The 46,099-nt window shown below is 70.1% G+C and carries 46 protein-coding genes (1 of these 46 only partly in view); 24 read left to right on the top strand and 22 right to left on the bottom strand.

Annotated elements, in window-relative coordinates; genetic code table 11:
* Positions 1 to 8 precede the first annotated feature (8 nt).
* The 4 genes from ACTWPV_RS39850 to ACTWPV_RS39835 all read left to right on the top strand — a co-directional run bounded on the left by ACTWPV_RS39850 (position 9) and on the right by ACTWPV_RS39835 (position 3,931).
* Positions 9 to 995: a DUF4244 domain-containing protein gene (locus ACTWPV_RS39850; RefSeq protein ID WP_443155741.1), complete on the top strand. Its 987-nt coding sequence runs from the start codon at positions 9 to 11 to the stop codon at positions 993 to 995.
* A gap of 56 nt (positions 996 to 1,051) precedes the next feature.
* Positions 1,052 to 1,387, top strand: coding sequence for a TadE family type IV pilus minor pilin (locus ACTWPV_RS39845; protein ID WP_443155737.1), 336 nt, complete (start codon positions 1,052 to 1,054; stop codon positions 1,385 to 1,387).
* 10 nt (positions 1,388 to 1,397) lie between these two features.
* Positions 1,398 to 1,799, top strand: coding sequence for an Rv3654c family TadE-like protein (locus ACTWPV_RS39840; RefSeq protein WP_443155736.1), 402 nt, complete (start codon positions 1,398 to 1,400; stop codon positions 1,797 to 1,799).
* A gap of 416 nt (positions 1,800 to 2,215) precedes the next feature.
* A complete protein-coding gene (locus ACTWPV_RS39835) occupies positions 2,216 to 3,931 on the top strand; it encodes a hypothetical protein (RefSeq protein WP_443155735.1) in 1,716 nt (571 codons plus the stop codon).
* 27 nt (positions 3,932 to 3,958) lie between these two features.
* On the opposite strand, the gene ACTWPV_RS39830 is transcribed toward ACTWPV_RS39835, so the two are convergent.
* Entirely contained in the window at positions 3,959 to 6,472 is a 2,514-nt protein-coding gene (locus tag ACTWPV_RS39830; RefSeq protein ID WP_443155734.1) for a DEAD/DEAH box helicase, read from the bottom strand.
* A 349-nt stretch (positions 6,473 to 6,821) separates the two neighbouring features.
* On the opposite strand from ACTWPV_RS39830, the gene ACTWPV_RS39825 reads away from it, so the two are divergent.
* The 4 genes from ACTWPV_RS39825 (at position 6,822) to ACTWPV_RS39810 (ending at position 11,824) form a co-directional block, all read left to right on the top strand.
* The gene (locus ACTWPV_RS39825) at positions 6,822 to 7,172 is read left to right on the top strand and encodes an STAS domain-containing protein (protein WP_043629845.1); all 351 of its coding nucleotides are present in this window, start codon (positions 6,822 to 6,824) and stop codon (positions 7,170 to 7,172) included.
* Position 7,173: 1 nt separating this feature from the next.
* A complete protein-coding gene (locus tag ACTWPV_RS39820; protein WP_138203197.1) occupies positions 7,174 to 7,593 on the top strand; it encodes an ATP-binding protein in 420 nt (139 codons plus the stop codon).
* Positions 7,594 to 8,734: 1,141 nt separating this feature from the next.
* Positions 8,735 to 11,050, top strand: a complete 2,316-nt coding sequence (locus ACTWPV_RS39815; protein WP_443155733.1) for a sodium-translocating pyrophosphatase — start codon at positions 8,735 to 8,737, stop codon at positions 11,048 to 11,050.
* Positions 11,051 to 11,356: 306 nt separating this feature from the next.
* Positions 11,357 to 11,824, top strand: coding sequence for a SixA phosphatase family protein (locus tag ACTWPV_RS39810; protein ID WP_347648300.1), 468 nt, complete (start codon positions 11,357 to 11,359; stop codon positions 11,822 to 11,824).
* 1 nt (position 11,825) lies between these two features.
* Here the strand turns inward: ACTWPV_RS39810 and serB are convergent, their stop codons facing one another.
* The 3 genes from serB to ACTWPV_RS39795 form a co-directional block, all read right to left on the bottom strand.
* Entirely contained in the window at positions 11,826 to 13,046 is a 1,221-nt protein-coding gene (gene serB, locus ACTWPV_RS39805; protein ID WP_443155732.1) for a phosphoserine phosphatase SerB, read from the bottom strand.
* A gap of 173 nt (positions 13,047 to 13,219) precedes the next feature.
* Positions 13,220 to 14,242: an S-adenosylmethionine:tRNA ribosyltransferase-isomerase gene (locus ACTWPV_RS39800; protein ID WP_443155731.1), complete on the bottom strand. Its 1,023-nt coding sequence runs from the start codon at positions 14,240 to 14,242 to the stop codon at positions 13,220 to 13,222.
* Entirely contained in the window at positions 14,239 to 14,895 is a 657-nt protein-coding gene (locus ACTWPV_RS39795; RefSeq protein WP_443155730.1) for an SDR family oxidoreductase, read from the bottom strand. Before ACTWPV_RS39795 ends, ACTWPV_RS39800 begins: the two co-directional genes overlap by 4 nt.
* Positions 14,896 to 14,989: 94 nt before the next feature.
* On the opposite strand from ACTWPV_RS39795, the gene ACTWPV_RS39790 reads away from it, so the two are divergent.
* Both ACTWPV_RS39790 and ACTWPV_RS39785 read left to right on the top strand, forming a co-directional pair.
* Entirely contained in the window at positions 14,990 to 16,105 is a 1,116-nt protein-coding gene (locus ACTWPV_RS39790) for a GAF domain-containing sensor histidine kinase (RefSeq protein WP_443155729.1), read from the top strand.
* Positions 16,102 to 16,713, top strand: a complete 612-nt coding sequence (locus ACTWPV_RS39785; protein ID WP_443155728.1) for a response regulator — start codon at positions 16,102 to 16,104, stop codon at positions 16,711 to 16,713. Before ACTWPV_RS39790 ends, ACTWPV_RS39785 begins: the two co-directional genes overlap by 4 nt.
* A gap of 5 nt (positions 16,714 to 16,718) precedes the next feature.
* Here ACTWPV_RS39785 and ACTWPV_RS39780 read toward each other — a convergent pair whose 3' ends face one another.
* Complete coding sequence (locus tag ACTWPV_RS39780; RefSeq protein WP_347648306.1) at positions 16,719 to 17,438, bottom strand: hypothetical protein; 720 nt, start codon at positions 17,436 to 17,438, stop codon at positions 16,719 to 16,721.
* 70 nt (positions 17,439 to 17,508) lie between these two features.
* On the opposite strand from ACTWPV_RS39780, the gene ACTWPV_RS39775 reads away from it, so the two are divergent.
* From ACTWPV_RS39775 to ACTWPV_RS39760, 4 genes are all read left to right on the top strand, one after another.
* Positions 17,509 to 18,297 (top strand): ABC transporter ATP-binding protein, encoded by a 789-nt coding sequence (locus ACTWPV_RS39775; RefSeq protein ID WP_347648307.1) that lies wholly within the window; start codon positions 17,509 to 17,511, stop codon positions 18,295 to 18,297.
* Between the two features lie 106 nt (positions 18,298 to 18,403).
* Positions 18,404 to 19,327 carry an SPFH domain-containing protein gene (locus ACTWPV_RS39770; protein ID WP_347648308.1) on the top strand — a complete coding sequence of 308 codons (924 nt, stop codon included), beginning with the start codon at positions 18,404 to 18,406 and terminating at the stop codon, positions 19,325 to 19,327.
* Positions 19,328 to 19,413: 86 nt separating this feature from the next.
* Positions 19,414 to 20,169: a sulfite exporter TauE/SafE family protein gene (locus ACTWPV_RS39765; protein WP_443155727.1), complete on the top strand. Its 756-nt coding sequence runs from the start codon at positions 19,414 to 19,416 to the stop codon at positions 20,167 to 20,169.
* Positions 20,170 to 20,214: 45 nt separating this feature from the next.
* Positions 20,215 to 20,421 (top strand): hypothetical protein, encoded by a 207-nt coding sequence (locus ACTWPV_RS39760; protein WP_443155726.1) that lies wholly within the window; start codon positions 20,215 to 20,217, stop codon positions 20,419 to 20,421.
* On the opposite strand, the gene ACTWPV_RS39755 is transcribed toward ACTWPV_RS39760, so the two are convergent.
* The 5 genes from ACTWPV_RS39755 to ACTWPV_RS39735 all read right to left on the bottom strand — a co-directional run bounded on the left by ACTWPV_RS39755 (position 20,414) and on the right by ACTWPV_RS39735 (position 23,853).
* Positions 20,414 to 21,247, bottom strand: a complete 834-nt coding sequence (locus tag ACTWPV_RS39755) for an NAD(P)H-binding protein (RefSeq protein ID WP_443155725.1) — start codon at positions 21,245 to 21,247, stop codon at positions 20,414 to 20,416. The two genes, ACTWPV_RS39760 and ACTWPV_RS39755, sit on opposite strands and share 8 nt — an antisense overlap.
* A gap of 28 nt (positions 21,248 to 21,275) precedes the next feature.
* The gene (locus ACTWPV_RS39750; RefSeq protein WP_347648311.1) at positions 21,276 to 22,097 is read right to left on the bottom strand and encodes a Rieske 2Fe-2S domain-containing protein; all 822 of its coding nucleotides are present in this window, start codon (positions 22,095 to 22,097) and stop codon (positions 21,276 to 21,278) included.
* A gap of 120 nt (positions 22,098 to 22,217) precedes the next feature.
* The gene (locus ACTWPV_RS39745; protein ID WP_443155724.1) at positions 22,218 to 22,829 is read right to left on the bottom strand and encodes an HD domain-containing protein; all 612 of its coding nucleotides are present in this window, start codon (positions 22,827 to 22,829) and stop codon (positions 22,218 to 22,220) included.
* A 156-nt stretch (positions 22,830 to 22,985) separates the two neighbouring features.
* Positions 22,986 to 23,636 (bottom strand): hypothetical protein, encoded by a 651-nt coding sequence (locus ACTWPV_RS39740; RefSeq protein ID WP_443155723.1) that lies wholly within the window; start codon positions 23,634 to 23,636, stop codon positions 22,986 to 22,988.
* Between the two features lies 1 nt (position 23,637).
* Positions 23,638 to 23,853: a hypothetical protein gene (locus ACTWPV_RS39735; protein ID WP_347648314.1), complete on the bottom strand. Its 216-nt coding sequence runs from the start codon at positions 23,851 to 23,853 to the stop codon at positions 23,638 to 23,640.
* A 655-nt stretch (positions 23,854 to 24,508) separates the two neighbouring features.
* Between ACTWPV_RS39735 and ACTWPV_RS39730 the strand changes: the two genes are divergently transcribed.
* The 5 genes from ACTWPV_RS39730 (at position 24,509) to ACTWPV_RS39710 (ending at position 29,858) form a co-directional block, all read left to right on the top strand.
* Entirely contained in the window at positions 24,509 to 25,372 is an 864-nt protein-coding gene (locus ACTWPV_RS39730; protein WP_443155722.1) for a helix-turn-helix domain-containing protein, read from the top strand.
* 56 nt (positions 25,373 to 25,428) lie between these two features.
* Positions 25,429 to 25,653, top strand: coding sequence for a DUF397 domain-containing protein (locus ACTWPV_RS39725; protein WP_132637975.1), 225 nt, complete (start codon positions 25,429 to 25,431; stop codon positions 25,651 to 25,653).
* Between the two features lie 647 nt (positions 25,654 to 26,300).
* Positions 26,301 to 27,395: a CapA family protein gene (locus ACTWPV_RS39720; protein WP_443155721.1), complete on the top strand. Its 1,095-nt coding sequence runs from the start codon at positions 26,301 to 26,303 to the stop codon at positions 27,393 to 27,395.
* 49 nt (positions 27,396 to 27,444) lie between these two features.
* A complete protein-coding gene (locus ACTWPV_RS39715) occupies positions 27,445 to 29,169 on the top strand; it encodes an SDR family oxidoreductase (RefSeq protein ID WP_443155720.1) in 1,725 nt (574 codons plus the stop codon).
* A 29-nt stretch (positions 29,170 to 29,198) separates the two neighbouring features.
* Positions 29,199 to 29,858 (top strand): TetR/AcrR family transcriptional regulator, encoded by a 660-nt coding sequence (locus ACTWPV_RS39710; RefSeq protein ID WP_347648318.1) that lies wholly within the window; start codon positions 29,199 to 29,201, stop codon positions 29,856 to 29,858.
* Between the two features lie 4 nt (positions 29,859 to 29,862).
* On the opposite strand, the gene ACTWPV_RS39705 is transcribed toward ACTWPV_RS39710, so the two are convergent.
* Entirely contained in the window at positions 29,863 to 30,198 is a 336-nt protein-coding gene (locus ACTWPV_RS39705) for a hypothetical protein (protein ID WP_347648319.1), read from the bottom strand.
* A 158-nt stretch (positions 30,199 to 30,356) separates the two neighbouring features.
* On the opposite strand from ACTWPV_RS39705, the gene ACTWPV_RS39700 reads away from it, so the two are divergent.
* On the top strand, positions 30,357 to 30,887 hold the full coding sequence (locus tag ACTWPV_RS39700; RefSeq protein ID WP_347617259.1) for a tetratricopeptide repeat protein: 531 nt from the start codon (positions 30,357 to 30,359) through the stop codon (positions 30,885 to 30,887).
* Positions 30,888 to 31,111: 224 nt separating this feature from the next.
* Here ACTWPV_RS39700 and ACTWPV_RS39695 read toward each other — a convergent pair whose 3' ends face one another.
* From ACTWPV_RS39695 to ACTWPV_RS39665, 7 genes are all read right to left on the bottom strand, one after another.
* Entirely contained in the window at positions 31,112 to 31,774 is a 663-nt protein-coding gene (locus ACTWPV_RS39695) for a hypothetical protein (RefSeq protein WP_443155719.1), read from the bottom strand.
* A 242-nt stretch (positions 31,775 to 32,016) separates the two neighbouring features.
* Positions 32,017 to 34,587: an ATP-dependent chaperone ClpB gene (gene clpB, locus ACTWPV_RS39690; RefSeq protein ID WP_347648321.1), complete on the bottom strand. Its 2,571-nt coding sequence runs from the start codon at positions 34,585 to 34,587 to the stop codon at positions 32,017 to 32,019.
* Between the two features lie 5 nt (positions 34,588 to 34,592).
* The gene (locus tag ACTWPV_RS39685) at positions 34,593 to 34,943 is read right to left on the bottom strand and encodes a heat shock protein transcriptional repressor HspR (RefSeq protein ID WP_443155718.1); all 351 of its coding nucleotides are present in this window, start codon (positions 34,941 to 34,943) and stop codon (positions 34,593 to 34,595) included.
* 3 nt (positions 34,944 to 34,946) lie between these two features.
* Entirely contained in the window at positions 34,947 to 36,125 is a 1,179-nt protein-coding gene (gene dnaJ, locus ACTWPV_RS39680; RefSeq protein ID WP_347648322.1) for a molecular chaperone DnaJ, read from the bottom strand.
* A gap of 21 nt (positions 36,126 to 36,146) precedes the next feature.
* Positions 36,147 to 36,737: a nucleotide exchange factor GrpE gene (grpE, locus tag ACTWPV_RS39675; RefSeq protein WP_443155717.1), complete on the bottom strand. Its 591-nt coding sequence runs from the start codon at positions 36,735 to 36,737 to the stop codon at positions 36,147 to 36,149.
* Positions 36,737 to 38,611 carry a molecular chaperone DnaK gene (gene dnaK / locus ACTWPV_RS39670; RefSeq protein WP_443155716.1) on the bottom strand — a complete coding sequence of 625 codons (1,875 nt, stop codon included), beginning with the start codon at positions 38,609 to 38,611 and terminating at the stop codon, positions 36,737 to 36,739. The genes grpE and dnaK overlap by 1 nt, the downstream gene beginning before the upstream one ends.
* Before the next feature lie 234 nt (positions 38,612 to 38,845).
* The gene (locus tag ACTWPV_RS39665; RefSeq protein ID WP_443155715.1) at positions 38,846 to 39,304 is read right to left on the bottom strand and encodes a hypothetical protein; all 459 of its coding nucleotides are present in this window, start codon (positions 39,302 to 39,304) and stop codon (positions 38,846 to 38,848) included.
* Between the two features lie 58 nt (positions 39,305 to 39,362).
* Here ACTWPV_RS39665 and ACTWPV_RS39660 point away from each other — a divergent pair, with 58 nt between their 5' ends.
* Together ACTWPV_RS39660 and proC are read left to right on the top strand one after the other, a co-directional pair.
* Entirely contained in the window at positions 39,363 to 40,244 is an 882-nt protein-coding gene (locus tag ACTWPV_RS39660; RefSeq protein ID WP_443155714.1) for a proline dehydrogenase family protein, read from the top strand.
* Positions 40,245 to 40,304: 60 nt separating this feature from the next.
* Positions 40,305 to 41,099, top strand: coding sequence for a pyrroline-5-carboxylate reductase (gene proC, locus ACTWPV_RS39655; RefSeq protein WP_347648326.1), 795 nt, complete (start codon positions 40,305 to 40,307; stop codon positions 41,097 to 41,099).
* Between the two features lie 4 nt (positions 41,100 to 41,103).
* Here the strand turns inward: proC and ACTWPV_RS39650 are convergent, their stop codons facing one another.
* The 4 genes from ACTWPV_RS39650 to ACTWPV_RS39635 form a co-directional block, all read right to left on the bottom strand.
* Entirely contained in the window at positions 41,104 to 41,847 is a 744-nt protein-coding gene (locus tag ACTWPV_RS39650; RefSeq protein ID WP_443155713.1) for an ABC transporter permease subunit, read from the bottom strand.
* Positions 41,844 to 42,734 carry an ABC transporter ATP-binding protein gene (locus ACTWPV_RS39645; RefSeq protein WP_443155712.1) on the bottom strand — a complete coding sequence of 297 codons (891 nt, stop codon included), beginning with the start codon at positions 42,732 to 42,734 and terminating at the stop codon, positions 41,844 to 41,846. The genes ACTWPV_RS39650 and ACTWPV_RS39645 overlap by 4 nt, the downstream gene beginning before the upstream one ends.
* Before the next feature lie 80 nt (positions 42,735 to 42,814).
* Entirely contained in the window at positions 42,815 to 43,486 is a 672-nt protein-coding gene (locus tag ACTWPV_RS39640) for a response regulator (protein WP_443155711.1), read from the bottom strand.
* Positions 43,483 to 44,610, bottom strand: coding sequence for a sensor histidine kinase (locus tag ACTWPV_RS39635; RefSeq protein WP_443155710.1), 1,128 nt, complete (start codon positions 44,608 to 44,610; stop codon positions 43,483 to 43,485). The genes ACTWPV_RS39640 and ACTWPV_RS39635 overlap by 4 nt, the downstream gene beginning before the upstream one ends.
* A 124-nt stretch (positions 44,611 to 44,734) precedes the next feature.
* Here ACTWPV_RS39635 and ACTWPV_RS39630 point away from each other — a divergent pair, with 124 nt between their 5' ends.
* Both ACTWPV_RS39630 and ACTWPV_RS39625 read left to right on the top strand, forming a co-directional pair.
* On the top strand, positions 44,735 to 45,898 hold the full coding sequence (locus ACTWPV_RS39630; protein ID WP_443155709.1) for an acetoin utilization protein AcuC: 1,164 nt from the start codon (positions 44,735 to 44,737) through the stop codon (positions 45,896 to 45,898).
* 15 nt (positions 45,899 to 45,913) lie between these two features.
* Positions 45,914 to 46,099: the beginning of a phosphatase gene (locus tag ACTWPV_RS39625; RefSeq protein WP_443155708.1), read on the top strand. 603 nt of this gene lie beyond the right edge of the window; 186 of the gene's 789 nt are visible here — the first part of the coding sequence; the start codon lies at positions 45,914 to 45,916; its stop codon lies off the right edge, out of view.

Genomic DNA, 46,099 nt, shown 5'->3' with positions numbered 1-46,099 from the left:
CCGCCTGGATGCCTGGTGGACCGGCACTCCTATCCGCGGCACCCGCAACTCTCACCTGGAGCGACTCGGAGCCAGCCTTGGCCTGGCGGCATGAACCCAACCCAATCGGCCAACAGAGTCCTTCAGGCGGGGGGAGGAATCGGACCCCTGCGGAGCAGGACAGGGGCACGGGCGTCGTTCTTCAACGCGGTCGGGCACCTCCCACCTACGGGACCCTCGTCAGGACCGGTTATCCACAGGCCCACCTCTATGAAGTGGCCCTTGTCCACAGAACCCCGCTCGGTCCACTGGCCGCAGAGCCCTTCGGCGACTCTTGGACTCCCGCCGGACAAGACCCCGGCTCTGACCCACCTGGAGGCCCGATGCATGGTTCCACCCTCACGCCGGCAGCGACCGCACCACGCCCCCACACCCCGCCGGGAGCCCACTCGGCCCGCAGCACCCCCGCCACCGGCCACACCCCTTCTACCGGCCGCACAGCCGGCACCGCGACGACCGCCCCGCCAATGTCGACCTCCTTCCCACCCGCCAACCCGTCGAGCTCTGCTTCTGCCGTGTCGGGCCGCTCCCACGCCACCCCCGGCGACTCGTCGCCCTCTGCCCGTGCGCTACCGGGGGACCTGCCAGTGTCCGCGTTCTCGGGCACTGCGCGCGGCGACGCACCGGCGCCCGTCAGTCCTGACCCGAGCACCTCGCCGACGCTCGTCCGTGCCCCCTCGGACCCCCAGCCGAGGCCCGCCGACACCGCACCAGGCAACTCGCCGGCTCCCTCCGTCAGGGAAGCCGCCGGAGCGCGCCCGCGGTGGCGATCCAACAGATGGCTTCACCACGCGCTGGCCAACCGCGAACGAGGAATGTCCACGGCCGAATACGCGGTGGGCACCATCGCGGCCTGCGCCTTCGCCGCGCTCCTGTTCAAGGTCGTGAGCAGTTCGGAAGTGCAGGAGATGCTGACCTCCCTCATCGACCGGGCACTCAAGACGACCGGCAAATGATCCGCCGCTCCGGGCGGAGCTCCGTGGGCGGGAGACGGTCGGCATCGCGGGGCTCGGTGACGGCCGAGACCGCCGCGATGCTGCCCGCGCTCATGGTCGTCCTGGCCGCCGCGCTGTGGGCCATCCAAGCCGTCGGCGCCCAGCTCGAATGTGTGGACGCTGCCCGCGCGGCCGCCCGGGCCGCCGCCAGAGGCGAACCACTGAGCCAGGTCCGCGATCGTGCCCGGTCGGCCACCCGTGCCGACGCGCGGATAGCCGTGTCCCGTGACATCGATCTGACCAAGGTGCAGATCACCGTCGAGGTGCGCCCGGCATGGGGCGGGTCGCTGCCCGCCGTCCAGGTGTCCGCCACGGCCACGGCCGACACCGAACCACACCTGTCAGTCCCCTGAGCATGCAGGTATGAGACCGGCGATCGTCCGAGGAGGAAAGATCAAGCGCGACAAGGAACGCGGCTCCGCCACGCTGTGGGGTGTCGCCCTCATGGGTCTCCTGATGGCCGTCGCCACGGCGTTCGCCGCGGTGGGCTCCGTACGCGTGGCCGGCCACCGCGTCAGCAGTGCCGCCGATCTCAGCGCGCTGGCGGCGGCTGAAATGGCGTTGGCCGACCCGGAGGGTGCCTGCCTGCGGGCCGCGACCCTCGCTGCCCGGAACGGCGTCAAACTCGCCCGCTGCGAGATCCGAGACGAGATCGCCGACGTCTGGACCTCGTTGTCGATCTCCCTGCCGATCGCCGGCACCCGCACCGTGACCGGCAGATCCCGTGCGGGCCCGGCGACGGTGACCACGGCCGACGATCACTAGACCGCCGGCGTCGCTGCCAGCCCATCGCACGCCTGTGACCCTCTGATGGATTGCTGCGACCGAGGTGTTCTGACTCGGTGATGCGTCGTGGTTTTTGCTATTTGACACAAGAATGTGTGGACGGCAAATCGTTGCCGCCCCCAATGTGATGGATGGGGCTTGCGGGGCTATGTCGCAATCCAGTTACGACTCCTTAGACGCGGTGTCCAAGAGCTGGGTATTTACCGTAAGGTCCCGCTTACCCTCGGTTCATGCCATATGCGACAGAGAGCCTGTGACCGCTCTGACGAAGTCGCTAGGGTGCGGTCCGGGGGCGGTCGGTGACCGTATCGGCCGGGCGGACTGCACTTCCGGTCGTCGCGCGAACGCTCCGTGGGCGGTCGAGCGACGCGAGGCTCTCGATGGAGGGAAGCGTCGTGACGGTAGTCGGCAAAGTGGTGGCCGCAGGAGCGATCGTGGTGCTGTCCGTCGCGTTGGGCGGGTCCGCGCGGGCCGCCTCCGTGACCGGACGGGCCGACACGTCGAAGCAGGCCGACACGTCCGGGCAGATCACCTTGCCCGCCGACGGTCAGGTGGTCTCGGGCTCGTCCGTCACCGTTTCCGCCCGCACGGGAATGATCCAGCTCAACATGGGCCTGTACGTCGAAGGTCCGGCCACCCCCCGTCAGAAGGTCGCCGGAGGCGGCGCCAACCAGACGCTCTCCGGGACGTTCGACGCCGGGGACGCTCCCAACGGCCCCTTCACCGTGACTCTCAAGGGAGAGCTCACCGGAAGGGAGTACGCCATCAGCACGTTCAAGCTGCGACGGCCGGCCGAGACTCCGGGCAACGTGAACGTGGCGAGGCAGGGCGCCGACAAGGTTCTCGTCACCTGGACCAGGGGCTCCGAGCCTGATCTGCAGTCCTACGAGGTCTCCAACACGCTGACGGGCATCGTCGGGAGGCTGCCCGCCGATGGTGCGTGCGCGGGCACCTCGTGCAGAGCGGCGCTCGCGGTGCCCGCCAAGGCGGAAGGGCAGCGGGTGGGGTTCACCGTCAAGGCCTTCAGGGGCGACGGCGAAGGAGGCTCGATCGGGTCGGACCCGTCGGCCTCCGCTTACCTCGCTTTCTCCGCCAAACCCACAGCTAAGCCGAAAAAGACCCCAAAAAGGACGCCAAAGAGCCGAGACGGCAAGAACGTCGACGCGCTGCCGACCCTTCCCGCCAAGAGGCAGCCACTGCCGGCGGACGAGCCGACGACCCGTAACCCGACGACCTCCAAGCTGCCCGACATTCCCGACACCGACGCTGACGGCAACTTGCCCATCCCGACGGCCGACGACGAGTCGGGCGGGCTTGTCCCGTCCGGCGCCAGGGACGGCACGGACACCGCACCCGTGACGACCGGCGGCGTGAGGGCGCAGTCGAGCGAGTCTCCGCTGGGAAACATCGGACAGTACGGCTTCTACGTGGCGGCCGGCCTCCTGTTGTTGCTGCTCGGCGCGCACGCGGGCGCGTGGGCGCGGCGGCGGGCGCTCGCCGGTGATGGGGCCGGAGCCACGCCCGCGCAGGTGACCGCGGCCACGCGCGCCGGCCCCGCTTTCGCCGGAGGCGGTACGCAGGCCGCGGAGAGCGATGACCGCATCCAGCCTGCCGCGACGCCGCTCCGGCGGCGGCCCACGGTGATCCTGGCCGTGGCGAAGACGCGCATACCCGATCATTCCCGGACCGAGCAGCCCGCAGAGTACCAGCAGCCGGCGAAGCCGGAACGACCTCGGGACACGCCCGGAGAGCGGGCCGCCGCGTTCCCCCGATCCGATCCGGCGCGTAAGGAGATATCCGTCCAGATCGAGGTGGACGACGTTCGGGGAGTTCGCGACGCGGAAGGCAGCCGTCAAGCTCCCATGCGGATCGCCCTGCCCAGTTCGGCCGTGACGGACGTGCCCGAGGGCTCGGCCTCCATCACCCCGCCCGCCGTCCGTATCGAAGAACGCTGGGACGACTACCTTCCGCCGTCGCCCAAGGCCATGGAGGACAGCGGGTTCTGGGAACGCCCGCAGCCGGGATCTGCCGATTTCTGGGCGGCCGACGAAGGCGACGACGAGGATGAGCGCGCTTTCGCTGGTCGCAGGCACAGGGGCGGCGACAGTTGAGGCCACCCGAGCAAGAGCATCGCCGGCTCACGGGTCGGTGTCGCTCTCTTGCTGGGCCAGCAGGATGTCGAGGAGGCGGATCGCGCCTCGTTTGTCCAAGGGTTCGTTGCCGTTTCCGCACTTCGGGGACTGGATGCAGGAAGGGCAGCCACGGTCGCATTCGCATGAGGTGATGGCCTCGCGCGTCGCCGTCAGCCAGTCCGCCGCGCGGGCGTAGCCGCGTTCGGCGAAGCCCGCTCCGCCCTCGTGGCCGTCGTACACGAAAACCGTGAGCAGGCCCGTGTCGGCGTGAAGCTCGGTGGAGACGCCGCCGATGTCCCAGCGGTCGCAGGTGGCGAACAGGGGGAGCAGCCCGATCGAGGCGTGCTCGGCGGCGTGGGCGGCTCCGCCGAGGTCGATGCCGGCCTCGGCGAGCGGGGCCACCGCGGACGCGGGCAGCGTCCACCAGACCGCACGGGTGCGAAGGGTGCGAGGGGGCAGGTCCAAGGGCTCGTCGCCGAGCATCTCGCCCGACTGCAGGCGTCTCTTGAGGTAGGAGACGACCTGCCGGGTCACCTCCACCTCGCCGAAGTGCAGGGTGCCCGGACCTAGGGCATGTGAGCGTTGGGTGCCAAGGATGGAAATGTCAGTGATGTCCCGGGCGAACGTGGTGTAGTCAGGGCTTGCGCTGGAGACCAGGGCGACCCCGGCCTCCAGATCGAGCACCTCCACCAGAAAGGTCTCGCCCTGGTGGAGGTAGACCGCGCCGGTGTGCACCGCGGTGTGGGCGGATGGTTCGTCCACGCTGCCCAGCAGACGGCCGGTCGACGACTCCACGACCTGGATGGGGGCACCTCCGCCGCCACGGATGTCGGCGAGGTCGGTGGCGCGCTCGCGCCTGGTCCAGAACCAACCCGCCGGACGCTTCCGCAGCAGCCCCTGGGCGACCAGGTCGTCCAGGACGGCCGGGGTTGTGTCGCCGAAAACGGGCAAATCGTCCTCGGCCAGCGGGATCTCGGCGGCTGCGGCACAGAGGTGCGGGCCCAGCACGTACGGGTTGTCCGGGTCGAGGACGATCGCTTCCACAGGCCGGCCGAACAGGGCATCAGGGTGGTGCACCAGGTAGGTGTCGAGGGGATCGTCCCGGGCGATCAGGACGGCGAGTGCGTCCCGGCCGTCCCGGCCCGCCCGGCCCGCCTGCTGCCAGAGCGAGGCCCGGGTGCCCGGCCAGCCGGCGATCAGCACGGCGTCGAGACCGGAGACGTCCACGCCGAGTTCGAGGGCGTTCGTGGTGGCCAGGCCCATGATCGTGCCCGCGCGGAGCGCCTTCTCGAGGAGCCTGCGGTCTTCGGCGAGATAGCCGGCCCGGTAGGCGGCGATCCTGTCGGGGAGGCTGGCCCAGTCGGAGGCGTCCGGGATCGACCATCCGAGCGAACCCCCTTCGGGCAGATCCCCCTCATCCGCCCCGCCCTCGTCCACAGGCTCTCCGGGGGTGGTGAGGCTCGCCGCCCGGCTGGGGGCGTGGTGGTCGGGTGGGCCGGGTGCTGGGGTGCGGTGGTCGGGTGCGCTGAGTGGGCCGGGCACTTGGGAGTGGTGGTCGGGTTCGCTGGGTGGGCCGGGCGTCGGGACGTGGTCGGGTTCGCTGGGCGAGCCGGGTGTGGGGCTGTGGTCGGGGTCCTTGGGTTCCCAGGGGGCGGCGTTGTGCTGGTTGGTGGTGGTGGATGAGCCGGTCGCGAGAGAGCCGTGCTCGGTGGGTGCGATGAGCGAGAAGGCGACGTCGGCGAGCTTGGCCCGGGCGGACAGCGCCACCGTTTCCGCGCCGCGGCGCGAGCGGACGAAGGCGAGCGTGCGGATGTCGGCGAGGACGAGGTCCGCCAGCAGGTCGGCCGCCTCCGCCGTGGCCGTGCGTCGTATGGGTGCCCCTCCCTCGCCCCGCAGATCCGTCAGAGGCGGCTCCCACAACGCGATGGTCGTCGACCCCTTCGGCGAGGCGTCAACGGTCACCTCGTGCATCTCAAGCCCTGTCAGTCTCTTCGCGAACGCCCCCGGTTCGCTGGCCGTCGCCGAGGCGAGCAGGAACGTGGGGTCGGAGCCGTACCGTGCGCACACCCGGCGAAGGCGGCGCAGGATCTGGGCGACGTGGGAGCCGAAGACGCCGCGGTAGCCGTGGCATTCGTCCACGACGATCATGCGCAGCCGGCGGAAGAACGACGACCACTGGGCATGGCGGGGCAGGATGCCACGATGCAGCATGTCGGGGTTTGTCAGTACGTAGTTCGCGTGCTGGCGTACCCACTTGCGCTCCTCGAACGGAGTGTCGCCGTCGAACGTGGCGGCCCGCACCTTGGTGATGCGCAGCTCGCGCAGGGTGCGCAGCTGGTCGGCGGCCAGAGCCTTGGTCGGCGTCAGGTACAGGATCGTCCCGCCGTCCAGACACGCCGTGATCGCGGGAGTGAGGTACGCCAGCGACTTCCCGGACGCCGTTCCCGTCGAGATGATCACGTTTCGGCCACGGAATGCCAGGTCGGCGGCCTCGTACTGGTGCGGCCAGAGTCCTGTCACCCCGCGGTTCGCCAAGCGCGTAACAAAGACTTCAGACGTCCATTTGGGCCATCGGGCTTGACCCGCCTGACGTGCTGGAACATGCTCCACATGAGTGACGCGCTCATGACGTGCGGGAACACCAAGCAGGTGGTGGAGGAGTGGACCTGCCTGTTCTGGGGAGGATGCGGTGGAAGTCACTGTTTCCAGTCTTGCATCGGTGGGCAAAGTCGCCGGGAATCGTGATTTCGTATAGACACAAGCCAGGCACGTGGTTGAATGCCGCGCGTCAGGGTCGGACAGTCTGGGGCCACGCTCCAGATTGCCAGGCCCGCAAGACTACTTTCGCAGGCGAGGCGCTGGAGGATCTGTGGATCTGAAGTTGGATCACCGCACCGAAGACCGACTCACCATCGTGGAGGTCGAGGGTGAGATCGATGTCTACACGGCGCCGAGATTGCGTGAGCTCCTCATCGACCTGGTGAACAAGGGCAACTTCCACCTTCTCGTCAACATGGAGAAGGTCGACTTCCTTGACTCCACAGGGCTGGGTGTCCTGGTCGGTGGGCTCAAGCGGGTTCGCGCGCACGACGGCTCGCTCGAGCTGGTCTGCACGCAGGAGCGTATCCTCAAGATCTTCCGGATCACCGGTCTGACCAAGGTCTTCGGGATTTACGCTTCGGTCGACGAGGCCAAGGAAGCTCACGGCAAAGACAAGTAGCATGGCTACCGTCGAGCTGACGTTCAGCGCTCTCCCCGCGCATGTGCGGACCGCACGGCTGGTGGCCACGGCGATCGCCCGCCGCACCGGCGTGGAGGAGTCCCTGCTGGATGAGGTCAGGCTCGCCGTGGGTGAGGCATGCTCCCGGGCGGTCGAGGTGCATCGCGCCCACTGTCCGGGCGAACCCATCCGCATCGAGCTGCGTGACGACTCCGGGCGCTTCGAGGTCACGGTCAGCGATCACGCCCCCAGCGATGAGATCAAGCCGGAACAACCCCTCGACCTGGGCATGCTTTCTGACTCGTTCATGTCGGGCTTCGGCATAGCGGTCATCGAAGGCCTGGCCGACGATGTCGAGGTCTTCCCCGGTCCGAAGGGCACCAACATCCGGATGAGCTGGCCTGCCGCCAACGGCGCGTGATCAGTGCCCCGTGCGGGTGCCTTGCGCAGCCTGGCCGCTGGGCGCCCTTCCGGCGCCCAGCAACAAACCCTCCGTCCTGCATGGAGTCCGTCGACAAACCTTCCGTCCTGCATGGAGTCCAGCGACAAACCCTCCATCCTGTACGGCAGGCCAACGAGACCCACCCGCCGACCATGGCTGAGGGCCTCCAGGGAGACGCTGACTGACCCCGCACGGGGTACGCCGCCGTCACGGCGCACAGTCACCATGGCTTCCGTTCACGCGTGCCCATGTCCACCGGGCCATGGCGCCATCACCGTCTCCCGCACGCCAGGCCACAGCGCCACCGGCGCCACCCATGGTGACCACTTGAGCGGCGGCGCACCAGTCCGCTTCGCGGGCGGAGGGCCGGGGCCGTACACGGACATTTGACTCCGAGGCCGAGCGGCTGCATGACCCTCTTGACACCCTGACCCGGCCCCTGCCCCATCCCGCCGACGCCCGACGCCCGACGCCCGACGCCCGACGCCCGACGCCCGACGCCCGACGCTGTCGGTGACCGCGATGCCGACGGCGATCGGCTTGTGGCCGGCGGTGGCCCTCGGGTGCTGGGTCCAACCCCGGGGAGCGCCCAGCGGGACCTCCACGGGCATCATCTGGCGATGGCCGGCTGGCAGGCTGAGGACGGGAGTGCACTTTCTCGGCAAATCCTGCGTAAAAGCTCTCCGACGGTCGATGGCAGGCGCGATGATCGGGGGCGGCGGCCGCCGGAGTCGCGGGAGCCCCGACGCCGGCGGCGGTTCCGGCGCTTCGCGGGCAACCGTCCACAGCCTGTGGACGAGGTGCCCTCACCCCAGAGATCCCCGGTTTCGGTCGGCACGTATCATGGCCTTGTTATGACCGTAAACCGGAAGAAATTTCGCCTGTCAGGCCCCAAACCGGGTCGCTGGCAGGGATTTACTGGACGCTTGCACAATTAGCGGCCTTCAGAGCCTTCATATCCGTGGAGTGCCTGCGTAGACTCCCGGCACCGGCCAAGGTGATCTGGCGGAACGCGGATTCAACCGGAAGCGGCACCCACAACCCGGATGGTGCCGCAACACCCGCCGAGGAAAAGTGCAGCACCGCCCGGGCAGGACGACCGGTCTTGCCGAGGAGAACGATGAGCAGGCACATGCTGGCACTGGAGCCAGCGTCCAATCTGGCCCTGAGCGGAAACAATCTCACCATCGTGATCGTGGTCGCCGCGGTCGCACTTATCGCGCTAGCCGTCGCCGGCGGCCTGGTACGCGAAGTGCTGTCCGCCGGCCAGGGCACCGAACGCATGCAGAACATCGCGCGCGCCGTGCAAGAAGGCGCCGCGGCCTACCTGACCCGACAGTTCCGCACGCTGGCGATCTTCGTCGTCGTGATTCCCTTCCTGCTGCTCCTCCTCCCCGGAGAGATGGACGTCCGCATCGGGCGATCGATCTTCTTCGTGGTCGGGGCGGTGTTCTCCGCGCTGACCGGGTTCATCGGCATGTGGCTGGCCGTGCGCGGAAACGTGCGCGTCGCCGCCGCGGCCAACGACTCCGGCGAGAAGCGCGCCATGCGCATCGCGTTCCGCACCGGGGGCGTGGCCGGGATGTTCACCGTGGGCCTCGGCCTGCTCGGCGCGGCCGTGGTCGTGGTCATCTACCAGGGCAACGCCCCCGGCGTGCTTGAGGGCTTCGGCTTCGGCGCGGCGCTGCTGGCGATGTTCATGCGAGTCGGCGGCGGCATCTTCACCAAGGCCGCCGACGTCGGCGCCGACCTGGTCGGCAAGGTGGAGCAGGGCATCCCCGAGGACGACCCGCGCAACGCCGCCACCATCGCCGACAACGTGGGCGACAACGTCGGCGACTGCGCCGGCATGGCGGCCGACCTGTTCGAGTCGTACGCCGTCATGCTGGTCGCCAGCCTCATCCTGGGCCGCGTGGCCTTCGGCGAGGAGGGGCTCGTCTTCCCCCTCATCGTCCCGATGATCGGTGTGGTCACCGCGATCATCGGCATCTTCGTCACCGGGATGCGCGACCGCGACCGCAACGGCATGGCGGCCATCAACCGCAGCTTCTTCATCTCGGCCGCCATCTCGGCGGTGCTCGTCACGGCGGCCGCGTTCTGGTACCTGCCCAGCAGCTTCAGCGGCCTGACCGGCGCCGCCGTCGAGTCCACCGCCGACCCGCGGCTCATCGCCATCGGCGCGGTCCTCATCGGTCTGGTGCTGGCGAGCGCCATCCAGCTGCTGACCGGCTACTTCACCGAGACCAACCGGCGTCCCGTGCGCGAGATCGGCGAGAGCTCGGCCACCGGCCCGGCCACCGTCATCCTGGCCGGCATCAGCGTCGGCCTGGAGTCGGCCGTCTACTCCGCCCTGATCATCGGCGGCGCGGTCTACGGCGCGTTCCTGCTCGGCTTCGGCAACGTGACGATCGCGCTGTTCGCGGTGGCCCTGGCGGGCACCGGCCTGCTGACCACGGTCGGCGTCATCGTGTCGATGGACACCTTCGGCCCGGTCTCCGACAACGCCCAGGGCATCGCCGAGATGTCCGGTGACGTCGAGGGCGAGGGCGCCCGCGTGCTCACCAGCCTGGACGCCGTCGGCAACACCACCAAGGCCATCACCAAGGGCATCGCGATCGCCACGGCCGTGCTGGCGGCGACCGCGCTCTTCGGCGCCTTCCGCACGGCGGTCGAGACCGAGCTGACCGCGGCGAGCGCGGCGGTCAAGGAGACGCTCGGCACGTTCTCCTCGTTCAGCCTCAGCATCGACCAGCCCAACGTGCTCGTCGGCCTGATCATCGGCGCCGCGGTCGTGTTCCTCTTCTCGGGGCTCGCGATCTCGGCGGTCGGCCGGGCCGCGATGCGCGTGGTCTTCGAGGTGCGCGACCAGTTCCGCAACAAGCCGGGCATCATGGACGGCACCGAGAAGCCGGAGTACGGCCGGGTCGTCGACATCTGCACCCGCGACTCGCTGCGCGAGCTGGCCACGCCCGGCCTGCTGGCGGTCATGACCCCGATCGCGGTCGGGTTCGCCCTCGGTTATGCGCCGCTGGGCGCGTTCCTGGCCGGAGCCATCGCCTGCGGCACCCTGATGGCCGTCTTCCTGTCCAACTCGGGTGGGGCCTGGGACAACGCCAAGAAGCTGGTGGAGGACGGTCACCACGGCGGCAAGGGTTCGGAGGCCCACGCCGCCACGGTCATCGGCGACACGGTCGGCGACCCGTTCAAGGACACCGCGGGCCCGGCCATCAACCCGCTGATCAAGGTGATGAACCTGGTGGCGCTGCTGGTCGCCCCGGCAGTGGTCCTCTACGCGGGCAGCCCGGCGATCCGCATCGGCATCACCGTGATCGCCGTGGGCGTGGTGGTCGCGGCCATCATCGTGTCCAAGCGGCGGTCGGTGACGAGCGAGCCGGCCAACGACAACAACCGCGACAAGGAAACCGTCGCGTCGTGACCCGCTGAACCAGCGAACGCCCGTTCCCTCCCGGGGGCGGGCGTTCCGCTTCCCCAGGTCCCGCCCGGGGCGACGCCCGCTCCACCAGGAAGCTCCCAGGGGAACGTCTTCCACGGGAAGTCCGGGGTAGATCCGGATTTCCAGGGGAGTCGAGGAACCTGAGCATCCCGATGGGAGACTGGGCACGTGAACGATGACAAGCGGCCGAGCGGAGGCAAGGCCCTGGGTTTCATCCTGCTGGCGATGCTGGTCGTCCTGGCCGTGCTCGTCGGGCTGGCCACCTGGGCGACGAGGAATGGATGACCGGTGCGGACCTTGATTGTGCTTCGCCACGCGAAGGCCGCCCAGATCGCCGGCCTGCTCGACCGCGAGCGGCCGCTGACCGACCGGGGCGAGCGCGACGCCGAGCGGGCCGGCGACGAGATAAGGGCGGCCGGGTTCGCCCCCGAGGTGGTGCTCTGCTCGCCGGCGCTGCGGACCAGGCGCACGGCGGAGCTCGCCTTCCCCGACGCTGAGATCAGCTACGAGCGCGACATCTACGAGGCGTACCCGGACGAGCTGCTCGAGCTGGTGCGCGGGTGTGATCCAGGGCTGGGCACGGTGGTGTTGTGCGGGCACAACCCGGGCGTGCACGAGCTGGCGCTGGGGCTGGCGGGCGGCGACTACGTGTTCAGGCCCGGGGCCTTCGCGGCGATCGGGGTCGAGTCGCCGTGGGCGGAGCTTGCGCCGGGTGAGGGCCGTCTGGTCACCCGCTGGGATCCCAAGGAGGGCTGACTCAGCCCGCCGTGAGCACGCCGTCCTCGGCGTCGGCCGCCTCCACCTCGTCGCGCGAGATGCCCAGCAGGTAGAGGATGGAGTCGAGGTAGGGGGTGTTGACCGCGGTGTCGGCCGCCTGGCGTACGACGGGCTTGGCGTTGAAGGCGATGCCCAGCCCGGCCGCCGCGATCATGTCGAGGTCGTTGGCGCCGTCGCCGATGGCCACCGTCTGCGGGATCGGCAGGCCGGACTCGCGGGCGAACCTCTCCAGCGCCCGCGCCTTGCCAGGACGGTCGACGACCTCCCCGACCACGCGGCCGGTCAGCCGGCCGTCGATCACTTCGAGCACGTTCGCCGCGGAGTAGTCGATGCCGAGCTCCTCCACCAGGCCGTCGGTGATCTGCGTGAACCCGCCGCTGACGATGGCGAAGCGGTAGTCGAGCCGTTTGAGCGTGCGGACCAGCGTGCGGGCGCCCGGTGTGAGCACGACCTCCTTGCGCACGTGGTCGATCACCTCGGCGGGCAGCCCTTCGAGCAGCGCCACCCGCCGCCGCAGGGACTCGGCGAAGTCGAGCTCGCCGCGCATGGCCTCCTCAGTGACCCTGGCCACCTCGTCGAGGCAGCCCGCGTGCGCGGCCAGCAGCTCGATGACCTCGCCCTGGATGAGGGTCGAGTCGACGTCCATGACGATCAGGCGCTTGGCCCGCCGCGACAGGCCGGTGCGCTGCACGGCCACGTCGACCTCCTGGGCGGCGGCTTCGGCGGCCAGCTCGACCCGCAACGACGTGGGGTCGGCGCCGGAGACCGACAGCTCGATGCACGTGACGGGCCACTGGGCGAGGCGTTCGATGCGGTCGATGTTGGCTCCGGCGGCGGCGATGCGGCCGGCGATGCCCGCGATGGCGGCCGGCTGCAGGGTGGCGCCGAGCACGCTTACCGACAGGCGGCCGCGGCGGCGCTGCTCCTTGGCCTGGGAGCCGGTGGACAGCTCCACCTCCATGCCGAGGTCTTCGGCCACCCGCTCGACGGCGGTCCACATGGCGCCGAGTGTCGTGCCGGTGCCGGTGGAGGGGCCGCCGGCGTAGGCGACGAGCACGCCGAGCGTGAGCCGGCCTCGGATGACGACCTGCTCGATGTCCGCAACGGTCACCGGAAAGCCGGACAGAACGGAAAAAAGCCGTGAAGTAACGCCCGGGCGGTCAGGGCCGTTCAATGTGATCAGGAGGGTGCGCTGGTCCACATCCAGTCACGGTACTGCGCCCGCTCGGATGCTCGCGAAGCAGGATGGGCTTTGGGACGCGGGTGTGACCATCGGAGTGCGCCGTCCACCGGCCCGCCGCCGCCCGGCAAAATATCGGCAAAGGCCGGGCATGTCGGCGCCGGCGAGGGCAGCGCAGGGCCGCAGGCCACAGGCTAGCTCCGCAGGATCAGGTGGGTGTCGCCGAACTCGTGCCACAGATATCGCTCCCGCAGCGCCGCCTCGTACGCGCGGGCCAGCACTTTCTCGCCCGCGATCGCGCTCAGCATGAGCAGGTGGCTGGAGCGCGGCTCGTGCAACCCGGTGATCAGCCCCGTGACGGCCCGCACGCCGAGCTCGGGCGTGACGACGTGCCGGGTCCAGCCCGCCGACGCGGCCACGCGCCCGTCCGCGCCGGCGGCCGTCTCCAGAGCGCGTACGACGGTCGTGCCCGCGGCCACCACCCGGTTGCCGCTCTCCCTGGCCAGGTTCACCAGCCGCGCCGTCGGCCCCGGCACGTCGTACCGCTCCGCGTAGGGCGGCTCGTCCTTCTCCGGCGAGGCCACGCCCGTGTGCAGGGTGATCGGCGCGATCCCGATCCCGTGCGCCACGAGCGCCGCCACCAGGTCGGCGGTGAACGGCCGGGCCGCGCTCGGCATCTCGGCGCTGCCCGGCACGGTCGCGAACACCGTCTGGTAGTCCTCGATCGGCCAGTCCCGCTCCACGTACGAGTAGCGGATCGGCACCCCGTGACCGCGCAGGTACCGCTTCACGTCCCGGTCGAGCTCGGCGCGCCACAGGCGCGGCATCTCCCGTTCGATCAGCCGCAACGTCGCCCGTCCCGGCAGCGGCAGCCACTCGCCGGGCTCGCCGCCGCCGTAGGGCTCGGACGCCTTGGAGGTACGGCGGCGCAGCTCCACCAGCCACGTGCCGTCCTCCCGCGCGGTCGAGAAGTGCACGGCCAGCCGGTCCAGCCGGACCGCCGCCGGCAGGGTCGCCGAGTTGTTCACCACGATCAGGTCGCCGGGGTCGAGCAGCTTCGGCAGGTCGGAGAAGCGGTGGTGGAGGGGGTCCAGGTCGCCGCGCGAGACCATCAGGCGTACCGCGTCCCTGGCCGTCCCCCTCGCCTCCGGCGGCTCGTGGGCGGACAGGCCGGGCGGCAGCGAGAAGTCCAGCGCGCCGCTCAGCGACGCGGTCATTGGAGGCTCACCTTGCCGCTGGCCGCGCGGGCGGCGACCAGGTCGTGCAGCGCCGCGGCGACCTTGGCGGGGTCGGCCGCCGCGCCGGCCTCCTCGGCGCCCACGGCGTCGGCCAGCATGCGGGTGTTCATCTCGCCCGGGTCCACCCACCAGACGCGCAGCTCGGGCTCCTCGGCGGCCAGCACGTTGGACAGCTGCTCCAGCGCCGCCTTGGTGGCCCCGTAGCCGCCCCAGCCCTCGTACGGGCCTGTGGCGGCGTCGGAGGTGACGTTCACCACCGCGCCCTGGGCCGCCCGCAGCGCGGGCAGCGTGGCCTGGATGAGGGCGAGGGGAGCGATCACGTTCGTCTCCAGCAACGTCCTGAAGGCCTCCAGCGGATAGTCGGCGAGCGGCGGCAACGGGGTGACGCCCAGGTCGCTGGCGTTGTTGACCAGCAGATCCAGCTCGGGAGCGGCTCCGGCGAGCCGCCGTACGTGCGCCGGGTCCCGCACGTCGCCGGGTATGGCGGTGGCGCCCAGCTCGGCGGCGACCCGTTCCAGGTCGTCCGCGCCGCGGGCGGTGAGTACGAGGTTCCATCCCGCTCCTGCCAGGGACCTCGCCAGGGCGAGGCCGAGGCCGCGGGACGCGCCGGTGATGAGTGCGGTGTTCGTCATGCCCACGACGTTAGGAACGCGACGTGCGGCGGGCATCGGGCTGAGGGCCGGACCGGCCCTGGAACGATGGTCCTAGGACCTTAAGGTAGGTGACGTGGCCACCGATCGAGACGCAGTCCTGCAGGCGGTGAGTTCCGCGGTGCTCGCGGTCACCCGCCACCTGTCGGTCCGCGAGGTGCTGCAGGTCATCGTCCGCTCGGCGCAGCGGCTGCTCGACGCCCGCTACGCCGCGCTCGGCGTGCCCGACGACGACGGGTCGTTCGCCGAGTTCGTCGCCGAGGGCATCACCGACAAGCAGTGGGACGCGATCGGGCCGCTGCCGAGGCAGCACGGCATGCTGGGGGCGATGCTCCGCGACGGGGTCTCCGCCCGGCTGCCCGACCTGCGTGAGGACCCGCGGTTCGAGTGGTGGCCGAAGGCGCACCCGGTCATGAAGGACTTCCTCGGCGTCCCGATCCGCGACGGCGACGAGGTGCTGGGCATCATCTTCCTCGCCAACAAGCGCACCCCCGGCGGCTTCACGCAGGAGGACCAGGACCTCCTCACGCTCTTCGCGGCGCACGCCGCGATCGCGCTGACCAACGCCCGCCTCTACGAACGCGGCCGCGAGCTGGCCATGCTGGAGGAGCGCAACCGGGTCGCCCACGAGCTGCACGACGCGGTCACGCAGAAGTTGTTCTCGCTCAGGCTGAGCGCCCAGGCGGCGCAGGCCATGCTCGACAAGGCCCCCGGCAAGGTCGCCCCTGAGCTCGAACGCGTCCAGCGGCTGGCCGGCGAGGCCCTGACCGAGCTGCGCGCGGTGATCGTCGAGCTGCGCCCGGCCGAGCTCGACCGGCACGGCCTGTCGGAGACGCTGCGCAAGCACGTGCGTATGCTCGACCGGCTCCACCCGTCCCTGGTGGTGTTCGAGTGCGGCGAGTTGCCGCCGCTGGACCCGGCGGTCGAGGTGGCGGCGCTCAGGGTGGCCCAGGAGGCGCTGCACAACGCGCTCAGGCACTCCGAGGCGTCCCGCGTCTCGGTGCGCCTGGCATACGAGGAGGGCAAGCTGGTGTTGACCGTCGAAGACGACGGCAGAGGCTTCGAGCAGGCCGACTCGCGCGGGCTTGGCCTGGCGTCGATGCGTGACAGGGCCGAGTCCGTCGGCGGCGTCATGACCGTCGAGTCGGCCCCGGGTAGGGGGACCATGGTGTGCGTGGAGGTGGGCGCGTGATCCGGGTGCTGATCGCCGACGATCACCCGGTGGTGCGTCAAGGGCTGCGGACGTTCCTCGATCTCCAGGACGACATCGCCGTGGTTGCCGAGGCGGGCGACGGGGCCCAGGCCGTCGAGCTGGTCGGCGAGCACTGCCCCGACGTGCTGCTGCTGGATCTGAAGATGCCCGTGCTCGACGGCCTCGGCGCGCTGGAGCGGCTGACCGGCACGGCGACCAGGATCGTCGTGCTGACATCGGTGAGCGACCGGTCCGACGTGGGCCCCGCGATGCGCGCGGGAGCGTCCGGGTTCCTCTACAAGGACGTTGATCCGTCCGCGCTGGTCCAGGCGGTGCGCGCGGTGCACGGCGGCCAGGTGCTGCTCGCCCCCGAGGCGGCGGAGGCGATGCTGGCCTCGCCCGACGGCGCGTCCGGGGTGCCGCTGACCGAGCGGGAGCGGGAGGTGTTGTCGCTCATCGCGGCCGGCCGGTCCAACAAGGAGATCGCGCGGAGCCTGGCCGTGGCGGAGAAGACGGTCAAGACCCACGTGTCCAACGTGCTGATGAAGCTCGGCGTGCAGGACCGCACCCAGGCCGCGCTCTACGCCGTGCGGCACGGCCTCGGCTGAGCCGGCTACTGGTTCCTGATCGGCTCGAAGATCGCGTGGTGGGCCGCCACGAGCGCGCGGCGTACCGCACGGTCGAGCTCGCGCAGGGCCGCTCCTCGCGCCGCGACCTGCGCGACCGTGAGGCCGCGGTCGTCAGCCAGGCGCAGTACGGTGGCCAGCCGCGTGGCGAGCGTGGCCACGCGGTGCGCGCGAGCCGGATAACCCGGCGCAAGCTCGCCGCCGCGCTGCCCCAGCCGTTCGGGACGGTCGGCAACCGGGCCGTCGACGGAGGCCAGCGCTTCGGTGGCCGACCGCATCGCGTCGGACAGGTCGCGCTCGGCCTCGGCGAGCGAGGGCAGGTCATGGCGTACGGGGCCGGAGTCGTGCACTTCCAGACGCACACCGACATAGGACGATCCGCGGCGGTCCGGCAGGGGCAGCAGGCCGGTGTTCCGGCCGTCGGCCACGGCGATCGCGGCCTGGCCGGCGTCGACCGCGGCCGAGTTGAACGGCGCCGGGCCCGACAGGCCCAGCGGGTCGCCGGGCGCCGGCAGGGCGAGCCGAAGCTCGCGCAGGCCGCCCACGCGGAGATCTGCGAGGTATTTACGCAACGGAACGTCGCCCGCGACGACGGGACCGCCGGCGGCTTCCACGTGGTCAGCCGCCTCGTCGAGGCCGACGTGACCGGCGAGCCAGGCGTTGCCCCAGGCGACCAGGGAGGGACAGACAGGCGATTCAGGGCGCACCGATCCACGATAAGCGCTCGCCCTGCAATAGGTTTGTCCCCGTGGGTGACTCCTGAAGGAGGGATCGGGGATGGGTGGTCAGGTGCTGCGGCTCCAGGACGTCGCCGTCAGGCGCGACGGAGCGGCCCTGCTGCGCGGCATCGACTGGACGGTCAACGAGGACGAGCGTTGGGTGGTCATCGGCCCCAACGGCGCAGGTAAGACCACGTTGCTGCAGGTCGCTGCCACGTTGCTCTATCCGAGTGAGGGCCTGGTCGAGGTGCTGGGCGAGCGGTTGGGGCAGGCGGACGTCTTCGATCTGCGGCCGCGGATCGGGCTGGCGAGCGCCGCGCTGGCCGAGCGCATCCCGCCTGAGGAGAAGGTCATCGACCTCGTGCTGACCGCGTCGTACGCGATCATGGGCCGGTGGACGGAGGAGTACGACTCCAACGACGTCACGAGGGCCGTCGAGTTGATCGACATGATGGGCGCGGCCCATCTGATCAGGCGGAGGTTCGGCACGCTGTCCGAGGGCGAGCGCAAGCGGGTGCAGATCGCCCGCGCGCTCATGCCGGACCCAGAGATGCTGCTGCTCGACGAGCCGGCCGCCGGGCTCGACCTGGGCGGGCGCGAGGATCTGGTGCGCCGTCTGGCGCTGCTGGCGGGCGACTACCGCTCGCCGACGCTGGTGCTGGTGACGCACCACGTGGAGGAGGTGCCCACGGGGTTCACGCACGGGCTGCTGCTCCGGCACGGCTCCGTGGTGGCCCAGGGGCCGCTGGAGCACGTGATGACATCCGACAATCTCTCCCACACGTTCGGCGTGCCGCTCTCGCTGGAGCGGAGCGGTGAGGGCCGCTGGTACGCACGTCCGCACTAGATCGCCATTTATGCCGATAAAGTCGCTCGCCACTGAGTAGACGTTGCGGATAGCGGAAACCAAATAAGATCTACGGAGTCGGTCCCCTCGACTTCGGAGCGTCGCCATGTCCATCGAGCAGCTCATCGTCGCCCTTGTCGTGGTCGCGGCGGTGGGCTTCGCGGTGGCCCGTACGATCCGCATCATCCCGCAGGCCACGGCGGCCATCATCGAGCGCCTCGGCCGCTACCACCGCACGCTGACGCCGGGGCTCAACCTGGTGGTGCCGTTCATCGACCGCATCAAGGACCTGATCGACCTGCGCGAGCAGGTGGTGTCGTTCCCGCCGCAGCCGGTGATCACCTCCGACAACCTGGTCGTCTCGATCGACACCGTCATCTACTTCCAGGTCACCAACCCCAAGGCGGCCACCTACGAGATCGCCAACTTCCTGACCGGCGTCGAGCAGCTCACGGTCACGACGCTGCGCAACGTCGTCGGCGGCATGGACCTCGAGCGCACGCTGACCTCGCGCGAGGACATCAACACCGCGCTGCGCGGCGTGCTCGACGAGGCCACCGGCAAGTGGGGCATCCGGGTCAACCGGGTCGAGCTCAAGGCGATCGACCCCCCGGCCTCCATCCAGGACTCGATGGAGAAGCAGATGCGCGCCGACCGCGACAAGCGCGCCGCGGTGCTGGCCGCCGAGGGGCAGCGCCAGGCCTCCATCCTCGCGGCCGAGGGCGACAAGCAGGCCTCGGTGTTGCGGGCGCGCGGCGAGGCGGAGGCGGCCGTGCTGCGCGCCCAGGCGGACGCCGAGGCCCAGGCCATGCGCGCCAAGGGGCAGGCCGACGCGATCGGCATGGTCTTCAGGGCCATCCACGAGGGAAAGCCCGACCAGCAGTTGCTCGCCTACCAATACCTGCAGACCCTGCCGGAGATCGCCAAGGGCGAGGCCAATAAGATCTGGATCGTGCCGTCGGAGATGGGCAAGGCGCTGGAGAATCTCGGCGGTCTCTTCACACCCCCCAAAAACTCGGACACCCAGTGAGCGACCCGCTGCGAGGGCCATCGCCCCGGCCGTAGGCATGGCCGGCGGCGGTCCGGCGAGCGGGTTTCTCGGGTCAGGGAGGGTTTGTGACGGGGTGGGAACTGGCTGCGGTCTGCGTGGCCGGGGTGATGGCGGGCGCCATCAACGCGGTCGTCGGGTCGGGGTCGCTGATCACGTTCCCCACGCTGGTGGCGGTGGGCATCGATCCCGTCACCGCCAACGTGTCCAACACGATCGGGCTGGTGCCGGGCTCCTTCACGGCCGCCTACGGCTACCGCGTGGAGTTGCAGGGCCAGCGCGACCGCCTGGTGCGTCTGGGCGCGGCCTCGGCGCTCGGCGCGCTGATCGGCGGCATCCTGCTGCTGTTCCTCGATCCCGACGTGTTCGAGGTGGTCGTCGTCGCGCTGATCGCGCTGGCCTGCCTGCTGGTCCTGGTGCAGCCCAGGCTCAACGCCTGGCTGGCCGAGCGGCGGGGGAGGGCGCATCCGCACGGCGGCCTGGCGTTGTGGCTGGGCGTGCTGGCCTCGGGCGTCTACGGCGGCTATTTCGGGGCCGCCCAGGGGGTGCTGCTGATCGGGTTGATCGGCATCTTCCTCGACGAGGGCCTCCAGCGGGTGAACGCCGCAAAGAACGTGCTCGCGCTGCTGGTCAACGCCGTGGCCGCGGTGCTGTTCACGGTGGTCGCAGACGTCGACTGGCAGGCCGTGGCCGGGGTGGCGCTGGGCGCGATGGCCGGCGGCTTCCTGGGGGCCAGGCTGGGCCGGCGCATCCCGGCGCCCGTGCTGCGCGGGGTCATCGTCTGCGTGGGAATCGCGGCCATTATCGTACTGGTGTACGGATAAATTTCCGGCTATCTGGGTATGAATCTGTACATGAAGGGTGATTGGGTGGAGATCGTCATTGACGCGGGAGGGTCACCGCGTACCTACGAGATCACGGCCACCCGCGCCGGCCGGCGAGTCGAGGTGAACACGCGGCGGGGGCTCGTCGAGGTCAGCGAGGTCACCAGGAACGGCACCCCGGTGCGTACGGCCCGGTTCATGTCCAGTCGCATCCTCGCCCTCGTGGAGCACCCCGCCGACGAGGTCAGCTGAAGTCCGCCGCGCGGTCCTCCGCCCACCGGCGGAACGTCAGCGCGGGCCGCCCGAGCAGCCGCTCCACCGTGTCCGTGACCCGCTCGGGGCGGGTCACGAACGCTTCCCACCCCTGCAACGCCAGGTCCACGAAGGACGGGTCGCCCCAGGCCGCCAGGAGCTGCTCGCGGGCCTCGTCCACAGGGAGTTCCTCCCAGCGCACCTCGCGGCCGAGCACCTCGCCGATGACGCGCACCTGCTCGGCCTGGGTGAGCTGCTCGGGGCCCGTGAGCACGTATTTCGCGCCGTTGTGCCCGGCGGAGGTCAGCACGTGCACGGCCACGGCCGCGATGTCCTTCTCGTGGATCAGCGACCTGGCGGCCTGCCCGAACGGCCAGCGCACGACGCCCTGCCCGATCTGGTCGGCCCACATGAGCGTGTTGGCCGCGAATCCGCCGGGTCGCAGGAACGTCCAGCCGGCTCCCGAGTGCCGGATCAGCCGCTCCACTTCCTGGTGGAAGTACGCCGGCTCCCGGTCGTCCGCCAGATCCTCGACGTCCGCCGACAGGTAGACCACGCGCCGCGCGTGCTTGGCGATCGCCGTGATCGTGCCCGCGGCGCCCTCGGTGGAAGGGCCGGGCCAGAGCAGGAACACGCTCTCCACCCCGTCGAGGGCGGGCTCCAGGGTCTCAGGGGAGGTCAGGTCGCCGCGTACGGTCTCGACGGGCAGTTGCGCCCGTTCGGAATCCCTGGCGAGCGCCCGGACCTCCAGCCCGGCCTTCGCGAGCCGGGTCGCCACATGCCTGCCAACGTTGCCGGTCGCGCCGGTCACCAGAATCTTTCCCATGCGGCGACCGTAGGACCTCAAGCAAACTTTAGGTCAACCCCGGGCGCACCTGGAGCGTGCCGTCGCGCCTCACGCGCGTCTCGAACATGGGCGCGGGGGCGGTCGCGGGGCCGTGTTTCACCGAGCCGTCGGCCAGCCGGAACGTGCTGCTGTGCCACGGGCAGACCACACACGCCTCGCCGTCCTCCATGACGAGCCTGCCCTGGTGCAGCGGCCCGGCCAGATGGGGGCAGCGGTCGCCGAGCACGGTCACGGCCTCGCCCCGGCGCAGCACGAAGAGCTGGATGTAGCCGAGCCTGCGCGCCACGGGACGGCCGTCGGGCAGGTCTTTCAGCGCGCACAGGTCGTGCCAGCCCAGCGGCACCAGGTGGGTGACCTGCGGGGCGTGGTTGGCCCCTGCCGCCTGCCGGTAGGCCAGGTGGCCGCCGAGGTAGGCGCCGAGGCTGCCCACGCCGAGCCCGGCGAACGACAACAACCGGCCGGGACGCTCGTGCCCGCGCATCCGTGCCAGCAGCGAGGCGGAGAACAGGCCGAGGGCGGCCACGTTCGACGCCATGTGCACGAGACCCACCCGCTGCTGCTCGCGGTGGAGGGACGACCAGTCGGTCAGGCCCGCCGCGGCCGTCGGCAGGGCGTTGGCGATGCCGGTGGCCAGCAGCAGGCGCGAGGCCCGGGGGTCGGCGCGCGCCAGGTCCAGCACGGCGGCCGACATCCAGCAGCCGAGGCTCACCGTGGCGAGTGGCGGGTGCAGCGGCTTGCCGGTGGGCACGCCGTGCAGCAGGTCGCGTACCCGTCCCTGGGGGATGCGCCGGCGCACGGCCTTCGCCAGCGCCATGACGGCTTTGTCCATGGCTCTCGACTTCTCGAGCCGATCGGCGAGGGCGACCGGCCCGGCGAAACCCCTTAGCTGCCGACGCTTCGCTCGCACTTCCTCTTTCACGACAAGTCCCCTACCCCGGCCATGAGGGCATCACTCGGACAGGTGACCTCTCGCCGCGGAGAGCTCAACCAGCTCCAGCGCGTACGAACCGAGCGAGGGCGAGCCCTCCTCGATGATCCGCACCTTCTCCCTGACCTGGGCGGCCGTCACCTTGAACAGCGGCCAGGTGCCGCCCTCCGTGTGGTGGTTGGCCAGGATCGGGGCGAAGCGGTCGAGTGCCTTGGCGAACTTCGCCTCCGGCGTCTTCCTGGCCTCGAACTCGTCCCACAACTCCCGCATCCGCGCCGCCTGGTCGGCGGGCAGCAGGCCGAAGATGCGGTCGGCGGCGGCCCGTTCGGCCTCGACCTGGGCGGAGACGGCCACCGGATCGTAGACGAAGGTGTCACCGGCGTCGATCTCCACCAGGTCGTGCACCAGGAGCATGGCCACCACCCGTTGGAGGTCGGTCCCCGGTGGGGCGTGCTCGCCGAGGACCATCGCCAACGTGCCCACGTACCAGGAGTGCTCTGCGGTGTTCTCCCGTCGCGAACCGTCGATGAGATGGTTGCGGCGGATGATCCGCTTCAACTTGTCGATCTCGATGGCGAAGGCGATCTGGGTGTTCAGGCGGTCCTCTTCTGGTGCGATAGTCACGCGCGACACCCTATTGTGCGGTGATCACCCGGGATGGTGAAATCCTGACCGGATCTCCGCTGAACGGTGCGTGACCACCCGGAACGTCGAGCGCATGGGGAAGCCCCGGAGCCCCCGCGTGGTCTCCGGGGCTCGTGCCCCTGGGGTAGGCGCGGTCCCCCAGGTCTAGTGGCCGGCCCGCGCCAGCGTCATGTCCGCGCGGAGATCAGGCGGCTCCTCGAAGTCGGGCCGTAGCGAGGTCCACGCTCGCCGGCCGTACAACCTGTCCAGGCCGGGGGAGGCCGTGCCCGGCGCCTCGTCGCGCCGGACGATCTCCACGATCAGGAACTGCGAGCGCGTGCGGTGCCGGTAGACGTTCGCGCTCCTGGCCCAGCACGCTGCGGCGATCTCCTCGCTGTACGCCTCGAACTCCTCGGCGCAGATCCCGGCCCTCGTCAGGATCAGCGCCTTCTCGCCCCTGGACGTGGGCGTGATCCAGAGCACCAGCGGGATCCGCCCGGCCCTGGTGTGCATCGTGGTCTCCAGGCAGACCCGCTGCAGGCGGTGCCGGGAGATCACGCACCAGATGTGCGAGGTGACCCAGTTGCGGCCGGTCCTGGTCGCGGCCGGCACCGAGATGGCGCTGCTCAGCAGGATGAAGGGCATCCACCGGCCCTCCTGGGCGGCGCCGAGCAGCGACAGCGTGAACAGCGTCAGCGCCGCCGCGAGCAGCAGCTCCGTACGGATCCGCCAGAGCCTGACGAACCGGCCGCTCCGGCCGGGGGCGGGCAGGTCCTCGTAGCCGGGGTAGATCTGGTTACGCGGGTTCCTCGGCACGTCAAGACACCTCCTCCGTCACGCGGTGCGGGAGGCGGAGCTGGTCGAAGCGCGGGTCGCGGTAGCGGCGGGCGCCGAGTCCCACCCGCTCGACGGTCCAGCCCATGCGGTGCGCGAACTCGTCGGGCTCCATGCAGATCTCCCGGTCGGCCCATGCGACGAGTTCCCGGATCCGGGACTTGATTCGGCTGAGTCCCTTGGTACCTTGTGAGTACATAGAAGACCCCTTTCGCGGCATTTTGAGGTGGCTTCTTGGCCGGTCCGACGGCTGATGGCCGGTCTCGTCGCAGGGTGGCAGCCCATATGCGGCGAGTCGGATATCGGCCTCGGACCGGCTTTTTGCGTGCTCGAATGAGCGGACTCTCGCTGCGCGGTCAGGCGATGAAGTGGTCCTTCCGGCAAGTGGCCTCCCTGGGGTGGATTCTCAGTTCCGGGACGGCGACGTTGCCGGCGAGGCGGCCCGCGTGAGGGCGCGCGATCGTGGGCGGAAGGCCTGATGCGTACGGCCGTGTGGTCATGTCGGCCTCCTCACCATCCAAGGTCCCTCCTGAGATCGATCGTCCCCCTAGGCCTGCGATGCTGCAAGACTTTAGGCAAGGGAAGATTTAAGTTTCTTCGCGACTTGCTTCACGGCTTGCGATGCAACTTGCACGAGAAGAGTCATAGGTCGGTCGACCTGCCACGAACTCCGGCTTCGCCACCCCTACCGAGCCTGTCTTGCCCCTACGCTCTCCCCGTGAAAGCCTTCATGGCAAGGCCGTACGCGACTATCCATGCAAGTTGCATGTACGATTGGCCGTACGGCCCACAAAGCCGGGCCCCCAAACGACCCCTTCCGGCTACACCTTCATTCCCGACAAGGAGAGTGGACGGTGCCATCGCAGCAGGGCAGTCCCACAGTACGCAGGCTCCGGCTCGGGCAGGAGCTGCGCCTCCTCCGGGAGCGAAGGAAACTCACCGGCGCCAAGGCCGCCCGCGAACTCGGCTGGTCGGCGAGCAAGGTCAGCCGCATCGAGGCGGCCAAGACCATGCCCGTCGCCGACGACATCAAGGCCCTGGCCGAGCTCTACCGCGTCGACGGGACGAAACTTGACGAGCTCTTCGGCCTGTTGCGGGATGCGGAGCAGCGCGGGTGGTGGGAAGATTACGAAGACACTCTTCCTGAGGAATACACAAGATTCCTCGGGCTTGAGGCGGAGGCGACCTCACAACGATCGTGGGAACCACAGATCGTGCCCGGTCTCCTGCAAACCGAGGACTACGCGCGGGAAGTCATCCTGGCCTCCCGGGGCATCGCGCGCATCACGCACAGCGGTGTCCGGAGCCGCGTCGAGGCCCGCCTCGACCGGCAGCGTCGCGTTCTGCACCGGGCACATCCCTGCGCGCTCACGGTCGTGCTGGATGAGTCGGCGCTGACGCGCCGCTTCGGGGAGCCTTCGGTGATGCGCGAGCAGATGGAGCATCTCCTGGAGATCTCCCTGCTGCCGCACGTCAGCATCCATGTCCTCGCCCTGGACGCACTTCACCCGGTGAACACGAGCGCGTTCATCCATCTGAAGTTCCGTGACTTCGACGACGTGGTCTATCTCGAACAGCTGTACACCGCCCACTTCGTCGAGGATCTCGAACGCGTGGCAGGCTATGAGGCGGCCTTCGGCCACATCAGGTCGGAGGCGCTGGATGAGGACGAGTCGCGCGTGCTCATCCAACGTAAAGCTATGCTGTGGCGGCGTTAGTAACACCGAAACCTCAACAAGGGGCAATGGGGCCCCTTTGTCTATTTGGGGAGAGCATGCACATCCAACCTGTCGAGGCGGCTTGGCGGAAGAGCACCTTCTGCAATGGCGCAGACGCCTGCATTGAAGTCGCACCCTTGGCCAACGGTAATGTCGCGCTGCGCGACAGTAAAGAGCAGGACGGCCCTGTCCTGGTCTTCACTCCGGCGGAGTGGGAGGCTTTCACCGCGGGAGTCCGTGACGGTGAATTCGACATGGCCACCCTAGGGGCCGGCGCATAGAGAACGGCCCTGGCGTGTTGCTGACACAACCTTCAGGGCCGTTCGAGACGAGGCCTGGCACGCCTCGCCGCACTCCGGCTCACCTGCAGACTTGAGCACAGAAGACCTTCCAATGATGGCACACCCACAGTCCGGTTGATCAAGCGGCACGCATCAGGTGCCCCCGATATCCGCGCGATCCCGCCTCCGTGACAGCGGCGCCCCGCACTCTTTTCTCAAGCATTTATTGCCGGGGCCCGACAGGGCGAGATGAATGGCCGTCTCCCGGCCCGTTCCCGCGAAAAAATATGGTGCGAACGGCCTGCGTCCTGGATGGGGCGCAGGCCGTTCTTGTGCGGTGGTCGGGAAAGGCCAGGCCCTGGGCGACGCCCTATGAATGGTGCTCCCCGTGTTCGACGACGCGCTTTCCGAGCCGCCCGTGACCTCCGGCGGCCGACGTCGCTGATCAGGTGGGGTCGGTCGACGTCGGAGGAGGGCGCACGGCTGTCCGTGGTGGGTCGTCGGGCCGTCGCGCGTGTGGCCAGGCGGAACGACGGGCCGCGTGACGCGATGTCCGATTTATTGTCAAACGTGTGGACTGCACGGTAACCGCCCTGCATGGCATGCTCGATCCCTGGAAGACAGGATTCGAGTGGAAGTGGCGGTAGATGAAACTCCCCCATGCCCTCCCGGTGTTCGCTGTCGTCGTGTCCCTGGCGGCATGCTCGTCGCCGCCTGAGAGGGAGCCGCAACGCGGGCAGGTGGAGCAGCAGCGGGCACCCTCCACGCCCTCGGCCACGCCCTCGGCGAAGCCGACGCCGCAGCGGCGGCCGTACACGATCGCCTTCGGCGGGGACGTGCACTTCGAGGGGATGTTGCGCCCCCGGCTCTCCAACCCGCGCACGGCTCTGGGGCCGATCGCGAGCGTGTTGCGCAAGGCCGATTTATCCATGGTGAACCTGGAGACGGCCATCACCACCGGAGGTACGCCGGCGCCGGGCAAGCAGTACACGTTCAGAGCCCCGCCCAGCGCGTTGAGCGCGTTGAAGGCCGCCGGGGTCGACGTGGCGTCCATGGCCAACAACCACGGCATGGACTACATGGACGACGGGCTGGCCGACACGCTGGCGGCGATCAAGCGCAGCAAGTTCCCCGTGGTGGGGATCGGGAAGGACGCGGCGCGGGCGTACCGGCCGTACCGGAAGACCGTGAACGGCAACCGGGTGGCGATCATCGGGGCCACCCAGGTCATGGACGCGGAGTTCATCCAGTCGTGGACGGCCACGTCCGGCAAGGGCGGGCTGGCCTCGGCCAAGGACGAGGCGAGCCTGCTCCGGGCCGTACGCAAGGCGCGCAAGAACTCCGACACGGTGATCGTCCACCTGCACTGGGGGACCGAGATGCAGAAGTGCCCCAACCCGGCGCAGCGCTCGCTCGCCCCCAAGCTGGTCGAGGCGGGCGCCGACGTGGTGGTCGGCGGGCACGCCCACATCCTGCTCGGGTCGGGCTATCTCAAGAACGCGTACGTCAACTACGGCATGGGCAACTTCGTCTTCTACAACTCCAACCCGGCGACCACGGGCAGGACCGGGGTGCTGACGTTGACGATCAACGGGCGGAAGGTGCTGAAGGACAGCTGGACGCCGGCCACCATCCAGGGCGGCGTCCCGGTGCCGATGAAGGGCTCGTCCAGGACGCGGGCGGTCGCGGACTGGAAGGAGTTGCGCTCGTGTACGGGCCTGTCGGCCCGGCCCGGCAAGTGATCCCTCCCGTTGGTATTCTGCTGGACAGTGCGTCCAATAGGAGGTCGCGATGCGGTGGGTCGAGTCCGGTGACGTACGCCTGGCGCTCTTCGAGGAGGGTGACCCCGACCGGCCGACGATCGTCCTCCTCCACGGCTATCCCGACACCCACCGCGTCTGGGACGAGGTGGCCGCGCTCCTGCGCGACCGCTTCCACGTGGTGCGTTACGACGTGCGCGGGGCGGGCAGGTCCTCGGCCCCGCGCGACCGGCGCGCCTACGACTTCGACCACCTGATCGCCGACCTCGGCGCAGTGCTCGACGCCGTGGGCAAGTCCAGGGTCCACCTCGTGGGCCACGACTGGGGATCGCTGCAGGGCTGGGAGGCCGTCGCGCGGGAGGGCATCCGTGACCGGGTGGCCTCGTTCACCAGCCTGGGCGGGCCAGGGCTGCGGCAGATGCGGCATTTCATGCGGCATGGGCGGCGGCGTGACGTCGCGGCGCAGCGGATGAGGTCGTGGTACATCGGCGCCTTCCTGCTGCCCGCGCTGCCCGAGCTGGCCTGGGGCTCCGTCATGCCGCGGATCGTCACCCGCGCCCTGCTCGGCGAGGGCGTCACGCCACGGCCGGGGCATCCGGCGCCCACCCTGGCCGAGGACGGGCGCAACGGGCTCTGGCTCTACCGGCGCAACATGGCCGCCACGCTCGGCGACCCGGGCCTCGACCCGAGCGTCTCCGACGTGCCCGTGCAGATCATCGAGGCCACGCGGGACCGGTTCGTGACGCCCGCGCTGCCGGCCTCGTTCGACCGGTGGGTGAGCGGGTTGTGGCGCCGCAGGCTCGCGGCCGGGCACTGGGCCCACCGCAGCCGTCCCGGCGCCGTCGCCGGGATGATCGCCGAGTTCGCCTGCCATGTCGAGGGCGCCCGGGCCGGCACGGCGTTGCGGCGGGCGCGGGTGGGGGGCGGGCGGAGGACGTTCGGCGGGCGGCTGGTGGTGGTGACGGGGGCCGGGTCGGGGATCGGGCTGGCGACGGCGCGGGCGTTCGCGGCGCACGGCGCCGAGGTGGTCTGCGCGGACATCGATCTCGCCGCCGCCCGGCGGGCCGCCGAGACGATCGGGAAGGACTTCGGGGGTACGGCACACGCGGTGCGGGTCGATGTCGCGGATACGGAGGAAATGGAGAACTTCTCGCGAAATATCATCGCCCAATATGGAGTGCCGGACATTGTGGTGAACAATGCCGGAATCGCGGTCGTCGGATCGTTTCTCGACCACACCGTGGACGACTGGCGCAGGACCGTCGACATCAATCTGTGGGGCGTCGTGCACGGATGCCGCCTGTTCGCCGCCGCCATGGTCGAGCGCGGCCAGGGCGGCCACATCGTCAACATCGCCTCCCTGGCCGCCTTCGCGCCCTCACGGCTGCTGCCCGCGTACTCCGCCTCGAAGGCCGCGGTGAAGATGCTCAGCGACTGCCTGCGGGCCGAGCTGGCCGGGCACGACATCGGGGTGAGCGCCATCTGCCCGGGCTTCGTCTCCACGGCCATCGCCCGCAACGCCATGTACACCGGTGCGGACCTGCACGACGACGCCGTACGCGGCCTGGCGCGGCGCGGATATCCACCCGAGCGCGTGGCCGCGCACGTTCTGCGTGCGGTGCACAGAAATCAGGCGGTCGTTCCGGTCAACCTGGAAGGAAAAATCGGATACGCCCTATCGCGGATTTCGCCACGGGCGATGCGCGGGCTGGCACGGTTGACCGGAACCACGTCGGTATCCAGAAATCGCGGGTAACGATCGCACGTACGGGAGAAGATGATTCCGTGTCCTCGCCGCAAATTGATGAAGACTGCAGCCAGCCCAAAGCACTCAGGCGGCAACCCGCACAGCGCCGCAGCGCCCGGCGCGTCGAGCGCATGCTCGACGCCTGCGCCGAACTGCTCGACGAGACCGGGTACGAAGCCCTGTCCACCACCCGCATCGCCGAACGGGCAGGCGTGGCGATCGGGTCGGTCTACCAGTTCTTTCCCGACAAGCGCGCGATCACGCAGGAGCTCACCCGGCGCAACGTCGAGGAGTTCGTCCGCCGGGTCGACCGCAAGTTCCTGGAGGAGGACCACCGAGGGTGGTGGGAGGCGGTCGACGCGATCATCGACGAATACGTCGACATGCACCGCACGGTCGCCGGCTTCAAGAGCCTGCACTTCGGTGACGTCGTCGACCTCAACCTGCTCGACTCCGACTCCGACAACAACACCGTGATCGCCGGGCGGCTGCGCGGGTTGTTCCTGAAGGAGTTCGGCCTGGCCGACAGCCCCGAGCTCGACCTCGCGGTGCTGGTGGCGGTCGAGGCGGGCGACGCGGTGCTGAAACTCGCCTTCCGCCGCGATCCCGACGGGGAACCGGAGATCATTGAGGCGGCCAAACACCTGATCCGCGGCTTTCTCTCCCGCCAGCTGCGTTCATGGTCGCCGCACGACTGAGCGCTCAGTGGCCGCCCGCGTACGGCGGCTCCGTCACCAGACCGGGCAGCCAGGCGGGCACGTCGTCCGGCTGCCAGTGCCGCCGCTGGCCGAGCGCGGCCGTCGGCAGTTCCTCATAACCCGGCGCGGCAGGCGTGCGCAGGCACGGCCCCGGGTAGGAGACGGGACGCGCGTCCCTGGCCTCCCTGATGTGCAGCCGGGTCTCCAGGGCGCGCAGGCTGCGCTCCGCCGACTCGATGGCCTCGAGACGTGCCGACAGATAGCCGGCGAGGCCGGGGACGAGGGCCGACAGTACGACAGCGCAGGCCAGCGTGAAGGTCATCTGCTTGGACACGCCCATCACGGCCCCCTTCGCTCGCTTGACAGCGGAGCATCTGCTATATGCCCTGTGACCTGCACGAACACGCTCAGGGGACGCAGAGTTGGGCGAGTCGTTACCGATTTGTGAGTGTGTGGATTGGCCAGGCAAACGGCCGGGCGGCTCGGTAGTCTCGCGGTGTGGCGCATGTGACCCGTGAGCACCTTGATCGTCTGCTTGAGCAGGCTCTATTGGCCGACGACCACGATTCCCTGGCCAGTCGGCTCTACGACGTCGCGCTCGACTATTCCTCGGGCGACGTCTCCCGGGCTTCCATCCTGGTCCTCGCCGCCGAGGAGTGGCGGGCGGCGGGCCAGCCGGCGCGCGCGATGGAGTGTTTCCAGCGCGCGGTCGAGGACGGTGGCGAGGCGGGTTTCGACCCGCGTGCCGGCATCGCCGACACGCTCTTCGAGCTCGACAGGCCCGACGAGGCGAGGGAGGTCATCGAGACGATACGCGCCGAGGGCGACGTCTCCACGGCGACCGCCCACACGATCGCCGAGACGCTCGTCGCCTACGGAGACCTCCGGGGTGGGCTCGAATGGGCCACCCAGGCGGTCCTCGACTGCGACGAGAACGACCCCGAGCAGGTGGCGCTGCTGCGCACCCGCTACCGCATCAGGGTCGATCTCGGGCTCCCGGAGGACGAGCTCGACGAGATGGTCTCCTGACCCGATCGCCTCGCGCGACGTCGCGGCCCGTCCCAGGGCGGGGCCGCCGGTGGCCGGAGTTCGCTGCGGCATGCCCGCAGAACAGCGCCGCAGAACAGGGCCCGCAGAACGGCGGCAGGATGCGAAGGGGCCGCGGCCGGACGGCTGCGGCCCCTTCGGTTATGGAGATCCGGGCGCGGCAGGCACGTTCCGCGCCCGGACGAGATGGACGGCGGACTGCGTGCTCACCGCAGGCCGAGGCCGTCGGTGACCCCCGTGACGCCCGGCACCGCCGACCGGCCGCCGGTCAGCATCGAGGTGCCCTCGACGCTCTCCACCGCCTTCGGCAGCAGCACGCCGATGACGTCCTCGCCGACCTCGCGGACGGGCTTGTCCAGGTCCTTCGGCGACGGGATGCGGGAGCCCGCGATGCGGCTGCTGTGGGCGGCCTGGCCGAGCGACATCTCCGCCGGCAGCTTGGCGAGCAGCGGCGTCTCGGGCAGGGACGGCAGGGAGGGCAGCGCCGGCACGCTCGACAGGGTCGACACGTCCTTCATGCCGGCCCGGCCCGGCACCGTGGGGAACACCACGGGCGAGGCGGAGGTCAGCATCGGCATGCCCCAGGTCGCCGCGACCCCGCCGATGTCGGCGCCGCCCAGCGCCGACTTTCCGGCGGCCAGGCCCGTCAGGCCCAGCTGCCTGGCCAGCCGCCCGGTCGCCATGGCCAGCTTGCCCGACTCCTCGGCGACCATCCGGCTGCCGCCAGTGCCGCCGTCGTTGATGTCCACCCTCGACTGCTCGTGGCAGAAGGACAGGGCCGAGTCCGGCGACAACACGACCGGCTTGGTGTTCGAGCAGGAGTCAGCCGTCGAGGGGGTCGCGGCCCACCACGTGACACCAGCGGTCACCGCCGCCACCGCGAGGATGCTTCGGACTTTCTGGGATGACACTGCACGTCCCCCTGATCGATTTCGCTGATCTGACGAACGCTGAACGTAGCCAGCCGGCCGGCCGGGGGAGCGCGGCTTGTCCGAAGTGTGGGGCGAACCTTACCCAGCTCCATGCCGCATGACCGCGGCATGACACGCCGGAGCCCGCGGAGCTCGCGGAGCCCGGAAACCGTTCGGGTCTCCGGGCTCCCGGCCAGGCCTCAGCCGCGCTGGATGAGCAGCTCGTCGTCGCCGAGCTCCACCATGACCTTGTCGCCGTCGGCGATCTCGCCCGACAACACCGCCTTGGCCAGCTTGTCGCCGATGGCCGACTGGACCAGGCGGCGCAGCGGGCGGGCGCCGTACATCGGGTCGTAGCCCGTCAGCGCCAGCCACTCGCGGGCCGCCGGCGTGACCTCCAGCGTCAGCCTGCGGTCGGCCAGGCGCTGCGCCAGGCGGTCGACCTGCAGGTCGACGATGCGTGCCAGCTCCTCGGAGCCGAGCGCGTCGAAGAGGATCACGTCGTCGAGCCGGTTGAGGAACTCCGGCTTGAACGAGTTGCGCACCGCCCCCATGACGGCCTCGCGCTTGGCGCCGTTCTCCAGCTTGGGATCGACGAGGAACTGCGAGCCGATGTTGGAGGTGAGGATCAGGATCGTGTTGCGGAAGTCGACCGTGCGGCCCTGGCCGTCGGTCAGCCGCCCGTCGTCGAGCACCTGCAGCAGGATGTCGAACACCTCGGGGTGGGCCTTCTCCACCTCGTCGAGCAGCACCACGGTGTACGGGCGCCGCCTGACGGCCTCGGTGAGCTGGCCGCCCTCCTCGTAGCCGACGTAGCCGGGGGGCGCGCCGACGAGCCTGGCCACGCTGTGCTTCTCGGAGTATTCGCTCATGTCGATGCGGGTCATCGCCCGCTCGTCGTCAAACAGGAACTCCGCCAGCGCCTTGGCCAGCTCGGTCTTGCCCACACCGGTCGGCCCGAGGAACACGAACGAGCCCGTCGGCCTGTCGGGGTCGGCGATGCCGGCCCGGCTGCGGCGTACGGCGTCGGAAACGGCCTGTACGGCCTGCTGCTGGCCGATGAGCCGCCTGCCCAGCTCCTCCTCCATGCGCAGCAGCTTGGCCGTCTCCGCCTCCAGGAGCCGCCCCGCGGGAATGCCGGTCCACGACGAGATCACCTCGGCGATGTCGTCGGCCCCGACCTCCTCCTTGACCATGGTGTTGTCGGGCTGCGCCGCCTCGGACGCGGACTTCAGCACCTGCTCCAGCCGCGGCACCTCGGCGTACATGAGCCGGGACGCGGCCTCGAAGTCGCCGTCGCGCTGGGCCCGCTCGGCGGCGCTCCTGGCCTCGTCGAGCTGCTTCTTCAGCTCGCCGACCTTGTTGAGCCCGGCCTTCTCGTGCTCCCAGCGGCCGACGAGGGCGTTGAGCTCCTCCTGGCGGTCGGCCAGCTCCTGGCGCAGGCGTTCGAGCCGCTGGACGGAGGCCTCGTCGGTCTCCTTGGACAGCGCCAGCTCCTCCATCTTCATCCGGTCGACGTTGCGCTGGAGCTGGTCGATCTCCACGGGACGGGAGTCGATCTCCATGCGCAGCCGCGAGGCGGCCTCGTCGACCAGGTCGATGGCCTTGTCGGGGAGGAAGCGGTTGGTGATGTAGCGGTCGGACAGCGCGGCGGCGGCCACCAGCGCGCTGTCGGCGATCTGCACCTGGTGGTGGGCTTCGTAGCGGCCCTTGAGCCCGCGCAGGATCGCGATCGTGTCCTCGACCGTGGGCTCGCCCACGTAGACCTGCTGGAAGCGGCGCTCCAGCGCGGGGTCCTTCTCGATGCGCTCGCGGTATTCGTCGAGCGTGGTAGCGCCGATCATGCGCAGCTCGCCGCGGGCCAGCATGGGCTTGAGCATGTTGCCGGCGTCCATCGCGCCCTCGGCGGCCCCCGCGCCGACGACGGTGTGCAGCTCGTCGATGAACGTCACGATCTGCCCGTCGCTCTCCTTGATCTCGGAGAGCACGGCCTTGAGCCGCTCCTCGAACTCGCCGCGGTATTTCGCGCCCGCCACCATCGCGCCCAGGTCGAGCGAGATCAGCCGCTTGTTGCGCAACGATTCGGGCACGTCGCCGGCCACGATGCGCTGGGCCAGCCCTTCGACGACGGCGGTCTTGCCGACGCCCGGCTCGCCGATGAGCACCGGGTTGTTCTTGGTGCGGCGGCTGAGCACCTGGATGACGCGGCGGATCTCGGAGTCGCGGCCGATGACCGGGTCGAGCTTGCCGCCCCTCGCGTGCTCGGTCAGGTCGACGCCGTACTTCTCCAGCGCCTGGTAGGTGTCCTCAGGGGTCTCGCTGGTGACGCGGGCGTGGCCGCGTACTTTCTCGAAGGCGTCGAGCAGCGCCTGCGGCGTCGCGCCCTGAGCCTTCAGCAGGTCGGCCACGGGTCCGCCGTCGGCGGCCAGGCCCACCAGCAGGTGCTCGGTCGAGACGTAGAGGTCTTCGAGCCGGTTGGCGTGCTGGGCGGCGGTGTTCATGACCGTCAGGAGGTGGCGCGAGCTCGACGGCGCCCCCACGGTCGCGCCCTGCGCCTTCGGCAGCGTTGCCAGCTGCTCCTCCGCCCGCGCCCGCAGCGCGCGCCAGTCGGCGCCGACGGCTTCGAGCAGCGGCACGGCGGTGCCGCCGGTCTGGGAGAGCAGCGTGGTCAACAGGTGAACGGGGGCGATCTCGGGGTTGCCCTCGGCGGCGGCACGCCGCATGGCACCCGAGAGCGCCTCCTGGCTCTTCTGGGTGAGCTTGTAGTCCATCTTTTCTAGGCCCCCGGTGGCAGCTCGTAGCGGATCAGCGCTCGGACCATCCGCATCTCGGCACGCAGGCGGTGAACCTCCTCCCGCAGCCGCAGCGCTTCGTTCTCGAGCTCGAGAATCCGCTTGATGCCCGCGAGGTTGATGCCATCCTCCTGGGAGAGCCGCTGCACCTCGCGGAGCTGGATGATGTCGCGTGTCGAGTAGAGGCGGCCGCGCCCCGCGGTGCGGCCGGGGCTGACCAGCCCCAGCCGGTCGTACTGGCGCAGGGTCTGGGGATGCAGCCCCGACAGTTGCGCGGCCACCGAGATCACATAAACGGGTGTGTCATCTGACAGGTCGAAATAGTTGGCGTCCATCGGCTACTCGCTTCTGGCTCGCTGAATGAGCTCAGCGCGTGGGTCCTCACTGGCGTTGGCGGTGTTGAACTCGGTGAGGAGCTCGCGCGACTTGTCGTCGAGCGTCTTCGGCACCACCACTTCGACTGTCGCGAGCATGTCGGCCTTGGTGCCGTCTTTGCGGGTGACGCCCCTGCCGCGCACGCGGAACGTGCGGCCGTTGGGCGTGCCCGGGGGGATGCGCAGCGTCACCGGCATGCCCTTGAGGACGGGCACCTTGATCTCGGCGCCCAGAGCGGCCTCCGTGAACGTCACCGGGACGGTGATCGTCAGGTTGTCGCCCGACCGGCCGAACACGGCATGCGGTTTGACGTGCGTCTGGATGTAGAGGTCGCCGGCGGGGCCGCCGTTCTCGCCCGGGGCGCCCTTGCCCTTGAGCCTGACCCGCTGGCCGTCGGCCACCCCCGCGGGGATGCGGGCCTGGATGGTGCGGGTGCTCTTGGCCCGGCCGTTGCCCTCGCACACGGGGCACGGGTCGTCCACGATCAGCCCGCGGCCCTTGCAGTCGCGGCAGGGCTCGGAGAAGGCGAAGTTGCCCAGGTTGCGGCTGGCCGCCCCGGTGCCCTCACAGGTGGGGCAGACCCTGGGGGTCGTGCCCGCCCTGGCGCCCGTGCCGGTGCACGCGGCGCAGGCGGCCGAACTCGTGAGCCTGAGCGACACCGTAGTGCCCTCGGCCGCTTCGGTGAACGTCAGCGTCACCTCGGACTCGACGTCCTGGCCGCGCCGCGGCCTGGACGTGGTCGAGGTGCGGGTGGAGCCGCCCCGGTTGAACAGCCCGCCGAACAGGTCGCCGAGCCGGTCACCCGCGCCTCCGCCGGAACCCGGCTGCGCCGTGCCGCCGAACAGGTCGCCGAAGTCGAACGGGAACCCGCCACCGCCGCCGGCCCGCTGGCCGCCCACCCCGGACCCGAACAGCGTGCGCGCCTCGTCGTACTCCTTGCGGCGCTTGCTGTCGGACAGGACGTCGTACGCCTCGGAGACCTCTTTGAACTTGGTCTCCTTGGTCGCGTCGCCCTTGTTGGTGTCGGGGTGGTATTGCCTGGCCAGCTTCCGGTAGGCCTTTTTGATCTCGTCGGCGGTGGCGGTCTTGGGCACACCAAGGACGGCGTAGTAGTCCTTCTCCAAGTAGTCCTTGGTGCTCATCTACGGCCCTTCGTCCTCGTGTCAGTTGTCGTCGTCATCGGACGCGGGGGTGGCGTCCTCGGGCTCGGCGACGGCCACCCGCGCCGGGCGTAGCACCCTGTCGCCCATCCGGTAGCCGAGCTGCAGCACCTCGACGGCGATCGGCTCGGTCACCTCGGTCGAGTAGCTGTGCATCAGCGCCTCGTGGACCGTCGGGTCGAACGGGTCGCCCTTCTGTCCGAAGGGACTGAGCCCCAGCTTGGTGAGCACCGCTTCCAGGGACTCCGCCACCTTCGCGAAGCCTCCGGTCAGCTCGCCGTGGTCGCGGGCCCTTCCGATGTCGTCGAGCACGGGAAGGAGCTCTGTCAGCGCCCCCGCGACCGCCTGCTCGCGGACCGCCACCCGGTCGCGCTCGACCCGCCTGCGGTAGTTGGTGTATTCGGCCTGCAGCCGCTGCAGGTCGGCGGTCCGCTCGGCGAGCTGGGCCGCCAGCTCGCCGTTCTGCGCCTGCGGCGCCTCGGCGGGCGCCTCCTGCTCGTCGGCCGGGGCCTCGCGCACCTGGCCCGTCTCGGGGTCGATCTTGCGGTTGTCGCGGATCACTGGCTCCTCGTGCCCGTTTTCACGCGCCGGCATCACTTGTCCTTCTTCGGCTGGTCTTCGTCGACGATCTCGGCTTCGACCACGTCGTCATCGGCCTTCTGGCCCTCCTGACCGGACGCGGCGTCCTGCGGGGCCCCCTCGCCGCCGGCCTGCTGGCCCTGGCTCTGGGCGTAGATCGCCGAACCCATCTTCTGGCTGACGGTGGCGAGCTTCTCCGCCGAGGTGCGGATGACGTCGGTGTCGGTGCCCTCCAGAGCCTTCTTCAGCTCGGCCAGGGCGTCGTTGACCTCGGTCTTGATCTCGCCGGGGACCTTGTCGTCGTTCTCGCGGAGGAACTTCTCCGTCTGGTAGGCGAGCCCGTCGGCGTTGTTGCGGACCTCGGCCTCCTCGCGGCGCTTCTTGTCCTCCTCGGCGTACGACTCGGCCTCGCGCATCATCCGCTCGATGTCGTCCTTCGGCAGCGCGGAGCCGCCGGTGATCGTCATCGTCTGCTCCTTGCCCGTGCCCAGGTCCTTGGCGGAGACGTTGACGATGCCGTTGGCGTCGATGTCGAAGGTGACCTCGATCTGCGGGATGCCGCGCGGCGCCGGGGCGATGCCGGTCAGCTCGAACGTGGCGAGCTTCTTGTTGTAGGAGGCGATCTCGCGCTCGCCCTGGTAGACCTGGATCTGCACCGACGGCTGGTTGTCCTCGGCCGTGGTGAAGACCTCGGAGCGCTTGGTCGGGATCGTCGTGTTGCGCTCGATGATCTTGGTGAAGATGCCGCCCTTGGTCTCGATGCCCAGCGACAGCGGGGTCACGTCGAGCAGCAGGACGTCCTTGACCTCGCCCTTGAGCACGCCGGCCTGCAGGGCGGCGCCGATGGCGACGACCTCGTCGGGGTTGACGCCCTTGTTGGGCTCCTTGCCGCCGGTCAGCTCCTTGACGAGCTCGGAGACGGCGGGCATGCGGGTCGAGCCGCCGACGAGCACCACGTGGGCGATGTCGGCCACCTTGATGCCGGCGTCCTTGATGACCTGGTTGAACGGGCCCTTGGTCCGCTCGAGCAGGTCGGCCGTCAGCCGCTGGAACTCGGCGCGCGTCAGCTTCTCGTCGAGGTGCAGCGGACCCTCGGCCGAGGCCGTGATGTAGGGCAGGTTGATGTTGGTCTCGGACTGGCTGGACAGCTCGATCTTGGCCTTCTCCGCCGCCTCGCGCAGGCGCTGCAGGGCCATCTTGTCCTTGGCCAGGTCGACGCCGTGGGCGTTCTGGAAGCGCTTGACGAGCTCGTCGACGACGCGCTGGTCCCAGTCGTCGCCACCGAGGTGGTTGTCGCCGGAGGTGGCCTTGACCTCGACGAAGCCGTGGCCGTCCTCCTGGCCGACGTCGAGCAGGGACACGTCGAAGGTGCCGCCGCCGAGGTCGAAGACCAGGATGGTCTGGTCCTGCTCCTTGTCGAGCCCGTAGGCGAGGGCCGCGGCGGTCGGCTCGTTGATGATGCGGAGCACGTTGAGGCCCGCGACCGTGCCGGCCTCCTTGGTGGCCTGGCGCTGGGCGTCGTTGAAGTAGGCGGGGACGGTGACCACCGCGTCGGTGATCTTCTCGCCCAGGTAGGCCTCGGCGTCCTGCTTGAGCTTCTGCAGGACGAAGGCGCTGATCTGCTGCGGCGAGAACTTCTTGCCGTCGATCTCCTGGGACCAGGTGGTGCCCATCTCCCGCTTGACCGACCGGATCGTCCGGTCCACATTGGTGACCGCCTGGCGCTTGGCGACCTCGCCGACCAGGACCTCGCCGTTCTTCGCGAAGGCGACCACGGACGGCGTGGTCCGCGAGCCCTGCGCATTCGCGATGACGGTGGGCTCACCGCCCTCGAGGATCGAGACGACGGAGTTGGTCGTCCCAAGGTCGATACCTACCGCACGTGCCATGAGTGAGTCCTTGTGGTCAAAGTTGAGTCTGGCAGACTCAAGCTAACGGATGTGTGTCGTCTTTGGCAAACGACTTGAGCCTACTCGACTCAACCCTCATGAGCGCCGAGACATTCCCGCAACAAAGGCCACATCACGCGCAACGGGGCAGCGGGTTCTGAGGTTCCGCGCACAGCGAAACCCCCGGCGCCGCGGGGGTGCGTCGCCGGGGGGTCGCGGGGCGGGCTGCTCGCGTTACGGCTTGGCGCCGTCCACCACCTTGCGCTCGCCGAGCGGCTTCTTGAGCTTGACCGTGGTGGTCTTCTCGATCGCAATCATGATGCAGGAGACGTTCTTCGCCTTGGGGGACGTGCCCTCGTACAGGGTGACCGTGACGCGCTTGGACGTCTCCTTGACCTTGACGCGGTCCAGTACCGTGCAGGGCTCCACCCCCGACTCCCACGTCAGCTGGAGCTCCTTGCCCTTGGCGACCGGCTTGGCCTTGGCCCAGCGGGCCTTGTGCACGTTGATGGCGTCGCCCGTCGGCTTGACCTGCTTGGGGCCCTTCGGGGGCGCCTTGCTGGGCACGGTGCCGACCGGGCTGGACACGACGGGCGGCTTGTCCTGGCTGGGGGAGGAGACCCGCTCGGCAGGCTGGGCCGTGCCGCAACTCGTCGCCAGCATCAGACATCCGGCCAGAAGGGGCGCTGTCATTGTCCGCATACCCCTACCACGGATCCCGCCGGCCGCCGGTTCACCATAGTCTGGTCATGTGCTCCGTCAGGCATTGCTCGCTGTCTCCAAGAGCCGGCGCGCCGAGCGCCTCATCGCCGCGTCGCCGCTGACCAGGGATGTGGTCAGGCGCTATGTCGCCGGCGACGTCGGCGGCGCGGTCGACGAGCTGTCCCGCAGGGGGTTGCGCGTCTCCGTCGACCACCTCGGCGAGGATGTGACCGGCCGGGTCCAGGCCGAGGACACCGTGATTGCCTACCTGTCGCTGCTCCGCCTGCTGCCGGCGGGCGCCGACGTTTCGGTCAAGCTCACGGCCCTCGGGCTGCGGCTGTCGGAGGAGCTCGCCTTCGACCACGCCGCGGCCATCTGCAGGGCCGCGGCGGCCAGGAACGTCACCGTGACGCTCGACGCGGAGGAGCACGACACGATCGCCATGCTGCACGCCGTGCACGCCGCGCTGCGCAAGGAGCACCCCGACGTGGGCGTGGTGGTGCAGGCCTACCTGCCCGACTCGCTCGACCGCTGCGAGCAGCTCGGCGACGCCAGGGTGCGGCTGTGCAAGGGCGCCTACACCGCTCCCGGCGCCTACACCTCCACCGCCGACATCGACCGCTCGTTCGTACGCTGCCTGAAAGTGCTGATGGCCGGCGCCGGCTATCCCATGGTCGCCACCCACGACCCCAGGCTGGTGCGCATCGCCTCGACACTCGCCGTGCTCGACGGCCGCGACCCGGCCGGCTTCGAATACCAGATGTTGTACGGCGTGCGCCCCGACGAGCAGGCCCGCCTGGCGGCCCTCGGTTTCACGATGCGCGTCTACATCCCCTACGGCGCCGACTGGTATCCCTACCTGATGCGCCGGCTGGCCGAGCGCCCCCGCAACCTGGCCTTCTTCCTGCGCTCCCTGCTGTCGCGGGGCTAGCCCGCGATGCCGGGGACGGGCCGGTAAGCTGCATCAGCGTCTATTCCTCGAGGGGCGGAAATGATCGCGATTCTGGGCACGGGCAAGATGGGCGAGGCGCTGCTGTCCGGGCTGCTGCGCGCCGGCTTCATGCCCGGCGACATCATGGCCACCACGCGCAGGGCCGAGCGGGCGCAGGCGCTGCGCGAGACCTACGGCGTGCGCACCGTCACCAACTCCGAGGCGGCCAAGGCGGCCGACACGCTGGTCCTCGCCGTCAAGCCCCAGGACATGGCCACGCTGCTGGCCGAGATCGCCCCCTACGTGCCCGCCGACCGCCTGGTGATCACCGCCGCGGCCGGCATCACGACGTCGTTCGTGGAGCAGCGGCTCGGCGTCGAGGTGCCCGTGGTCAGGGTGATGTCCAACACGCCCATCAAGTTCGACGAGGCGATGAGCGTGATCTCGGCGGGCGCGCACGCGGGCGAGGAGCATCTGAAGCTCACCGAGGCGCTGCTCAGCCCCGTCGGCAAGGTGCTGCGCATCCCCGAGTCGCAGCAGGACGCCGCCACCGCGCTCTCCGGCAGCGGCCCCGCCTACTTCTTCTACCTCGTCGAGGCCATGGTCGACGCGGGCATCCTGCTCGGCATGCCGCGGGCGGCCGCGCTCGACATGGTCACCCAGTCCATCGTCGGCGCCGCCGTGATGTTGCGTGACTCGGGCGAGCACCCGGTGATCCTGCGCGAGGCCGTCACCTCTCCTGGCGGCACCACGATCGCGGCCATCGCCGAGCTCGAGCGCCACAGCGTGCGGGCCGCGTTCCTGGCCGCCATCGAGGCGGCCCGCGACCGCGGCCGCGAGCTCGCCTCCGGCTGACCGCTCAGGCGTCGCGCCGCCGCAGCAACACGGCGCCGACGATCATGGTCACGGCGATCCAGGCGAGATAGACGCCGAAGCCGCTCCACGGGCCGAGCGAGGCGTTGCGGACTAGCGAGACGGCCACCTGCATGCCCGCGTTGGTGGTGAAATGGTCGGCCACCGTCCGGCTCACCTCGCCCGGCAGCATGCCGGCGATCTGGGGCAGCACCAGCATCAGCGCGATGGCCGAGACGATCGCGCCGGGCGTGTGGCGTACGAGCGTGCCCAGCGCCAGCCCGAACAGGCCGCACGCGGTGAGGTAGAGGCCGCAGCCCACCACCGCCCGCACGGCCTCCGCCATGTCGAGCGAGGGCGGCTGGGTGATGGCGACGCCCACGGCGAGCGAGGCGGCCGACGCGAGCGTGCACACGACCAGGGAGGTGACCGTGAACACCACGATCTTGCCGGTCAGCAGGCTCATCCGCCTGGGCACGGCCATCAGCGACGTGCGGATACCGCCCGTACGGTATTCGCTGGAGATCACCAGCACGCCCAGCGTGGCGATGGACAGCGACGCGAACATGATGCCGGTCAGGCTCAGCATGACGGTCTGGGCGCCGGGGATGGCGTCCTCGGTCGAGCCCCTGGCGGCGGAGGCGATGAGCGTGCCGATGCCCAGCATCAGCCCTGCGGTGACGGCCAGCGTCCACATCGTGGAGCGGACCGAGCGGATCTTGGTCCATTCGGACCTGAGGATGTCGATCATGAGGTGAACTCCAGGCTGTCCTTGGTCAGCTCCATGTACGCCGCTTCCAGCGAGGGCTGCACGAACGTCAGCTCCGCCAGCGGGATCCCGGCCCGCGCGGTGAGCGTGCCGATCTCGACCGGGCTCATCGCGGTAACCTGCAGGTGGTCGTGGTGGAGCTCGCCCACCTTGATCAGCTCGGCGACCTCGGCCAGCCGGGGCGAGCGCACCCGTACGTAGCCCTGCGAGCTGCGCCCGATGAACTCCTCCACGCTCGTGTCGGCGATCAGCATGCCCTTGCCGATCACGATCAGATGGTCGGCGGTCTGCGCCATCTCGCTCATCAGGTGGCTGGAGACGAACACCGCGCGGCCCTCGGCCGCCAGCTCGCGCATGAACGTGCGGATCCACAGGATGCCGTCGGGGTCGAGCCCGTTGACGGGCTCGTCGAACAGCAGGATCTCCGGGTCGCCGAGCAGCGCGGCGGCGATGCCCAGGCGCTGCGACATGCCCAGCGAGAACCCGCCGATCCGGCGCCCCGCCACCTCGCGCAGGCCCACGGCCTCCAGCACCTCGTCCACCCGGCCGTTCTGGATGCCGTTGCTCTGCGCGATGGCCAGCAGGTGGTTGCGGGCGCTGCGCCCGCCGTGCACGGCCTTGGCGTCCAGCAGCGCGCCCACCTTGCGCAGCGGGTGTCGCAGCTCGGCGTACGGCAGCCCGTCCACGAGCGCCGTGCCGCCCGACGGCCGGTCGAGCCCCAAGATCATCCGCATGGTCGTGGACTTCCCCGCGCCGTTGGGGCCGAGGAAACCGGTCACCCGGCCGGGCTCGACGTCGAACGACAGGTCCGACACGGCGACGGTCTTGCCGTAGCGCTTGCTCAGGTTCGTTGCCCGTATCGCGGTCATGATTCCAGCGTGCCGTCGCGCGAGGTCGTGTGCCTCCTGCGCGGGAACCGCTTCCCGCGCGGGGGTCTGGGAGCCTGGTCCTACTCTCCCGGGTGGACGAGCGCCGCCTCGTAGGCGACGATCACCGCCTGCGCCCGGTCCCTGACGCCGATCTTGGCGAACAGGTTCGTCACGTGGTTCTTGACGGTCGAGGGGGAGACGGACAGGGCCGCGGCGATCTCGGCGTTCGACCGGCCGCGGGCGATCAGCACGAGGATCTCCCGCTCGCGCTCCGTCAGACCGGCCACCCCGGCGGGCACCGGGCGCCGGGAGCCCGCGTCCAGGGCTCCTGCGGCCCGTACGAACGTGCCGATCAGCCTGGTGAGCAGGCGCGGAGCGACGGCGGACTCGCCCCGGTGCACCACGCGCACGCCCTCGATCAGCTCCTCGGGGGAGACGTCCTTGGGCAGGAAGCCGCCCGCGCCCGCCCTGAGGGCCGCGACCACGTTCTCGTCCAGGTCGAACGTGCTCAGCGCGAGCACCCGGACCTCCGGCAGCTCCGACGTGATCAGCTCGGTCGCGCGAACCCCGTCGAGGCCCGGCATGTGCAGGTCCATCAGCACCACGTCGGGGCGCAGCCGCCGGCTCAGGTCCACCGCCCGCTCGCCGTCGCTGGCCTCGCCGACGACACACATGTCCGGCTGGGCGTTGAGCATCAGCTTGAAGCCCACGCGCACCAGCGCATGGTCGTCGGCCAGCAGCACTTCGATCACGGTGTCTCCAGGGGGATGCGGGCGTGTACGCGGAAACCTCCTTGCGGGGCGCGGGGCCCTGTGGAGAGCTGGCCGCCGCACAGCGCCACCCGCTCGGCCATGCCTCCGAGCCCGAACCCCGGCGACCCGGTCACCTTCGTGCTGCCGTCGTCGACCACCTCGACCTCCACGGCGTCCGGTTCGTACGCGAGCCGCACGCTCGCCCGCGCGCCGGGTGCGTGCTTGCGCGTGTTGGTCAGCGCCTCCTGCACGATCCGGTACACCGCGTGGTCCACGACGGCGGGCAGCGCGACGGGCTCCCCCTTGACGGTCAGGTGCGCGGGCAACCCCGCCGACCTGGCCTCCTTGATCAGCGTGGGCAGCCGCTCGGCCCCCACCCCCGTGGCGGCGTCCGGCCCTTCCTGGCCGTCGGCCCTGAGCACGTCGAGCAGGCGGCGCATCTCGGACATCGCCTGGCGGGCGGTCTGCTCGGCGCTTTCCAGGGCGTCCCTGGTGACCTCCTGCTCGGCTGGGAGCGTGGCCCTGGCGCCGCCGACCAGGGCGTTGATCACGGTGATGTGGTGGGCGACCACGTCGTGCAGCTCCCTGGCGATGCGCCGCCGCTCGGCGCGGACCGCGGCGTCGGCGGCGTCGCGCCTGCCGCGTTCGTTCAGCTCGGTCCTGAGCCGGACGAGCTGCCCAACCCCGACGGGCACGCCGATGTTGAACAGGGCCGCGACCCAGCCACCGTTGACCTGGTCCAGCTCCAGCACTGTCGCGTAGGCGACGAACGCCGCCGCGGAGGCGATCGCGGTCGTGCGGCCGGCGGTGTAGCGGCCCAGGCTGTAGTAGGCGATGAGCGCGGGGACGTTGCTGGACGGCGCGACGTCCGCCGTCACGCCGACCGCGTTGATCGCGGTGACCAGCGCGGTGACCAGGACCGGCCGGTGGCGCCGCATGAGCAGGAGCATGACGGCGACCAGGTACGGCAGCGCGGTCAGGGCGAGCGCGGTCCTCTCCATGACGAGCATGACGGGGATCCCGATGATCCCGGGGGAGCCGAGCACGATCACCAGCGTCCTGTCGAAGACCTTGGGACGCCGGAAGAAGTGGATGAGCCTGAGTAAGGACCGTGCTGGGCGCACGCTAAGACACTAAGTCACGAATCGGTGCGGTCGCGGGGAGATGTCCACCGGATGAACCCGGGCTACAACGAGGTGTCTGCGCTGCGGTAACGTCGGCGGGACAGGGCGATCGCGGAGGGGTGGCATGAGCCGGTCGACACAGGTGATCTGGGACGACGCTCTCACCTCCTACGATTTCGGCCCCGGCCATCCGCTCGCCCCCGTGCGGGTCGAGCTGACCATGGCGCTCGCCCGCGAGCTCGGCGTCCTCGACAAGGTCGAGGTGGCCGGATGCGTGCCCGCCACCGACGACGAGCTGGCCATGGTCCACGAGCGCGACTACATCGAGGCCGTCAGGCGCGTGTCCGCCGACGGCCGGCCCGACCTCGGCGCCGGGCTCGGCACCACCGACAACCCCGCGTTCAAGGGCGTGCACGACGCCTCCGCGCTGATCGCCGGCGCCTCGCTGGCCGCCGCCCGCGCGGTCTGGGAGGGCTCGGCCGAGCACGCCGTCAACATCGCGGGCGGGCTGCATCACGCGATGCCCGCCACGGCCAGCGGGTTCTGCGTCTACAACGATCCCGCGCTGGCGATCGCGTGGCTGCTGCGCCAGGGTGCGGGCCGCATCGCGTACGTCGACGTGGACGTGCACCACGGCGACGGCGTGCAGGCGGCGTTCTACGACGACCCGAGGGTCCTGACGATCAGCCTGCACGAGAGCCCGCGCACGTTGTTCCCCGGCACCGGGTTCCCTCATGAGACGGGCGCCGACGGCACCGCCGTCAACGTGGCGCTCCCCGCCGGCTGCGGCGACCCCGGCTGGCTGCGGGCCTTCGACGCGGTCGTGCCGCCGCTGCTGCGCGAGTTCGGGCCGGAGATCCTGGTGACGCAGCACGGTTGCGACAGCCACGCGCTCGACCCGCTGGCCAACCTGATGCTCAGCCTCGACGGCCAGCGCACCGCCTACTCCATCCTGCACCGCCTGGCTCACGAGACGGCGGGCGGCCGGTGGATCGCGACGGGCGGTGGCGGTTACGAGCTGGTGCAGGTGGTGCCGCGGGCGTGGACACATCTCATCGCGGAGCTGGCGGGCCATCCGATCGATCCGGCCACGCCGACGGGCGCGGAGTGGCGCCAGTTCGTACGCGATCGCACCGGCGAGACGGCGCCGCTGACCATGACCGACGGGCGCCATCCGGAATTCAACGACCTTTCCGGTGGTTATGACCCATCTGACCCCATCGACCGTGCGATCATGGCGACCCGAAACGCGGTCTTCCCCCTGCACGGGCTCGACCCCCTGCCCTGACGAGGAAGAAAAGCAGTGCTGAGCCGCGACGAACTCCGAGAGCACCTTGTCCAGAGCCGCATCGCCGGCGATGTCGCGACCTCCCGCGAGAACAACCTCGACCACTACAGTTCCCTGGCCAACGGCGATCCCTACTACATGCTGGGGCTCACGTTCGACCAGCCGTGGTCCTACCGCGACATCCTGGCGCTGATGGCGAAG

Source organism: Nonomuraea sp. KM88 (genome assembly GCF_052245635.1).
In the GTDB taxonomy this organism is placed as follows: Bacteria; Actinomycetota; Actinomycetes; order Streptosporangiales; family Streptosporangiaceae; genus Nonomuraea.
Note: the sequence above shows the minus strand (reverse complement) of the source record. Positions and strands in the feature narration are given on the sequence as shown.

Excerpts from the sequence above, each read along its gene's own strand:
- ACTWPV_RS39850 (WP_443155741.1), top strand. The coding sequence starts at position 9 with ATGCCTGGTGGACCGGCACTCCTATCCGCGGCACCCGCAACTCTCACC.
- ACTWPV_RS39840 (WP_443155736.1), top strand. The coding sequence starts at position 1,398 with ATGAGACCGGCGATCGTCCGAGGAGGAAAGATCAAGCGCGACAAGGAA.
- ACTWPV_RS39820 (WP_138203197.1), top strand. The coding sequence starts at position 7,174 with ATGGCTACCGTCGAGCTGACGTTCAGCGCTCTCCCCGCGCATGTGCGG.
- ACTWPV_RS39815 (WP_443155733.1), top strand. The coding sequence starts at position 8,735 with ATGAGCAGGCACATGCTGGCACTGGAGCCAGCGTCCAATCTGGCCCTG.
- ACTWPV_RS39800 (WP_443155731.1), bottom strand. The coding sequence starts at position 14,242 with ATGACCGCGTCGCTGAGCGGCGCGCTGGACTTCTCGCTGCCGCCCGGC.
- ACTWPV_RS39795 (WP_443155730.1), bottom strand. The coding sequence starts at position 14,895 with ATGACGAACACCGCACTCATCACCGGCGCGTCCCGCGGCCTCGGCCTC.
- ACTWPV_RS39775 (WP_347648307.1), top strand. The coding sequence starts at position 17,509 with ATGGGTGGTCAGGTGCTGCGGCTCCAGGACGTCGCCGTCAGGCGCGAC.
- ACTWPV_RS39770 (WP_347648308.1), top strand. The coding sequence starts at position 18,404 with ATGTCCATCGAGCAGCTCATCGTCGCCCTTGTCGTGGTCGCGGCGGTG.
- ACTWPV_RS39755 (WP_443155725.1), bottom strand. The coding sequence starts at position 21,247 with ATGGGAAAGATTCTGGTGACCGGCGCGACCGGCAACGTTGGCAGGCAT.
- ACTWPV_RS39750 (WP_347648311.1), bottom strand. The coding sequence starts at position 22,097 with ATGGACAAAGCCGTCATGGCGCTGGCGAAGGCCGTGCGCCGGCGCATC.
- ACTWPV_RS39735 (WP_347648314.1), bottom strand. The coding sequence starts at position 23,853 with ATGTACTCACAAGGTACCAAGGGACTCAGCCGAATCAAGTCCCGGATC.
- ACTWPV_RS39725 (WP_132637975.1), top strand. The coding sequence starts at position 25,429 with ATGCACATCCAACCTGTCGAGGCGGCTTGGCGGAAGAGCACCTTCTGC.
- ACTWPV_RS39720 (WP_443155721.1), top strand. The coding sequence starts at position 26,301 with ATGAAACTCCCCCATGCCCTCCCGGTGTTCGCTGTCGTCGTGTCCCTG.
- ACTWPV_RS39715 (WP_443155720.1), top strand. The coding sequence starts at position 27,445 with ATGCGGTGGGTCGAGTCCGGTGACGTACGCCTGGCGCTCTTCGAGGAG.
- ACTWPV_RS39705 (WP_347648319.1), bottom strand. The coding sequence starts at position 30,198 with ATGGGCGTGTCCAAGCAGATGACCTTCACGCTGGCCTGCGCTGTCGTA.
- clpB (WP_347648321.1), bottom strand. The coding sequence starts at position 34,587 with ATGGACTACAAGCTCACCCAGAAGAGCCAGGAGGCGCTCTCGGGTGCC.
- ACTWPV_RS39685 (WP_443155718.1), bottom strand. The coding sequence starts at position 34,943 with ATGGACGCCAACTATTTCGACCTGTCAGATGACACACCCGTTTATGTG.
- dnaJ (WP_347648322.1), bottom strand. The coding sequence starts at position 36,125 with ATGAGCACCAAGGACTACTTGGAGAAGGACTACTACGCCGTCCTTGGT.
- grpE (WP_443155717.1), bottom strand. The coding sequence starts at position 36,737 with ATGCCGGCGCGTGAAAACGGGCACGAGGAGCCAGTGATCCGCGACAAC.
- dnaK (WP_443155716.1), bottom strand. The coding sequence starts at position 38,611 with ATGGCACGTGCGGTAGGTATCGACCTTGGGACGACCAACTCCGTCGTC.
- ACTWPV_RS39665 (WP_443155715.1), bottom strand. The coding sequence starts at position 39,304 with ATGACAGCGCCCCTTCTGGCCGGATGTCTGATGCTGGCGACGAGTTGC.
- proC (WP_347648326.1), top strand. The coding sequence starts at position 40,305 with ATGATCGCGATTCTGGGCACGGGCAAGATGGGCGAGGCGCTGCTGTCC.
- ACTWPV_RS39650 (WP_443155713.1), bottom strand. The coding sequence starts at position 41,847 with ATGATCGACATCCTCAGGTCCGAATGGACCAAGATCCGCTCGGTCCGC.
- ACTWPV_RS39645 (WP_443155712.1), bottom strand. The coding sequence starts at position 42,734 with ATGACCGCGATACGGGCAACGAACCTGAGCAAGCGCTACGGCAAGACC.
- ACTWPV_RS39630 (WP_443155709.1), top strand. The coding sequence starts at position 44,735 with ATGAGCCGGTCGACACAGGTGATCTGGGACGACGCTCTCACCTCCTAC.